This window comes from Rhizobium sp. C104, from assembly GCF_022354505.1.
GTDB lineage: Bacteria > Pseudomonadota > Alphaproteobacteria > Rhizobiales > Rhizobiaceae > Rhizobium > Rhizobium redzepovicii.
This window is the reverse complement of record NZ_CP092348.1, coordinates 3,637,501-3,694,849: the sequence shown is the minus strand read 5'-3', so window position 1 is coordinate 3,694,849 and position 57,349 is coordinate 3,637,501. Positions and strand designations below refer to the sequence as shown.

General features: G+C 61.4%; 52 protein-coding genes and 4 pseudogenes (2 of these 56 running past the window's edge). 27 read left to right on the top strand and 29 right to left on the bottom strand.

The window, feature by feature from the left end; all coding sequences use genetic code 11:
- The 3 genes and pseudogenes from MF410_RS19430 to dnaQ form a co-directional block, all read left to right on the top strand.
- On the top strand, positions 1–773 hold the 3' portion of the coding sequence (locus MF410_RS19430) for a shikimate dehydrogenase (RefSeq protein ID WP_097625096.1). It extends 85 nt beyond the left edge of the window; the window shows 773 of its 858 coding nt (coding positions 86–858); its start codon lies off the left edge, out of view; the stop codon is at positions 771–773.
- The gene (coaE, locus tag MF410_RS19425; protein WP_097625097.1) at positions 773–1,384 is read left to right on the top strand and encodes a dephospho-CoA kinase; all 612 of its coding nucleotides are present in this window, start codon (positions 773–775) and stop codon (positions 1,382–1,384) included. Before MF410_RS19430 ends, coaE begins: the two co-directional genes overlap by 1 nt.
- Positions 1,377–2,098: pseudogene (gene dnaQ, locus MF410_RS19420) on the top strand (DNA polymerase III subunit epsilon). The gene coaE and the pseudogene dnaQ overlap by 8 nt, the downstream one beginning before the upstream one ends.
- Before the next feature lie 67 nt (positions 2,099–2,165).
- Here the strand turns inward: dnaQ and secB are convergent.
- Positions 2,166–2,648 carry a protein-export chaperone SecB gene (gene secB, locus MF410_RS19415; protein ID WP_003589527.1) on the bottom strand — a complete coding sequence of 161 codons (483 nt, stop codon included), beginning with the start codon at positions 2,646–2,648 and terminating at the stop codon, positions 2,166–2,168.
- A 101-nt stretch (positions 2,649–2,749) separates the two neighbouring features.
- Positions 2,750–3,256 (bottom strand): FxsA family protein, encoded by a 507-nt coding sequence (locus MF410_RS19410; protein WP_097625099.1) that lies wholly within the window; start codon positions 3,254–3,256, stop codon positions 2,750–2,752.
- A gap of 131 nt (positions 3,257–3,387) precedes the next feature.
- Here MF410_RS19410 and MF410_RS19405 point away from each other — a divergent pair, with 131 nt between their 5' ends.
- The 5 genes from MF410_RS19405 to gyrB all read left to right on the top strand — a co-directional run bounded on the left by MF410_RS19405 (position 3,388) and on the right by gyrB (position 8,717).
- On the top strand, positions 3,388–4,092 hold the full coding sequence (locus MF410_RS19405) for a Tim44/TimA family putative adaptor protein (protein ID WP_097625100.1): 705 nt from the start codon (positions 3,388–3,390) through the stop codon (positions 4,090–4,092).
- Positions 4,085–5,203, top strand: coding sequence for a murein transglycosylase A (locus MF410_RS19400; protein ID WP_097625101.1), 1,119 nt, complete (start codon positions 4,085–4,087; stop codon positions 5,201–5,203). The genes MF410_RS19405 and MF410_RS19400 overlap by 8 nt, the downstream gene beginning before the upstream one ends.
- Entirely contained in the window at positions 5,203–5,772 is a 570-nt protein-coding gene (locus MF410_RS19395; RefSeq protein ID WP_097625102.1) for a Smr/MutS family protein, read from the top strand. The genes MF410_RS19400 and MF410_RS19395 overlap by 1 nt, the downstream gene beginning before the upstream one ends.
- A complete protein-coding gene (locus MF410_RS19390; RefSeq protein WP_012559396.1) occupies positions 5,769–6,146 on the top strand; it encodes a helix-turn-helix transcriptional regulator in 378 nt (125 codons plus the stop codon). Before MF410_RS19395 ends, MF410_RS19390 begins: the two co-directional genes overlap by 4 nt.
- A gap of 135 nt (positions 6,147–6,281) precedes the next feature.
- On the top strand, positions 6,282–8,717 hold the full coding sequence (gyrB, locus tag MF410_RS19385) for a DNA topoisomerase (ATP-hydrolyzing) subunit B (protein WP_097625153.1): 2,436 nt from the start codon (positions 6,282–6,284) through the stop codon (positions 8,715–8,717).
- 66 nt (positions 8,718–8,783) lie between these two features.
- Here gyrB and MF410_RS19380 read toward each other — a convergent pair whose 3' ends face one another.
- Positions 8,784–9,383, bottom strand: a complete 600-nt coding sequence (locus MF410_RS19380) for a nitroreductase family protein (protein WP_097625103.1) — start codon at positions 9,381–9,383, stop codon at positions 8,784–8,786.
- A gap of 40 nt (positions 9,384–9,423) precedes the next feature.
- Positions 9,424–9,708, bottom strand: coding sequence for a DUF2218 domain-containing protein (locus tag MF410_RS19375; RefSeq protein ID WP_097625104.1), 285 nt, complete (start codon positions 9,706–9,708; stop codon positions 9,424–9,426).
- 253 nt (positions 9,709–9,961) lie between these two features.
- Between MF410_RS19375 and MF410_RS19370 the strand changes: the two genes are divergently transcribed.
- The 9 genes and pseudogenes from MF410_RS19370 (at position 9,962) to MF410_RS19330 (ending at position 19,067) form a co-directional block, all read left to right on the top strand.
- A complete protein-coding gene (locus MF410_RS19370; protein WP_097625105.1) occupies positions 9,962–10,804 on the top strand; it encodes a fumarylacetoacetate hydrolase family protein in 843 nt (280 codons plus the stop codon).
- A 201-nt stretch (positions 10,805–11,005) separates the two neighbouring features.
- On the top strand, positions 11,006–12,283 hold the full coding sequence (gene phaZ / locus MF410_RS19365) for a polyhydroxyalkanoate depolymerase (protein WP_097625106.1): 1,278 nt from the start codon (positions 11,006–11,008) through the stop codon (positions 12,281–12,283).
- A gap of 145 nt (positions 12,284–12,428) precedes the next feature.
- On the top strand, positions 12,429–12,863 hold the full coding sequence (locus MF410_RS19360; RefSeq protein ID WP_003571403.1) for a DUF2852 domain-containing protein: 435 nt from the start codon (positions 12,429–12,431) through the stop codon (positions 12,861–12,863).
- A gap of 87 nt (positions 12,864–12,950) precedes the next feature.
- Positions 12,951–13,710: pseudogene (locus tag MF410_RS19355) on the top strand (SprT family zinc-dependent metalloprotease).
- 204 nt (positions 13,711–13,914) lie between these two features.
- Complete coding sequence (locus MF410_RS19350) at positions 13,915–14,583, top strand: phosphoribosylanthranilate isomerase (protein WP_097625108.1); 669 nt, start codon at positions 13,915–13,917, stop codon at positions 14,581–14,583.
- A gap of 2 nt (positions 14,584–14,585) precedes the next feature.
- Positions 14,586–15,806, top strand: coding sequence for a tryptophan synthase subunit beta (trpB, locus tag MF410_RS19345; RefSeq protein WP_097625109.1), 1,221 nt, complete (start codon positions 14,586–14,588; stop codon positions 15,804–15,806).
- Between the two features lie 3 nt (positions 15,807–15,809).
- Positions 15,810–16,649, top strand: coding sequence for a tryptophan synthase subunit alpha (gene trpA, locus MF410_RS19340; RefSeq protein ID WP_097625110.1), 840 nt, complete (start codon positions 15,810–15,812; stop codon positions 16,647–16,649).
- Between the two features lie 132 nt (positions 16,650–16,781).
- On the top strand, positions 16,782–17,687 hold the full coding sequence (gene accD / locus MF410_RS19335) for an acetyl-CoA carboxylase, carboxyltransferase subunit beta (protein ID WP_097625111.1): 906 nt from the start codon (positions 16,782–16,784) through the stop codon (positions 17,685–17,687).
- A 27-nt stretch (positions 17,688–17,714) separates the two neighbouring features.
- Entirely contained in the window at positions 17,715–19,067 is a 1,353-nt protein-coding gene (locus MF410_RS19330) for a folylpolyglutamate synthase/dihydrofolate synthase family protein (RefSeq protein ID WP_179867096.1), read from the top strand.
- A 75-nt stretch (positions 19,068–19,142) separates the two neighbouring features.
- Here MF410_RS19330 and trxA read toward each other — a convergent pair whose 3' ends face one another.
- From trxA to MF410_RS19270, 12 genes and pseudogenes are all read right to left on the bottom strand, one after another.
- Positions 19,143–19,463: a thioredoxin gene (gene trxA / locus MF410_RS19325; RefSeq protein ID WP_003589503.1), complete on the bottom strand. Its 321-nt coding sequence runs from the start codon at positions 19,461–19,463 to the stop codon at positions 19,143–19,145.
- Positions 19,464–19,534: 71 nt separating this feature from the next.
- Positions 19,535–23,086, bottom strand: coding sequence for a double-strand break repair helicase AddA (gene addA / locus MF410_RS19320; protein ID WP_239619972.1), 3,552 nt, complete (start codon positions 23,084–23,086; stop codon positions 19,535–19,537).
- A pseudogene (addB, locus tag MF410_RS19315) lies at positions 23,079–26,274 on the bottom strand (double-strand break repair protein AddB). Before addB ends, addA begins: the two are co-directional and overlap by 8 nt.
- Before the next feature lie 3 nt (positions 26,275–26,277).
- Positions 26,278–27,009 (bottom strand): nucleotidyltransferase family protein, encoded by a 732-nt coding sequence (locus tag MF410_RS19310; protein WP_097625115.1) that lies wholly within the window; start codon positions 27,007–27,009, stop codon positions 26,278–26,280.
- 13 nt (positions 27,010–27,022) lie between these two features.
- Positions 27,023–28,534: a tRNA (adenosine(37)-N6)-threonylcarbamoyltransferase complex ATPase subunit type 1 TsaE gene (gene tsaE, locus MF410_RS19305; protein ID WP_131710936.1), complete on the bottom strand. Its 1,512-nt coding sequence runs from the start codon at positions 28,532–28,534 to the stop codon at positions 27,023–27,025.
- Positions 28,531–31,116, bottom strand: a complete 2,586-nt coding sequence (locus tag MF410_RS19300; RefSeq protein ID WP_131710937.1) for a PAS domain-containing sensor histidine kinase — start codon at positions 31,114–31,116, stop codon at positions 28,531–28,533. The genes tsaE and MF410_RS19300 overlap by 4 nt, the downstream gene beginning before the upstream one ends.
- Before the next feature lie 203 nt (positions 31,117–31,319).
- Positions 31,320–32,720 (bottom strand): adenosylhomocysteinase, encoded by a 1,401-nt coding sequence (gene ahcY / locus MF410_RS19295; RefSeq protein WP_097625118.1) that lies wholly within the window; start codon positions 32,718–32,720, stop codon positions 31,320–31,322.
- Between the two features lie 273 nt (positions 32,721–32,993).
- Positions 32,994–33,269: an HPr family phosphocarrier protein gene (locus MF410_RS19290; protein ID WP_012559412.1), complete on the bottom strand. Its 276-nt coding sequence runs from the start codon at positions 33,267–33,269 to the stop codon at positions 32,994–32,996.
- A 9-nt stretch (positions 33,270–33,278) separates the two neighbouring features.
- On the bottom strand, positions 33,279–33,680 hold the full coding sequence (locus MF410_RS19285) for a PTS sugar transporter subunit IIA (RefSeq protein ID WP_003544139.1): 402 nt from the start codon (positions 33,678–33,680) through the stop codon (positions 33,279–33,281).
- A 150-nt stretch (positions 33,681–33,830) separates the two neighbouring features.
- A complete protein-coding gene (locus tag MF410_RS19280; RefSeq protein WP_097625119.1) occupies positions 33,831–34,280 on the bottom strand; it encodes a serine/threonine protein kinase in 450 nt (149 codons plus the stop codon).
- The gene (locus MF410_RS19275; protein ID WP_275593017.1) at positions 34,277–36,067 is read right to left on the bottom strand and encodes a sensor histidine kinase; all 1,791 of its coding nucleotides are present in this window, start codon (positions 36,065–36,067) and stop codon (positions 34,277–34,279) included. The genes MF410_RS19280 and MF410_RS19275 overlap by 4 nt, the downstream gene beginning before the upstream one ends.
- 79 nt (positions 36,068–36,146) lie before the next feature.
- Positions 36,147–36,881 carry a response regulator transcription factor gene (locus MF410_RS19270; RefSeq protein ID WP_003589490.1) on the bottom strand — a complete coding sequence of 245 codons (735 nt, stop codon included), beginning with the start codon at positions 36,879–36,881 and terminating at the stop codon, positions 36,147–36,149.
- An 89-nt stretch (positions 36,882–36,970) separates the two neighbouring features.
- Here MF410_RS19270 and MF410_RS19265 point away from each other — a divergent pair, with 89 nt between their 5' ends.
- The 4 genes from MF410_RS19265 to MF410_RS19250 all read left to right on the top strand — a co-directional run bounded on the left by MF410_RS19265 (position 36,971) and on the right by MF410_RS19250 (position 39,999).
- Entirely contained in the window at positions 36,971–37,114 is a 144-nt protein-coding gene (locus tag MF410_RS19265; protein WP_165503893.1) for a hypothetical protein, read from the top strand.
- Positions 37,115–37,218: 104 nt separating this feature from the next.
- The gene (locus MF410_RS19260) at positions 37,219–38,829 is read left to right on the top strand and encodes a phosphoenolpyruvate carboxykinase (protein WP_097625120.1); all 1,611 of its coding nucleotides are present in this window, start codon (positions 37,219–37,221) and stop codon (positions 38,827–38,829) included.
- A gap of 107 nt (positions 38,830–38,936) precedes the next feature.
- Entirely contained in the window at positions 38,937–39,380 is a 444-nt protein-coding gene (gene arfB / locus MF410_RS19255; protein WP_097625121.1) for an alternative ribosome rescue aminoacyl-tRNA hydrolase ArfB, read from the top strand.
- A 1-nt stretch (position 39,381) separates the two neighbouring features.
- Positions 39,382–39,999 (top strand): alpha-ketoglutarate-dependent dioxygenase AlkB, encoded by a 618-nt coding sequence (locus tag MF410_RS19250; RefSeq protein ID WP_097625122.1) that lies wholly within the window; start codon positions 39,382–39,384, stop codon positions 39,997–39,999.
- A 20-nt stretch (positions 40,000–40,019) separates the two neighbouring features.
- Here MF410_RS19250 and coaA read toward each other — a convergent pair whose 3' ends face one another.
- The 9 genes and pseudogenes from coaA to hisB all read right to left on the bottom strand — a co-directional run bounded on the left by coaA (position 40,020) and on the right by hisB (position 45,454).
- On the bottom strand, positions 40,020–41,015 hold the full coding sequence (coaA, locus tag MF410_RS19245) for a type I pantothenate kinase (protein WP_097625123.1): 996 nt from the start codon (positions 41,013–41,015) through the stop codon (positions 40,020–40,022).
- Complete coding sequence (locus tag MF410_RS19240; protein ID WP_097625124.1) at positions 41,012–41,335, bottom strand: phosphoribosyl-ATP diphosphatase; 324 nt, start codon at positions 41,333–41,335, stop codon at positions 41,012–41,014. Before MF410_RS19240 ends, coaA begins: the two co-directional genes overlap by 4 nt.
- A 17-nt stretch (positions 41,336–41,352) precedes the next feature.
- Positions 41,353–42,141, bottom strand: a complete 789-nt coding sequence (gene hisF / locus MF410_RS19235; RefSeq protein WP_097625125.1) for an imidazole glycerol phosphate synthase subunit HisF — start codon at positions 42,139–42,141, stop codon at positions 41,353–41,355.
- Complete coding sequence (gene hisA / locus MF410_RS19230; protein ID WP_097625126.1) at positions 42,142–42,888, bottom strand: 1-(5-phosphoribosyl)-5-[(5-phosphoribosylamino)methylideneamino]imidazole-4-carboxamide isomerase; 747 nt, start codon at positions 42,886–42,888, stop codon at positions 42,142–42,144.
- Between the two features lie 6 nt (positions 42,889–42,894).
- On the bottom strand, positions 42,895–43,452 hold the full coding sequence (locus MF410_RS19225) for a hypothetical protein (protein WP_097625127.1): 558 nt from the start codon (positions 43,450–43,452) through the stop codon (positions 42,895–42,897).
- The gene (locus MF410_RS19220) at positions 43,449–43,631 is read right to left on the bottom strand and encodes a hypothetical protein (protein ID WP_097625128.1); all 183 of its coding nucleotides are present in this window, start codon (positions 43,629–43,631) and stop codon (positions 43,449–43,451) included. The genes MF410_RS19225 and MF410_RS19220 overlap by 4 nt, the downstream gene beginning before the upstream one ends.
- A 52-nt stretch (positions 43,632–43,683) precedes the next feature.
- Positions 43,684–44,335: pseudogene (gene hisH, locus MF410_RS19215) on the bottom strand (imidazole glycerol phosphate synthase subunit HisH).
- 2 nt (positions 44,336–44,337) lie between these two features.
- Positions 44,338–44,823 carry a DUF2628 domain-containing protein gene (locus MF410_RS19210; protein WP_097625130.1) on the bottom strand — a complete coding sequence of 162 codons (486 nt, stop codon included), beginning with the start codon at positions 44,821–44,823 and terminating at the stop codon, positions 44,338–44,340.
- Positions 44,824–44,845: 22 nt separating this feature from the next.
- Positions 44,846–45,454: an imidazoleglycerol-phosphate dehydratase HisB gene (hisB, locus tag MF410_RS19205; RefSeq protein ID WP_054185459.1), complete on the bottom strand. Its 609-nt coding sequence runs from the start codon at positions 45,452–45,454 to the stop codon at positions 44,846–44,848.
- Between the two features lie 176 nt (positions 45,455–45,630).
- Here hisB and hslV point away from each other — a divergent pair, with 176 nt between their 5' ends.
- The 5 genes from hslV (at position 45,631) to MF410_RS19180 (ending at position 52,423) form a co-directional block, all read left to right on the top strand.
- Positions 45,631–46,158 carry an ATP-dependent protease subunit HslV gene (gene hslV, locus MF410_RS19200; protein WP_003583308.1) on the top strand — a complete coding sequence of 176 codons (528 nt, stop codon included), beginning with the start codon at positions 45,631–45,633 and terminating at the stop codon, positions 46,156–46,158.
- Positions 46,159–46,239: 81 nt separating this feature from the next.
- Positions 46,240–47,556: an ATP-dependent protease ATPase subunit HslU gene (gene hslU, locus MF410_RS19195; protein WP_239619965.1), complete on the top strand. Its 1,317-nt coding sequence runs from the start codon at positions 46,240–46,242 to the stop codon at positions 47,554–47,556.
- A 189-nt stretch (positions 47,557–47,745) separates the two neighbouring features.
- Complete coding sequence (locus MF410_RS19190) at positions 47,746–48,693, top strand: DUF1402 family protein (RefSeq protein ID WP_097625132.1); 948 nt, start codon at positions 47,746–47,748, stop codon at positions 48,691–48,693.
- Between the two features lie 48 nt (positions 48,694–48,741).
- Positions 48,742–50,148 (top strand): cytochrome P450, encoded by a 1,407-nt coding sequence (locus tag MF410_RS19185; protein WP_097625133.1) that lies wholly within the window; start codon positions 48,742–48,744, stop codon positions 50,146–50,148.
- Positions 50,149–50,239: 91 nt separating this feature from the next.
- Positions 50,240–52,423 carry a malate synthase G gene (locus tag MF410_RS19180; RefSeq protein ID WP_239619962.1) on the top strand — a complete coding sequence of 728 codons (2,184 nt, stop codon included), beginning with the start codon at positions 50,240–50,242 and terminating at the stop codon, positions 52,421–52,423.
- 65 nt (positions 52,424–52,488) lie between these two features.
- Here the strand turns inward: MF410_RS19180 and MF410_RS19175 are convergent, their stop codons facing one another.
- Positions 52,489–53,172 (bottom strand): L,D-transpeptidase, encoded by a 684-nt coding sequence (locus MF410_RS19175; protein WP_097625135.1) that lies wholly within the window; start codon positions 53,170–53,172, stop codon positions 52,489–52,491.
- Positions 53,173–53,351: 179 nt separating this feature from the next.
- Here MF410_RS19175 and MF410_RS19170 point away from each other — a divergent pair, with 179 nt between their 5' ends.
- Entirely contained in the window at positions 53,352–53,846 is a 495-nt protein-coding gene (locus tag MF410_RS19170) for an MmcB family DNA repair protein (protein ID WP_003589465.1), read from the top strand.
- Positions 53,847–53,858: 12 nt separating this feature from the next.
- Here the strand turns inward: MF410_RS19170 and MF410_RS19165 are convergent, their stop codons facing one another.
- The 3 genes from MF410_RS19165 to hrpB form a co-directional block, all read right to left on the bottom strand.
- Positions 53,859–54,437 carry an ActR/PrrA/RegA family redox response regulator transcription factor gene (locus MF410_RS19165; protein ID WP_097625154.1) on the bottom strand — a complete coding sequence of 193 codons (579 nt, stop codon included), beginning with the start codon at positions 54,435–54,437 and terminating at the stop codon, positions 53,859–53,861.
- Positions 54,438–54,505: 68 nt separating this feature from the next.
- Entirely contained in the window at positions 54,506–55,816 is a 1,311-nt protein-coding gene (locus MF410_RS19160; protein WP_097625136.1) for an ActS/PrrB/RegB family redox-sensitive histidine kinase, read from the bottom strand.
- Between the two features lie 23 nt (positions 55,817–55,839).
- Positions 55,840–57,349 carry the 3' portion of an ATP-dependent helicase HrpB gene (hrpB, locus tag MF410_RS19155; RefSeq protein WP_131710938.1) on the bottom strand. 956 nt of this gene lie beyond the right edge of the window, so 1,510 of the gene's 2,466 nt are visible here — the last part of the coding sequence; its start codon lies off the right edge, out of view; the stop codon is at positions 55,840–55,842.

The following is a 57,349-nucleotide window of genomic DNA, read 5'->3' as shown; positions in this document are numbered from 1 at the left end:
GATATTGGCTGAAGACGCTCGGCCTGCCAGGCAGCTATCGCGCCCATGAAGTGGCGCCCGAGGGCTTTGCCGATTTTATTGCTTCGCTGAAGGATGGCAGTTCCGGCTTTGCCGGCGGCAATGTCACCATTCCCCACAAGGAACTGGCTTTCCGTCTCGCCGACAAGCCGGACGAACTGTCGCGCGAACTCGGCGCCTCGAACACGCTCTGGCGGGAGAATGGCCTCCTGCATGCGACGAACACCGACGGCGTCGGCTTCACTGCCAATCTCGACGAACGCCATCCGGGGTGGGACCGCCACGACACGGCGGTCGTCTTTGGCGCCGGCGGCGCCAGCCGGGCGATCATCCAGGCGGTTCGCGACCGCGGTTTCAAGACGATCCATGTGGTCAACCGTACCGTCGAACGCGCCCGTGAACTGGCCGACCGTTTTGGTCCGAAAGTTCAGGCCCATCCGGCGGGTGCCCTGGCCGAGGTGATGAAAGGCGCCGGCCTCTTCATCAATACCACCTCGCTCGGCATGGACGGCGAGGCCGCACCCCAGCTCGATTTCACGCCTCTCGCAACTGAGGCCGTCGTCACCGATATCGTCTATATCCCCCTGAAGACTCCGATCCTGGCGCAGGCGGAAGAGCAGGGCTTTCCGATCGTCGATGGTCTCGGCATGCTGCTGCATCAGGCTGTGCCGGGATTCGAAAAATGGTTCGGCAAGCGTCCTGTCGTCGACGCGGCACTGCGCGCGCTGATCATCGCGGATATGGAAGCACACTGATGCTGAAGATTGGACTGACCGGCTCCATCGGTATGGGAAAATCGACGGCGGGCAAGCTCTTTGCCGAGGCCGGCATCCCGCTGAATGATTCGGATGCCGTGGTCCACGATCTCTATGCCGGCGAGGCCGCACCCCTGGTGGATGCCGCCTTTCCCGGCACGATGAAGGATGGCGCCGTCGACCGCCACGAACTTGGCCGTCAGCTGGCGCTTGATCCCGGCGGCTTCAAACGCCTGGAAGCGATCGTTCATCCGCTGGTGCGCAAACGCGAGATGGAATTTTTAAAACGGCAGCGCCGCGCCGGCGCCGGGATGGTCGTGCTCGATATTCCGTTGCTCTTCGAAACCAACGCCTGGGAAAGAGTGGATGTCGTCGTCGTCGTCAGCGCCGGTCCACAGATTCAACGCGAGAGGGTGCTTGCGCGCGAAGGCATGACCGAGGAAAAATTCGAGATGATTCTCTCACGCCAGACGCCGGACGGGGAAAAACGGCGGCGGGCGGATTATCTGATCGACAGCAGCCGCAGTATCGCGGAGACGAAGGAACGGGTGCTCGAGATTATCGCCGACCTGAAAACGCGGATTGCCAAGGGAGATTTCCGGAATGCGTGAGATCATCTTCGATACGGAAACCACGGGCCTCGACAACCGTGCCGACCGCATCATCGAAATCGGCGGCATCGAGCTCTTCAACCATTTCCCGACCGGCAATGTGATCCATATCTACATCAATCCAGGCGATCAGAAGGTTCATCCGGATGCGCTCGCCGTGCACGGCATCACCGACGAATTCCTGAAGGACAAGAAACCCTTTGCTGAGGTCGCCGAGGAAATCCTGACCTTCTTCGGCGACGCAAAGTGGATTGCCCATAACGCCACCTTCGATATGGGCTTCATCAACGCCGAATTGGCGCGGATCGGTTTGCCGCCGATCCTGCCGGAGCGGGTGCTGGACACCCTGTCGATGGCGCGGCGCAAACATCCGATGGGCCCGAATTCACTCGACGCGCTCTGCCGGCGCTACGGCATCGACAATTCGCACCGCACCAAACACGGCGCGCTGCTCGACTCCGAACTGCTCGCCGAAGTCTATATCGAGATGATCGGCGGCAGGCAGGCAGCTTTCGGCCTCAGCATGACCGCTACCTCAGGTCAGAACGGTCGCGGCGATGCGACTGAGGAGGACGATGTGGTGATTGCATCCGTGTTCGAGCGGCCTCGCCCGCTTGCCCCCGGCTCAGCCAGTCCGAGGCGCAGGCGCATGAGGCGCTCGTCGCCAAGCTCGGTGAAAAAGGCATCTGGGCAAAATACGCCAGCCCGAACTAAACCGGCCGCAATTGAAAATGCCCGGGACTTGCCCGGGCATCTGCATCTCAAAACCGAAAAGATCCGATCAGTTCGGAACGGCCTCAACCTTTGCGCGGGCCTGTTCTTCGGCAACGCGCTGGGCGAACATCTGCGTGAAGTCGATCGGGTCGATCATCAGCGGCGGGAAACCGCCGTTGCGGGTGACGTCGGCGATGATCTGACGGGCGAAGGGGAAGAGCATGCGCGGGCACTCGATGAAGAGAACCGGCAGCATGTGTTCCTGCGGGAAACCGGCAACGCGGAAGACGCCGCCATAAGCGAGTTCTGTATGGAACACCGTCTTGTCGCCGTCCTTGGCTTCGGCATTCAGCGACAGCACGACATCGAAATCCGTATCCGAAAGCGGGTTGGCGTTAACGTTCACATTGATGTTGATCGTCGGCGCCTTGTCGCGGGCCTGCAGCGAACGCGGCGCACCCGGATTTTCGAAGGAGAGGTCCTTGGTATATTGCGCAAGGATCGAAAGGGTGGGGCTGGCCGCACCGTTGGTGTTGTTATCGTCTGCCATTGGCTTTTCCTCGAGGGGCATGGGAATGGTGCCGCCATCTAACATTTCAGGGAAGGGCTTACAACCCTGAGCGCTTGGCGCCGTTGATCGGTCGAAGCGCCTCAATCTCCGAGATGTTTGCCCGACCATGGCGAGTTGCGGTCCGGCTCCCTATGATAGTCCTCGTCGTCGAGATCGACCACCTTCGAATTCCGGTTGCCGTCGCGGAAATCTGGTTTCGAGGAGGCGGAAAAGCCGCTCCTGGCGTTGACCGTGACGAAGCGTTTGGCGACCCACCGCCAGACGAAATCACGCACCGGCGGAATGAGGATCAGGATTGCGATGACATCCGTGATGAAACCGGGAACGATCAGCAGCAGCGACGCGATGACGTTCATCGCCGGCTGCAGCAGCTCGCGGCCCGGCATCACCCCGTTTCGTCCTTCGCTCGACATGCGGCGCAAAATACCGATGCCCTGCCGGCGCAGCAGAACCACCCCGAGAACGAAGCCCAGCATGACGAGCGCCAGTGTCAGCCACAATCCGATTGCCCGGCCGACGACGACGAAACCGGCAATTTCGGCGAGCGGCAGCAGTAGAATGAAAGCTGGCAGGATCGAAAAACGCATGGTCGTGATGTCCCGGGCTTGCCGGTCTCCTCTTGGCGCTGGCGAAGATGCCAGCCATCATTTGAATCATCTGTATAGGCAGACTATATGGGAGTACAAATCAGAGATGTTAACGGCGGCTGCGATACGATATGAGTTCGAACGACTTCATCACATTATTCTTCCTGGTCGCGGCTGTGCTGATTTTCTTTCAGCTCCGCTCCGTGCTCGGGCGCCGCACAGGAAATGAGAAGCCGCCGCGCGATCTCTATACGCCGCGCGATGCGGCTCCGGCCGAAACCGCCGATGCCGGCAAGGTCGTGACGCTGCCGCGCCGCGATGCGACGAGCGAGGATGAGGATCGTTTCGCTGCCATCGACGCCTTCGCCGCACCCGGAACGCCGCTCAACGAATCGCTGCGCGCGCTGAACAAGGCCGATCCGGCCTTCAGCCCGAAAGAGTTTTTGAATGGCGCCCGCATGGCTTACGAGATGATCGTCATGGCCTATGCCGATGGCGACCGGAAAACGCTGAAGAACCTGCTGTCGCGCGAAGTATACGACGGCTTCGATGCCGCGATCGGCGAGCGCGAAACCCGGGGCGAGAAAGTGAAGTCCACCTTCGTCGGCATCGACAAGGCCGAAATCACCCATGCGGAGACGAAGGGCAGCGAAGCGCAGATCACCGTTCGCATCATCAGCCAGCTGATATCGGCCACTTACGACAAAGCGGACGTGCTGATCGAAGGCGACGCCGAAAACGTCGCCGAGGTCAACGACCTCTGGACTTTCGCCCGCGACACCCGCTCGCGCGATCCGAACTGGAAACTCGTGGCGACCGAATCGGAACATGAGTGACCACGCATCGGACTTCGTCCTGCAGGCCGTAAGCTTCGACACTCTGGAAGGCTGGAAGGATGACGATCCCTCCGGCCTTTTTGAGGTCATGCGGCGCTGCCGCCGCCAGATCAGCGATGTCAAACTCTACCGCACCGGATCGCTTGGCCTGAGCTCGGAAGACCTGCTGCCGCTTCTGCACGCCGCCGAAGATTTCACGCCGTCATCGCCATCAGCGGCGCGCGCCTTTTTCGAGACGCATTGTCGGCCCTTCCTGATTCGCCGCAAGGATGGCAATCCCGGCTTCGTCACCGCCTTTTACGAACCTGATATCGAGGTGTCGGAGCGGCCGGACGAGGTTTTCCGTTTCCCTTTCTACCGGCGCCCGGACGATCTGATCGATCTCGACGATGCCAATCGCCCCGCCGATCTCGACAATTCCTATGCTTTCGGCCGCCTGCATGATGGCCGCATCGCTGCCTATCCGGATCGCCGCGCCATCGACCAGGGTTTTCTCGAAGGCCGCGGTCTTGAAATCGCCTGGGCGAAGTCGAAAGTCGACGTCTTCTTTGTGCATGTGCAGGGCGCGGCCCGTTTGCGTTACGGCGATGGCCGCATCGGCCGCATCACCTATGCGGCGAAGGCCGGCCATCCTTTCTCGGCGGTCGGCAAGCTGCTGATCGACCGAGGCGAGATCGCTCGCGCCGACGTCTCGATGCAGTCGATCCGCGCCTGGCTGGCGCGCAATCCCGAGTACGTAGACGAGGTGCTGTGGCATAACCGCTCCTATATCTTCTTCCGGGAGGCGCCCGTTGCCGATCCCGAGGCCGGTCCGGTCGCCGCCGCCAAGGTTCCGCTTTTGGCCGGACGCTCGCTTGCCGTCGACCGGATGGTCCATACCTTCGGCTTTCCCTTCTTCATCCGCTCCGAAAGCCTCACCCATCTCGATGACGCCCGGCCCTTCCGCCGGCTGATGCTGGCGCTCGATACCGGCTCGGCGATCGTCGGGCCGGCGCGCGGCGATATCTTCACCGGCTCGGGGGATCTGGCCGGAGAAAGGGCCGGCACAGTTCGCAACGATGCCGATTTCGCCATCCTTATTCCCCAAGCTGCCGCCGGACGATTCGACTGATGGCCAGGGATCGGAAACTCAGCGCGGACGAGAGGATCCTCTGGGGCAAGGTTGCCCGCAGCACAAGGCCGATGCCCGGTAAGGCGGGTGAATTGACCGAACTCGATGCTTTTCTTGTCGAAGCCGAAGCGGCGGCCGAACAGGAGAAGGCAGGAAAGCAGACATCCGCCGCACCTCTGTCGCCGCAGCACGCAGCACCCTCGGCGCCGAAACCGCCGACAGGCGTGCATCATCCACTGGAAAAGCCGGTCAAGCGCAAGATCGCCAAGGGCCGGCTGGCGCTCGAAGCGCGGATCGACCTGCATGGGCTGGTGCAGAGCGAGGCTCATGTCATCCTGCTCGATTTCCTGATGCGCGCCCATGAGCGCGGCATGCGCCATGTCCTGGTCATCACCGGCAAAGGCAGCTCGATGGGCAGCGACGGCGCGCTGAAGCGGGCCGTGCCGCTTTGGTTCTCGAAGCCGGAATTCCGCTACCTGATCTCGTCTTATGAATCGGCCGCACAGCATCATGGCGGGGAGGGCGCTCTCTACATTCGCCTGTCGCGGCGGCATGGGGAAAAGCCATGACCCCTTTCGGAGAGGCGATTCGCAAGCTGAGAGCGCGTAAGGGTGTCTCGCAGAAGGAGATGGCGGAAGCGCTGAATGTCTCTCCCGCCTATCTCTCGGCGCTCGAACATGGCAAGCGTGGTTTACCGACATTCGATCTGCTGCAGCGCATCGCCGGCTATTTCAACATCATCTGGGATGAGGCCGAGGAACTGTTTTTGCTCGCCCGCTCCTCCGACCCGCGCGTCGTCATCGACACATCAGGCCTGCCGCCGGAATATACCGAATTTGCCAACCGATTGGCGCGGCGGATCCGCAGCCTTGACAGCGCAGAGATAGGCCGGCTATCCGCTCTTCTCGAAAATGGCGTCAAAGGCGACGGAAAAGCGTCATAATCCCCTGTTTTATGCCTTGTTCAGGGGACTTGCCATTGGGAAGTGTGTCCAAAAAACCTATATACGAGAGTGAAGAAAGCCGGTGATTCGCAAGGCGCGCCGCAGCTTTACGACAACAGGGAAAATCTCGACAGAATGAGCGACACATCCGCGACGGAAAACGGCGTAAGCACCGAATATGGCGCAGATTCCATCAAGGTTCTGAAGGGCCTTGATGCCGTGCGCAAGCGTCCCGGCATGTATATCGGCGATACCGACGATGGCTCCGGCCTTCATCACATGGTCTATGAGGTCGTCGACAACGCGATCGACGAAGCGCTTGCCGGCCATGCCGACATCGTCACCGTCACGCTCAATCCGGATGGCTCGGTGACCGTCACCGATAACGGCCGCGGCATCCCGACGGATATTCATACCGGGGAAGGCGTATCGGCGGCCGAAGTCATCATGACTCAGCTGCATGCCGGCGGCAAGTTCGACCAGAATTCCTACAAGGTCTCCGGCGGTCTGCACGGCGTCGGCGTCTCCGTCGTCAACGCATTGTCCGTTTGGCTGAAACTGAAGATCCGCCGCCAGGGCAAGATCCATGAAATGAGCTTCACCCATGGTGTGGCCGATGCGCCGCTCAAGGTCACCGGCGAAGCGCCCAATGAGACCGGCACGGAAGTGAGTTTCATGCCGAGCACCGATACTTTCACCATGACGGAGTTCGACTACGGCACGCTCGAGCATCGCCTGCGCGAACTCGCCTTCCTGAACTCGGGCGTGCGCATCCTGCTGACCGACAAGCGCCATTCCGATATCAAGCAGGAGGAGCTGCGTTATGACGGCGGCCTCGAGGCTTTCGTCGCTTATCTCGACCGTGCCAAGAAGTCGCTCGTCGACAAGCCGGTCGCCATCCGCGGCGAAAAAGACGGCATCACCGTCGAAGTGGCGATGTGGTGGAACGACAGCTACCACGAGAATGTGCTCTGCTTCACCAACAACATCCCGCAGCGCGACGGCGGCACCCATATGGCCGGTTTCCGGGCAGCCTTGACGCGCCAGGTCGTATCCTACGCCGACAGTTCCGGCATCACCAAAAGAGAAAAGGTGACGCTGCAGGGCGAGGATTGCCGCGAAGGCCTGACGGCGGTGCTCTCGGTCAAGGTGCCTGATCCGAAATTTTCCTCGCAGACCAAGGATAAGCTGGTTTCCTCGGAAGTCCGTCCGGTTGTCGAAAGCCTCGTTAACGAGGCGCTGAACACCTGGTTCGAAGAGCATCCGAGCGAAGCCAAGATTCTGGTCGGCAAGGTCGTCGAGGCAGCGGCGGCGCGCGAAGCGGCCCGCAAGGCCCGCGAATTGACCCGCCGCAAGGGCGCACTCGATATCGCCTCGCTGCCTGGCAAGCTCGCCGACTGCTCAGAGCGTGATCCGACAAAATCGGAGGTCTTCCTCGTCGAGGGCGACTCCGCCGGCGGCTCGGCCAAGCAGGGCCGCTCGCGCGAAAACCAGGCGATCCTGCCGTTGCGCGGCAAGATCCTCAATGTCGAGCGTGCCCGTTTCGACAAGATGCTGTCGAGCCAGGAAATCGGCACGCTGATCACAGCACTCGGCACCGGCATCGGCAAGGACGAGTTCAACGTCGAAAAGCTGCGCTATCACAAGATAATCATCATGACGGATGCTGACGTCGACGGCGCTCATATCCGCACCCTGCTGCTCACCTTTTTCTTCCGCCAGATGCCGGAACTTATCGAGCGCGGCCATCTCTATATCGCCCAGCCGCCACTCTATAAGGTCTCGCGCGGCAAGTCGGTGCAGTATCTGAAGGACGAAAAGGCGCTGGAGGAATACCTCATCAGCCAGGGCCTGGAAGATGCGGCTCTGAAACTCGGCAGCGGCGAAGTCCGCACCGGCCAGGACCTGCGCGAGGTCATCCTCGACGCGTTGCGCATGCGCGCTTTGCTCGACAATCTCCATTCGCGTTACAATCGCGCGGCCATCGAACAGGCGGCGATCGCCGGCGCCCTCAATGCCGAACGCGTCAGCGTTCGGGCAAGAGCGCAGGCATTGACGAGCGAGGTGGCAAGCCGCCTCGACATCATCGCCGAGGAAACCGAACGCGGTTGGCAGGGTGATCTGGCCAGCGATGGCGGCCTGCGCCTCGAACGCATGGTCCGCGGCGTCAAGGAAATCGTCGTGCTCGACATGGCGCTGATCGGCTCCTCGGATGCTCGGCACATCGACCAGCTGACGTCACGGCTCAAGGAAATCTATCAGACGCCGCCGTCCCTGCATCGACGCGAAGGCGACCTCGAGATCTCGGGCCCGCGCGCCTTGCTCGACGCCATCTTTGCAACCGGCCGCAAGGGCCTGACCATGCAGCGATACAAGGGTCTTGGTGAGATGAATGCCGAGCAGCTCTGGGAAACGACGCTGGATCCCAACGTGCGCTCCCTGCTGCAGGTCAAGGTCAACGACGCCACTGATGCTGACGGCCTCTTCGCCCGGCTGATGGGTGACGAAGTCGAACCGCGGCGCGAATTCATCCAGGATAACGCACTGAGCGTCGCAAACCTCGATATCTGATTGTTATTTTACCAAGCAGAAGCCGCGCCGTCTCTAGATGGCGGGGCTTTTGCTTGTGAGGGGCGATTAATCCGCGAGGAAACGGCCGTTGAACGCGATCTCGGCGAGCGGTTTGCGCTGACTGGGGAATTCGCGCGCCTGGTTGCGTTCGGAAAGAACGCTCTTGTCGGCCAGACGGCCGACGGCAACGCCGGCTTCCACCCGGTAACCCTCGGGAATGCCGAAGCTCTTCATGATTTCCTGGTGTTTGATGCCGCCCATGCCATGGGCGTAGAAACCAGAGAGGCGCGCTTGCAGCGACAGGTGGCCCCATGCCGCGCCAGCATCGAAGGAATGGGTGTAGCTGGGTTTCTCCTCGCCAGAACCGGCAACGCCGGTAAAGCTGCGCGACACGACAAAAATCAGCGCCGAGGCATTCCTGGCCCATTCCTGATTGGCATCGACGAGCAATGCGACGAATTTCTCCCAATGTTCCGAACCCTTAAGCGCATAGATAAAACGCCAGGGCTGGTGATTGGACGAAGACGGCGCCCAATGGGCGGCATCGAGCAGGCTGAGCAGTTGGGCTTCCTCGATAATTTCGCCGGTGAAGGCGCGGGGTGACCAGCGGTCGAGAAACATCGGATCGATCGGATATTGGGATTCGCGGCTATTGCTCTTGGTCATGCTTATTCCCTGAGGGCAGAAATTTGGATCGGGGTTCGTGTTAGTCGGTCCAGACGATGTCGAGTTCCTCGCGAAAGGCGAAGCGCTTCAGATGATCGTCGATGACACCCTGCATTCTTAGCTGTTGTTCGGGGTCGGCGACGGAAAGTATCATGGTCAGCGCCGCATCATCGGCGGTGAACGTCACCTCTGCCGTCTCGCTGAACGGCACGCGGCCCTTGTTCGGATCGAAATCGACGCTGAATTTGTGACTCCAGTGTTTGCAGAGCTGCTGTAGATAGCGGCTTGCATGTTCCGTGCGCACGACAGCCTGGGAGAGATGCATTTTCGAACTCCACGTCATCTTCGGATCGGTTGGGAGTCATATTTCCTGCTTCATGGGCTTGGCAAGCGCAGCATCGTCGCAATTCGGGTGCACAGACTGTCTTCATAAAAGCGGTCTACGACATGCAAAACATCGCCGAAATCCGACTAAATTCGAGGAAAGCCGTACCGCTTCGCGCCAAAGCCGTAATGACACCGGTGAATAATTCGTTCATAGGTGGCTGCAAATCCGTTTTCGATGAGGAGGAAATTCCATGAAGCTGATGCGTGTTGGCCAAGCAGGCAATGAAAAACCCGCGCTTCTCGATGCCGATGGCAAGATCCGCGATCTCTCCGGTCATGTCGCCGATATCGCCGGCGAGGCGATCACGCCGGCCGGTCTTGCGAAGATGGCGGCGATCGATCCGAAGAGCCTTCCGGAACTTATGCCCGGCCGTATTGGCGCCTGTGTCGCCGGCACTGGCAAATTCATCTGCATCGGCTTGAATTATTCGGATCATGCTGCCGAAACTGGCGCCACCGTTCCGCCCGAGCCGATCATCTTCATGAAAGCAACATCGGCAATCGTCGGGCCGAACGACGATGTCATCATTCCCCGCGGTTCGGAAAAGACCGATTGGGAAGTCGAACTTGGCGTCGTCATCGGCAAGACCGCAAAATATGTGACGGAAGCCGAAGCGCTGGATTATGTCGCCGGTTATTGCGTCTCCAACGACGTTTCCGAGCGCGCTTTCCAAACCGAGCGGTCCGGCCAGTGGACAAAGGGCAAATCCTGCGACACCTTTGGCCCGATCGGCCCATGGCTCGTGACCAAGGACGAAATCCCCGAACCGCAGAACCTCGGCATGTGGCTGACGGTCAACGGCCAGAAGATGCAGAACGGTTCGTCGAAGACCATGGTTTACGGGGTGGCTTTCCTGGTCTCCTACCTCAGTCAGTTCATGTCGCTGCATCCCGGCGACGTGATCTCGACCGGCACGCCTCCGGGTGTCGGCATGGGTCTCAAGCCGCCGCGTTTTCTCAAGGCTGGCGACGTGGTCGAGCTCGGCATCGAAGGTCTCGGCATACAGAAGCAGACTTTCGTAGCGGACCGTTAACGACGCTTCCTGCTGAGAAACTTAAGTTTTCAGGGCGATTATGATGCCGGGGATCAAATCTCCGGCATTTCTTGTGTGGGTCTGGTTCGTCCATGTTGCTGTGCAACAAAAAACTGTTAGTCTGCGTTACGTGCCCGCGTAACGGAAAGAGTCGATGCCGCTCAATCGGCCTCATCTTTTCGATAGAGAAAGGTGGCGCCTTTGTTTTATCAGCTTTATGAATTGAACCATGCCGCCATGGCGCCGTTTCGCGCCGCGGCCGATATCATGCGATTTGCCTATGCCAATCCGCTGAACCCGTTTTCCCATACGCCGCTCGGCCGGACGATGGCGGCAAGCCTCGAAATGTTCGAACGCACGACGCGCCGTTACGGCAAGCCGGAATTCGGACTGAAGCAAACGACGATCGGCGATCGGATGGTTTCCGTCCGCGAAGAGATCGTCTGGTCGCGGCCCTTCTGCAATCTCCTGCATTTCGCACGCAATGTTCCAGCCGCCCGCGGCAACGATCCGCGCATTCTGATTGTTGCGCCGATGTCCGGCCATTATGCGACGCTGCTGCGCGGCACAGTGGAGGCGCTGCTGCCGAGTGCCGATGTCTACATCACCGACTGGATCGACGCCCGCATGGTGCCGATGACGGAAGGCACCTTCGATTTCGACGACTATGTCGATTACGTCATCGAGATGCTGCATTTCCTCGGTCACGACACACATGTCATCGCCGTTTGTCAGCCTTCCGTTCCGGTGCTGGCTGCGGCTGCGGTGATGGAGGAAGCCAATGATCCGCTGTCGCCGGCGTCGATGACGCTGATGGGCGGCCCGATCGATACGCGCATCAACCCGACGGCGGTCAACAAGCTCGCCCAGGAGCGGTCGCTTCAGTGGTTCTCCGACAATGTCATCATGAACGTGCCCTGGCCGCAACCGGGCTTCATGCGCCCGGTCTATCCGGGATTCCTGCAGCTTTCGGGATTCATGTCGATGAATCTCGACCGACACCTCGTCGCGCACAAGGAATTCTTCATGCATCTCGTGAAGAACGACGGCGAACCGGAAAAGCATCGCGATTTCTACGACGAATATCTCGCCGTCATGGATCTGACCGCCGAATTCTACCTGCAGACGGTCGAGGAGGTCTTCATCAAGCATTCCCTGCCGAAGGGCGAATTGATGCATCGCGGCAAACGCGTCGATCCGGCAGCGATCCGCAAAGTGGCGCTTCTGACCGTCGAAGGTGAGAATGACGATATATCGGGGGTCGGCCAGACCAAGGCGGCGCAGACCATCTGCGTCAACATTCCCGAAGATATGCGCATGCATTACCTGCAGCCGGATGTCGGCCATTATGGTGTTTTCAACGGCTCGCGGTTCCGCCGCGAGATCGCGCCGCGTATCCTCGATTTCGTCCGCCAGCATTCCCGTTCTGCCGTGAAGCCTCCGGTTCCGCGTGTCATCAAGGGCGGGCGGACAGCCTAAATCAGGCATGGCTGAATTAGCAAAATGGATTCAAGGCCTTGTCCGATTTCACGGGCAATCGTCTTGAAGGTGGTTATTGCGGTAACCACATCGATTTCAGCGTTCGGTATCCTGCCGGACGTGGAAAGCGAGGGATACCCGCACGATGAACCAGTCAGCATTGCTTCGACCGGATTGGACTCCGGCTACCATTGCCCTGATGATTCTCGGCTTCATGGTTTTCTGGCCTCTGGGTCTTGCCATGCTTGCCTACATCATCTTCGGCGACCGTCTGCGCGGCTTCAAGCGTGACGTCAACCAGGCGACCGATGGCTTCTTTGCCTCCTGCCGCCGCTCGAACGGCCGTCACCGCCCGCATTTCTCGACCGGCAACGTCGCCTTCGACGACTGGCGCAAGGCCGAGATCGACCGGATCGAGGAAGAGCGCCGCAAGCTCGATGAAATGCGCGAGGAATTCGACGCCTACATGCGCGAACTTCGCCGCGCCAAGGACCAGGAAGAGTTCGATCGCTTCATGCGTGACCGCAAGAACGCCAAGCGTGACGACAATGGCCCGGTCGCCGAATACCAGACGCCTTGAAGGCCTGAGCGCTGAATTGATGACCGGCATCTTCCGATGCCGGTTTTTCTATGTCCGCTCCCTCGGCGAATCGGATAGAAAACACCCATGTTCTCGCTTCTGAAGACAAGGCCGAAAGCGCGGAAACCGGCGCCGCCCGAAACGCGGACGCTTGAGGTGGCCGGCCGGCTGATGCCGTTGACCATCAAGCAGCATGACCGGGCGACCCGCATCACCTTGCGCATCGAGCCGGGCGGCCGGGCCTTGAAGATGACAGTGCCGAAGGGTCTTGCGGCGCGCGAGGTCAATGCCTTTCTCGATCGGCACCAGGGTTGGCTGCTGACCAAACTTGCCAAGTTTTCGACCGATGCCGGCCTTCGCGACGGCGGCGAAATTCTTTTTCGCGGCGTTTCCCATCGCATCCAGCATACCGGCAGCTTGCGCGGGCTGACGGAGGCGGTTTCGATAGACGGCAGACCGGTGCTGCGCGTCAGCGGCATGGAGGAACATATCGGACGGCGCATCGCGGCCTTTCTCAAGAAGGAGGCGCGCGCAGAGCTTGGTGAAGCTCGCGACGATGCATGCCGGAACGATCCGGGCGCCGATCCGCTCGATCTCGATGAAGGACACGCGCAGCCGTTGGGGCTCGTGCTCGTCGGAGGGAAATTTGAGCTTTTCCTGGCGCATCGTTATGGCGCCGCCCTCGGTGATCGATTATCTCGCCGCCCATGAGGTCGCCCATCTCAAGGAAATGAACCACGGCCCGCACTTCTGGGCGCTCTGCCGGAAGCTTTGCCCCGGGATGGACGAAGCGAAATCCTGGCTGAAGCGGCATGGCAGCCAGCTGCACGCCATTGATTTCGATTAGAGCATGTCGCGCAAAAGTGTGCAGCGGTTTTGCCAGGCAAGCGCTGAGCGCTTTTGCCGCAAACGACATGCGTAAAAACAAAGGGCTAAAGCGCGAGGAGCGAACCTGAAAGATCGCTAAGCGCTTTTGCCGAAGGCCGCTCTAAATACAGCTTTCCATGCAAATTGGCTCGACTCTTGCCGCGTTTCGTGTCACTTCGCTGCCATGAGACCGGATATCAAGATCTGCGGCTTGACGACGCCTGATGCTGTCGATCGCGCGCTGACGCGCGGCGCGACCCATATCGGTTTTATTTTCTTCGAAAAGAGCCCACGTTATATCGAGCCGGACTTGGCGGCAAAACTTGCCGAGCCCGCGCGTGGCAAAGCGAAGATCGTCGCCGTCGTCGTCGATCCCAGCAATGACGAACTGGACGAGATCGTCTCGCTGTTGAAGCCGGATATCCTGCAGCTCCACGGCAATGAGAGCCCCGAACATGTGCTGACCATAAAGGCGCTCTACGGTCTGCCGGTCATGAAGGTATTTTCGGTGCGCACCGCCGACGATCTGAAACGCGTCGAGGCCTATATCGGCATCGCCGATCGTTTCCTCTTCGATGCAAAAGCGCCGAAGGGTTCCGAATTGCCGGGTGGTAACGGCATTTCCTTCGACTGGAGCCTTCTGAGCTGGCTCGACGGCAGCATCGACTACATGCTGTCAGGCGGTCTGAACAAGAACAATGTCGCTGATGCGCTGGCGAATACCAAGGCACGTGGTATCGACGTCTCCTCGGGCGTCGAAACTGCGCCTGGCGTGAAGAACGTCGCAATGATCGATGAATTTTTCGATGCGGTCGACGAGGCGGATGCGCCTGTCATGGCCTCAGGGAGTTGAGAGTGAACGAGACGCCTAAACCGAATTCCTTCCGTTCCGGGCCTGATGAAGACGGCCGCTTCGGCATCTATGGCGGTCGTTTCGTTGCCGAAACGTTGATGCCGCTGATCCTCGATCTGCAGGACGAATGGGACAGGGCGAAGAACGATCCGGCATTCCAGGCCGAATTGAAGCATCTCAGCGCCCATTATATCGGCCGCCCGAGCCCGCTCTATTTCGCCGAGCGGCTTACGGCCGAACTCGGCGGCGCGAAGATCTATTTCAAGCGTGAGGAGCTGAACCACACCGGCTCGCACAAGATCAACAACTGCATCGGCCAGATCCTGCTTGCCAAGCGCATGGGCAAGACCCGGATCATCGCCGAAACCGGCGCCGGCCAGCATGGAGTTGCCTCCGCCACCGTTGCCGCCCGCTTCGGCCTGCCCTGCGTGGTCTATATGGGCGCCACCGACGTCGAGCGTCAGGCGCCGAATGTTTTCCGCATGAAGCTGCTCGGCGCGGAAGTGAAGCCGGTGACGGCCGGCAGCGGCACGCTGAAAGATGCGATGAACGAGGCGCTCCGCGACTGGGTCACCAATGTCGAGGATACCTACTACCTGATCGGAACGGCGGCGGGTCCGCATCCCTATCCGGAGATGGTCCGCGATTTTCAGTCGGTGATCGGCACCGAAGCGAAAGAGCAGATGCTGGCAGCCGAAGGCCGCCTGCCGGATCTCGTCATCGCTGCCGTCGGCGGCGGTTCGAACGCGATCGGCATTTTCCATCCTTTCCTCGATGATCCGACAGTGAAGATCGTCGGCGTCGAAGCCGGCGGCAAGGGCCTGCAGGGCGACGAACATTGCGCGTCGATCACCGCCGGTTCGCCGGGTGTGCTGCACGGCAACCGCACCTATCTGCTGCAGGATGGCGACGGCCAGATCAAGGAAGGCCATTCGATTTCGGCCGGTCTTGATTATCCCGGCATCGGCCCCGAACATTCCTGGCTCAGCGATATCGGCCGCGTCGATTATGTACCGATCATGGATCACGAAGCGCTCGAGGCCTTCCAGACCCTGACCCGCCTCGAAGGCATTATCCCGGCGCTCGAGGCCGCGCATGCGATTGCCGAGGTGATCAAGCGCGCACCGACGATGGGCAAGGACGAGATCATCCTGATGAACCTCTCCGGCCGCGGCGACAAGGATATCTTCACCGTCGGCAAGATTCTGGGAATGGGACTGTAAGACATGACCGCACGCATGGACAAACGCTTTGCCGAGCTGAAGGCCGAGGGCCGTCCGGCGCTTGTGACCTATTTCATGGGCGGCGATCCTGACTACGATACCTCTCTCGGCATCATGAAGGCGCTGCCGGAGGCGGGCTCCGACATAATCGAGCTCGGCATGCCCTTTTCCGATCCGATGGCCGACGGCCCGGCGATCCAGCTCGCCGGTCAGCGTGCGCTGAAAGGCGGCCAGACGCTGAAGAAGACGCTGCAGCTGGCGGCCGATTTCCGCAAGACCAACGACGCCACGCCGATCGTGATGATGGGCTACTACAATCCGATCTATATTTACGGCGTCGAGAAATTCCTCGACGATGCGATTGCTGCCGGCATTGACGGCCTGATCGTCGTCGATCTGCCGCCTGAAATGGACGACGAACTCTGCATCCCGGCGATCCGCAAAGGCATCAATTTCATCCGCCTGGCGACGCCGACGACGGATGAGAAGCGCCTGCCGAAGGTTTTGAAGAATACCTCCGGCTTCGTCTACTACGTCTCGATGAACGGCATCACCGGTTCGGCGCTGCCGGATCCATCGCTGGTTTCGGGCGCGGTCGAACGCATCAAGCAGCACACCCAACTGCCCGTCTGCGTCGGCTTCGGCGTCAAGACGGCGGAACATGCTAAGGTCATCGGCGGTTTGGCCGATGGCGTCGTCGTCGGCACCGCCATCGTCAATCAGGTCGCGACCAGCCTGACGAGTGACGGCAAGGCAACGGCGGACACGGTTCAGGCTGTTGCCACGCTGGTGCGCGGCCTTTCCACGGGAACACGTTCGGCGCGCCTTGTTGCTGCCGAATAGTTTTCCCACATTGGCGTCAAAGCATGTCGCACAGCGGTTTGGCGGCAACGACATGCGGGAACACAAAGACCGAAAGCGTGGCAAGCGATCTGAAAGATCGTGACGGGCTTTAGTCAATCAGGAGTACTCGAGTTGAACTGGATCACCAACTACGTTCGCCCGCGGATCAATTCCATGCTGGGCCGTCGCGAAGTGCCGGAGAACCTCTGGATCAAGTGCCCGGAAACCGGCGAGATGGTCTTCCACAAGGATCTGGAAGGCAACAAATGGGTCATTCCGGCCTCCGGCTATCACATGAAGATGCCGGCCAAGGCCCGCTTGGCCGATCTGTTCGACAATGGCGAATATGAATCGCTGCCGCAGCCGAAGGTCGCCCAGGACCCGCTGAAGTTCCGCGATTCGAAGAAATATAGCGATCGCCTGCGCGACAGCCGCCTGAAGACCGAACAGGAGGATACCATCCTCGCCGGGCTCGGGAAGGTGCAGGGACTGAAGCTCGTGGCGGTCGTGCACGAATTCAACTTTATCGGCGGTTCGCTCGGCATGGCTGCCGGCGAGGCCATCGTCAAGGCTTTCGAGCGTGCGACGTCTGAAAAGTGCCCGCTGGTGATGTTCCCCGCCTCCGGCGGCGCGCGCATGCAGGAAGGCATCCTGTCGCTGATGCAGCTGCCGCGCACGACGGTTGCCGTCGACCTGCTGAAGGAATCCGGTCAGCCTTATATCGTCGTGCTGACCAATCCGACCACAGGCGGCGTCACGGCCTCCTATGCCATGCTCGGCGATATTCATCTGGCTGAGCCGGGCGCCGAAATCGGCTTTGCCGGCAAGCGCGTCATCGAGCAGACCTTGCGCGAAAAACTGCCCGAAGGCTTCCAGACCTCCGAATATCTGCTGGAGCATGGTATGGTCGATATGGTCGTCAAACGTCACGATATCCCGGAAACGCTGGCGCGCGTCCTGAAGATTCTGACGAAGAAGCCGGTGTCAGCGGCGAATGACATGAATAGCGGTACGATCGCCCTGGCGGCGAGCGCCTGATAACCGATAAGCAGGCGGGGTGCCGAATTGATACCCAGAGGCCAAACCGCGGTGAGTGAGGCAGCACAGGAGATCGACAAGCTCATGGGATTGCATCCCAAGGGTTTTGATCTGTCTCTCGATCGCATCACCCGTCTTCTCGATGTGCTCGGCAATCCGCACCGAAAACTGCCGCCGGTGATCCATGTCGCCGGCACCAACGGCAAGGGGTCGGTCACCGCCTTCTGCCGCGCTCTGCTCGAAGCCGGCGGCTACAGCGCTCATGTTCACACCTCGCCGCATCTCGTCAATTGGCACGAGCGTTATCGCATCGGTGTGGCGGGCGGGCGCGGGCAGCTTGTCGATGACGCCGTCTTTGCCGAGGCCCTGCGCCGGGTGGCCGATGCCAATGCCGGACAGCACATTACCGTCTTCGAAATCCTGACGGCGGTCACCTTCATCCTATTTTCCGAACAGCCGGCCGATGCCGCGATCATCGAAGTCGGTCTCGGCGGCCGGTTCGATGCCACCAATGTCATTTCCGATCCGGCGGTTTCGGTGATCATGCCGATCTCGCTGGATCACCAGCCCTATCTCGGCGATAGGGTCGAATTGATCGCCGCCGAAAAGGCCGGCATCATGAAGCCGGGGCTTCCCGTCGTCATCGGCCACCAGGAATACGACGCCGCACTCGACGTGCTGATGTCGACGGCCGAACGGCTGCATTGCCCGAGCGCCGTCTTCGGGCAGGATTTCATGGCGCATGAGGAATATGGCCGGCTCGTCTATCAGGACGAATTCGGTCTTGCCGACCTGCCCCTGCCGCGCCTTCCCGGCCGCCATCAATATGCCAATGCCGCCGCCGCCATTCGCGCCGTCAAGGCGGCGGGTTTTACCGTCACCGAGACGATGATGGAAAAGGCGATGAATTCCGTCGAATGGCCGGGCCGGCTGCAGCGCCTGGGCGAAGGCCGGCTGCTGGCGCATGCGCCCGCCGGCGCCGAGATCTGGATCGATGGCGGGCACAATCCTGGTGCCGGCGAAGTGATCGCCGAAGCCATGGCCAATTTCGAAGAGCGCCAGTCGCGGCCGCTTTTCCTGATTATCGGCATGATCAACACCAAGGACCCGGTCGGCTATTTCAAGGCCTTTGCCGGCTTGGTCGAGAAGGTTTTCTGCGTGCCGATCCGCAACAGCGATGCGATGATCGACCCCGTGATCTTGTCGAACGCCGCCTATGATGCCGGCCTGGTTGCCGAACCGATGTCGACCGTCGGCGATGCGCTGGAAGCCATAAAAGCCGTCCTCGATCCGGAGGGTCTACCCCCGCGCATCCTCGTCGGCGGCTCTCTCTATCTCGTCGGCGATGTGCTTTGCGACAACGGCACGCCGCCGAAGTGATGGGCGAAATGAAGAATACGAAATGAAAAAAGCCCGGTCGAGCCGGGCTTTTTCGTTAATGTGAACTGGGCGATATCAGGCGGCGCTGGAAATCCAGTTCGAAAGCGCGGTCTTCGCTTTGGCGCCGACAGAAATATCGGCGACTTCGCCGCCCTTGAAAATTGCCAGGGTCGGAATGGAGCGCACACCGAACTGTGCGGCGAGTTCCGGGTTCTCATCGATATTCAGCTTGGCGACCTTGACCTTGCCTTCCATCTCGACGGAGATTTCTTCAAGGCTTGGCGCAATCATCTTGCACGGGCCGCACCATTCAGCCCAGAAATCGACGACGACGGGCTCTGCGGATTCCAGAACTTCCGACTGGAAATTGTTGATATCGACTTTCACGGTAGCCATGGGCTGCTCCTTTACCTCGGGTGTTGAACCACATGTGATGGTGCGGTGCCGAATTTTCAATGTCCGGTATTTCACTTTGTCTTGACCGCTGCAAGCGCCAAACCGAGCGCCTTTTCGCTCAGCGTATAAAGCGAGGCGTTCTCGGTGTAGACAAGCATGCACTCGATTGGCTTGCCGGGATAGAGCGGCGCCAGGATCTCGCGATAGATCGCCAGCTGCGCCCGGTGCGCGAAGGGAATAGCCGCCTCCGTCGCCGGCGGCACCCGATTGGTCTTGTAATCGAGGATGACGACACGATCGGCAAAGACGGCGAGCCGGTCGATGCGGCCGGAGACGGCATAGCGCCTGTCCTCAAGAGTCGATGTTCCCATGATCGAGACCTCGGGCTGTGCCTCGTCACCGAGGACGGCCTGCAAACCCTCTTCGTCCAATAGTTTCAGAACCGAATCGACCAGCTTGCGCCGTTCGGCTTCCGGCCAGAACCGCGCCGCCCGTTCGGCATAGCGGCCTGCGGCATCAGCTCGTTCAGCAGGCGGGATTTCGGGAAGCGCCTGCAGCATGCGATGGATCAGCCGACCCTTCTCCAGAGACCGATCGCTGCGCTCCTTCTCGCCGAACAGTGGCGAAACGACGAGCAAACCGCCCTCGTCTTCGTCGATGATCGTACCGGCGCCGGAGGGGCTGAGCGGCCGGGGCAGCTCGGCCTGCGGCGGCAATGGCCGCAACAGGCCGTCCGGCAGGCTCTCCTCGCTGTTGCGCTCCTGGCTGCGGTCGATGCGCTCGAAGCTTCGCTCCACCCGCGGCACACGCCATTCGATACCCGGCCATTGGCCATCGGGACTGGAGAATGTCGTCGCCTCGACATGCGGATGGTCGTCGCGCAGTGCCGTCGAAATCATCATATGCCAGGTGTCGTTGTTGAGACGCACGCCGCGATAGCCGCAGACGACCAGCCGGTCGGCGGCACGCGTCATGGCGACGTAGAGCAATCGGCGGTACTCTTCCTCCGCCAGCATCTGGATACGGACGGCGTCGTTCTGGGTCAGCGAATTGGCGAGATCGGAGACGGGAACCCAGACGGGCATCGGCGGTTCGTCGGCATCGGTCTCGATCAGGCGAAGTTTCGGCAGATGGGTATGGGTGAAGGCCTTCGAACCGCCGTCGACCAGGAAGACGATAGGTGCCTCGAGACCCTTGGAGGCATGCACGGTCATGATCCGCACCTCGTTGCGCCCCTTGTCCTGCTCGCGCTTGACCACCGGGGCTTCGAGCTCCAGCGTCGAGATGAAGGATTGCAGCCCGGGAAGGCCGGAGCTCTCATGGTCGATGGTGAAAGTCAGGAATTCGTCGAGGATATCGCTGACCTCGGTGCCGAGCCTGGCAAGGAATTGCCGCCGCCCGCCATGGCTGCCCAGCACACGCGCATAGAAATCATGAACCGACAGGCTTCTGGATTGGCGAAGGAACAGCTCCAGCCTCTCCACGGCCGCGCGGAAACGCTCGGTGCCGTCGGCGGCGAAGCGTTTGAGATGGTGCCAGACGCTCTCATTGTCACCGCGTAGCGCGGCGATAGCAAAGATGTCGTCCTCGGAAAGATCGAAAAGCGGGCTCTTGAGCACGGCGGCGAGCGAAAGATCGTCCTCCGGCAGCAGCAGGAAACGACCGAGCGCCAGCAGATCCTGCACGGCGATATGGCTGGTCAGCACCAGCCTGTCAGCGCCGGCGACCGGAATGTCGCCGCGGCGTTTCAAGGCGCGTGTCAAGGCATTGACGAAGGCGTCGCGCTTGCGCACCAGCACCAGGATGTCGCCGGCTTCGATCAGGCGCTCTTTGCCTTTGTCGACAATCGTCTCGCGGCCGACAAGCGTGCCGATCGAATGGGCGATCCGTCGTGCCAGGATTGCGGCCGGCGCGCTTTCCGGCGTTGCGTCGAAGGGCGCCGTCCAGTCCTCTTCCTTGACCACCGCCTCGGGCGCGACCATTTCCCAAAGATCCACGGCGCCGGGATGTCCGATGCGGCTGGAGCGATGCACGACCGGTTCGCCGAGCGCGCTGAGGCCGCGCGAATTGTCGGGTTCCCTGAATATGTGGTCGACGGCTTCGAGCACATCCGCGGTCGAGCGGAAGGAAAGCGGCAGCCGCACAGAGGAAAAGTTTTGCCCGCTGTCGGAGACGCGCCGTCGCGTCCGGTCGCTTTCCTCGGAAAAACGCTCAGGCCGCGCGCCTTGAAAGGAATAGATCGACTGTTTCTCGTCGCCGACGGCAAAGAGCGTGCGCACGATCGGACGGGCGCTTTCGCCGGAGAAGAAATCCTCGGCGAGCGACTGGATGACGCTCCACTGGATCGGGCTGGTATCCTGCGCTTCGTCGACGAGGATATGATCGATGCCGCGATCGAGCTTGTAATGGATCCAGGGACCGACGCCGCTTTTCGTCAGCAGGTCGGCGGTGCGGGTGATCAGATCCTCGAAATCGAGTTGGCTGCGCTGCTTCTTCAGCTCCTCATAGTCGTGATTGAGCCGCTCTGCCAGCACCAGCGCGGCATGCGTCGCGCCATGCATCCGTATCAGTTTCAGCCGGTCGCGGCTTGCAGCGACATGGGCGCGGGCAGCAGCAATGGCGCCCGCCAGCTGCGGCGCTTCGGCAAGCATCGCCTTGACCGTGAATTGCGAATCCGCCTTCGGCTCGCCCTTCACCGTCAGAAAGATTTTCTCGAGAAACTCGGCGCGTTTTGCGTCGTCACGTTCCCGCCCGGCAAGCCTGAGACCATAGGCAACTTCCTGTGCCTTCGCGCCGCCCCTCTGATCGGCAAGCGACAGATAAAGCTCCAGCATACCGCCGGAAAGCTCCGGCAACGGCCAATATTGCGCCGCGATCCGGCTCTCCGTGTCATCGGGGGCAAGACCAAGTCTTTCGCGCAAAACCACCTCGATGCCGCCCCGCCGTTCGGCCGTTGCCGTGAAACGACGGATGGCGTTGCGGTTGGCGACGATGTCGCCGAGCAGATTTTCCAGGCCGGATTCGTCGCCGAGATCGAGCACATAGGCGAATGCCTCGGCAAGGGCGCTGTCTCCCTCCGGCGCGGTCGCCGTCAGCAGTGCTCGGCGCGCATCGGACAGCAGCGCTTCCGCCGCGCGATCGTCGAGAACCGAGAAATGCCCGGCGACATTGGCCTCCAGCGGGAACTGATGCAGCAGCGCCTCGCAAAAAGCATGGATGGTCTGGATCTTCAGTCCACCCGGTGTCTCCAGCGCCTTCGCAAACAGCCGGCGGGCCTCGGCAAGCTTTATTCCGTCGGGAGCGGTCCCCTCGATCTGGGTAATCCGCCGGCTAAGGTCTTCATCGTCAAGCACCACCCAGTCCGCCAGCCGTTCGAAGACGCGGTTCGACATTTCGGAAGCGGCAGCCTTGGTATAGGTGAGGCATAAAATGGCGGAAGGCCGCGCACCGGCAAGCAAAAGCCGGATGACGCGCTGGGTCAGCACATGCGTCTTGCCGGAGCCGGCATTTGCCGAGACCCATGCCGAGCGCTCGGGATCGGAGGCGATCGCCTGCTGGATCGTCGTCCAGCCGATCCAGGCGCCCGGATCATCGTCATTGGGAAGCGCGGTCACGTCACTCATCACCGCCGCCTTCTTCGGTTTCTGCCGTCGACCATTCGGAAACGCGGGCGAGGTGATCATAATCGCCGCCGAAATCGAATTGCTGTGCCGGGATCAGCCGCGAGGTAAAGCCTTTCTCGCCGGACTGCAGCAAGCTCACGAACTTGACCAGCTGATCGATCAATTCTTCGGCGAGATCCATCGCCGATTTCGCCTTGTCGCTGCGCGCCGAACTTTCGTTGTTGACGGTGTCGACCTGAAAACGGCGTCCCGGCCGCAGGCGGACATAAAGCAGGTCCTGCGGCACGAGACTGCCGGCATCGCGGAAGGCACCGGCGCTCAGGGCCGCCGCTTCGAGCGCTAGCTGCGGATCGAGAAGCACCCGTGCCTGTGTCGGCGAGGGATTGTAGCCTGTCTTGTAGTCGATGATATCGGCGGCCTGCGGTCCGGTGACGTCGATCCGGTCGGCAACACCGTTGAGCCGGATATTGATCGCTTCCAGTTCGACGCCGCCCCGCACCTCCGTCAGCGTCTTGCGGATGCCGGGCCGCCGTCCGGCCTCCCAGTCGAGGAAGGCGCCGGCCACGGCGCGAAATCGCGGCCGCCACACCGCATCGATATGCGGCGGCAGCTGCTCCATGTCGAAGAGCTCGGAAAGAATGCGCTCCATCGCCGCTGCCGCATCCGGCGTGCCGGCGACATGTCCTTCGCGAATGAACCGGTCGATGATCGTGTGGTAGAGCGTGCCGCGTTCGGCCGCTCCCGGATCGCGGTTGAACGCATCGACGGGGTCGAGCCGCAGAATGCGGCGGGCATAGATGGCATAAGGGTCCCGGCGCAGCCGTCCGACTTCGCTGAAAGAGTAGGATGTCGGCTGCAGCGTCAGCGGCGGTTTCGGCGAAGGCCGCTGCGCCGGGGCCTGGGGCTCGCCCCGGTCGATCAGGCCGGCCCATTGGAGGAAGCGGTTGCCGCGTCCCTTCAATTCCGCTTCGAAGGCCTCTCCGGCAAGCGCCAGCAGCCGCTGCAGCCAGCGCGAGGCGACCGTTGGCGTCGAGCCCTGGCGTAGCGCGCGCGAATAGATCAGATGGCGCGTGCCGTTCGCCATCTCGAAGTCATGCGCCAGTTGACCGATGCGCCGTTCGGGCGGCTCAAGGCCGATCTCCGTCTTCATCATGCGCGGAATGAAGGGATTGTTGGCGGTCTGCCCCGGCCAGGTGCCCTCGTTCAGGCCGCCGAGGATCATCGTATCGACGCTCTGCAGGCGGGCTTCCAGCGTGCCAAAGATGAAGAGGCGGGGATGGCTGAGCGCCCGCGGCTTCACCGCATGACCGGCGGCAAGGGCTGCCATGATGTCGATCCATTGCGGTCCGCCGGCCTCCATCTGGCCGTTGGTGTCGATCACTTCACCGAGCAGGGCGGCAAGCGCATCGCCGGCTTCGCCCGACCAGAGATCGGCGAGATTGCCATGCGGATCGGCCGCCACCGCTTCAAGCGAGCGGCCGGTGCGCTCCGCCCATTCGGACAAGGTAAAACTGGCCGTCCTGCCGCGATCTTCCGGCCGGTGCCGCATCAAGGCCGAAGCCAGCGGCTCGGTCGCTTGTGTGACCCGGCGGGCAAGGTCGTAAGCGGCATCGGCGGCGTCCGGCGTAAGCGCTTTTCGCCATTGCGGCGGGTGCCTATCCTCAGCCTGTTCGGCAAGCTGATGGGTGAGCAGCGGCTCGAGTTCTGCTGATATCCACCTCCGTCACGCCGCCGCGCAGTGCCAGCAGCTCGAGCGCCTCGGTGGCGGAAATCAATGTGGCGCGTTCAAGGCCGAAGCGGGCCAGCGGATGTTTGAGCAGCGAGACGATCGCCACCGGATCGCCCGGGCGCAATGCCGCCTCCAGCAGCAATTGCAGAAGCGTACCCTGCGGCGTGGCCGCAAGCGGAGTGCCGGCCGAATCGTCGGCGAGGATGCCGAAGCGGGAAAGCTCGGCCATCACCCGGCGAGCGAGATTGCGGTCCGGCGTGATGAGCGCCGCCCGGCTTTCGCCGTCCTGCCCCGGTCTTTCCAACGCCAACCGGAGCGCAATGGCAATCGCCGTCGCTTCCTCGCGTTCGTTCGCGGCTTCGATCAGCGAAACATCGGCGAAAGCTGAAGAAAACGCGCCCTCGGGCAGCTCGCTCTTCCAAGTGCCCCAATCGCTGGTCGCCTCCGCCGGTACGAGTGCCCGGGACAGGATTTCGGCGCGCCGGTCAAGATCGGCTTCCGGCCTGTCGAGGAGCCTGACGTCGGCGCGCGTGAGCTTCAGTCGCTTGAGCAGCGATGACAGGCCATATTGCGGGTGGCTGCGGCTTGCGGGATTAGCATGCTGGCCCGGGGAAAGCTCCGGCGCCACCATCTGCCAGTGCCTTTCAGGCATGGAAAGATCAAGGCCCGGAAGCACGATCACGCCTTCGGGCATATTGGCGACGGCGGCGATCAGATCGGCGGTGGCAGGAACGGAGCCCGTCGAACCGGCAATGATGATCGGTCCAGCGGGCTTCGTCGCCGAAAGCCTTTTTGCTTCGGCCCGGAGAATGGCGTTTCGGTGTCGCGCCGGTGAGGATTTTTCGAGCTCGGAAAGCCGCTCCGGCCAGAAGGCGCTGGCGATCTGCAGGAATTCCGCCGTCAGCTGCCACCAGGCGGCATAATCGCCGGTGTCGAGTTTCGACAGCTCCGACCAGTCGAGGTCTTCGGTTTCGATGGAATCGATCAGTTCCGCGAGGTTGCGGGCGAGCCAGATCGCATCCGCCGGGCTTGCCGGCGCAACGAGCGGCGAGTCCGAATGAATGTGGCGGACGATCTCCGGCAGTTTGTTGCGCCAGGCGAGAATGAGGCGCGCAAGCTCCAGCAGGCGGGCCGTATTCGACAGCGGCTGGGCGAGATCGATCGTTGCCGGCAGCGCCTCGTCGAAATAGCCGCTGTCGTCGTCGGTTTCGCCGAGGGGACGAATAACAGGCAGGATCGCCGAGCGGCCGCCGAGCAGATCGACGAATTCCGAGCGCAGCACACGCACGGCGCGCCGCGTCGGCAGGTAGATCGTTACCCTGGAAAGCGACAGCGGATCATCGGCCTCATGCCGGAACAGCGGCGTCAGCCGGCCGTCGCAAAGCCTCGTCGCCAGCGTTTTCAGGAAGGAGTGGCCCGCCGGGATCGTCAGAATGCGTGGCTGGTACCGCTCCGCCATATCTCACGCGAACGCCCGCAGCCGTCGGATCGTTTCCTCCGCCTCGCCGATTGCCTCCGGCGTTCCCACCGTCAGCCAGTGGCCCTCGAGCAGCATGCCGAAAAGCCGCCCGCGCGCGATCGCCTTGTCGAAATAAATATTGAGATTGAAGGCATCCTTTGGCGCATCGTCGAGCAGCGACGGGTTCATGACGATCGCGCCGGCATAGACGACGGGATTGGACGGATCGTCGCGATACCGCGCCAGCCGGCCGTCGGCCGCCATGCCGAAATCGTTCTTGCCGTTGTGACCCGTCGTATCCTCGATCCTCACACAGAGAAGCGCCATGTCCATGCGTTCGGCATCGAAGAATCCGGCTAAGCGCTGCAAGTTCGTCGGTCGCCCGAGCTGTTCGCCGATCCAGAAGAGATCGGCATTCATGACGAAAACGTTCTCGCGATCGAGCAGGTTCAAACCCTTCGCCAGCCCGCCGCCGGAATTCATCAGTGCTTCCCGCTCGTCTGAGATGATGATGTCGAGGCCGCGATAGGCCTCGAGATGGTCGAGCATCTGGCCGGCAAAGTGGTGAACGTTAACGACGGCCCGTTCGACGCCAGCCGCAACCAGCGAATCCAGCGCATAGTCGATCATCGGCTTGCCGTCGATTTTCACCAGCGGCTTCGGGATCGTGTCGGTGATCGGGCGCATACGGGTTCCAAGACCCGCGGCCAGTACCATGGCTTGTCTGATTGTCATCCTGATCCGGAACTTATGATTCGCTTTGGCCTATTCCAGCCCTTGCGCACCAATCACGCAAGGGGGCAAGCGCTTCGTGCTCGAATGCGACCTGGAGATAGGCGAGCGTTCGCGGCATATGCTTGAGATAGCCGGGCTTCCCGTCGCGCTGCAACAGCCGCACCCAAAGACCGGCGAGCTTGCAATTGCGCTGCGCAGACATGATCGCCCAGGCCTTCATGAATTCGGCTTCGTCAAAGCCGCCTTGGGCACGGCGAAGGGCGAGATAATCATCCATCAGCTGCCGGAAGAGCGCCGGTTTGATCGTGACCCGCGCATCTTGGACGATGGAAGCCAGATCATAGGCGGTCGGGCCGATCATTGCATCCTGGAAGTCGATGATGCCGATTTTGCCAATACCGCTTTTCTCATCGCGCCAGATAATGTTCGGCGAGTGGAAGTCGCGCAGCAGCAGGTTCTTCTCGGCTGTCGCGAGCTCGTCGATGAGCGCGTCCCAGATCGCCAGATACTCCGCCCGTTCGATATCGGTGGGAGGTGTGCCGCGCTTCCAGGCAATATGCCAATCGAGCACAAGCTGCACTTCCATCTTCATTGCCGTGCGGTCGAAGTCCGGAATGTGATGCGTGTGCGTTGCAGACACCGGGATATTCTGAGGGATCTGCATGGAATGAAGATGGGCAAGGCAGGCGACGCTTTGCCGGTAACGTTCGACGATCGGCTGCCCGTCGTCATCGAGCACGCCTTCGGTGCCGAGATCCTCGATCAGCAGGATACCCTGCTCATAATCGACCTGATAAATCTCCGGCGTTGCAAAACCGCGCTCGCGCAAGGCATCGGCAATCGCAACGAAAGGATAGGCGTTTTGTGCCAGATGCGCGACCTTGGGATAGGACTTGCCGTCATGGACCGGCGGTCCCTCGGGATGCGGGCGCCAATCCATCAGTATTTTTCGCGGGGCAGCGTCCAGATAGATCGCCTCATAGGCGCGCAGCGAAGCATCGCCGGTCAGGAAGCGGCGTTTGACAGTGGGAAAGCCGGCTTCGTCGAGGAAGGCACGGATCGCCAGGACCCTGCGGATGCGTGAGGCCTGCGGCTCTGCGGCTTTGATCGTTGCCCGGCGGCCGCTGCCGTCCTGGTCCAGCCTTAGTGCGATGCGATCGGCCGGCAGTTCGCCCTCAGCCATCTCGGGCCATTCGACGAGACAGATGCCGTTCTCCAGGGCCTCGTCGAATCCGAGCTCCGTCAATTCGGCCGGATCGCCGAGCCGGTAGAGATCGAAGTGCGAAACCGGAATGCGCAGATCGTAGGATTGCACCAGCGTAAAGGTCGGGCTTGGGACTTCGAGCCCCTCGTCATCGGCCATGGCGCGCAGGATCGCACGGGCGAGTGAGGATTTGCCCGCGCCGAGATCGCCGGAAAGAGCCAGGCAATCGCCGGCTTTCAGGGCGAGCGCCAGATCGTCGCCGAAGCGGATCGTTGCCGCTTCGTCCTTCAGAAAAACCGAGATCGTATCGCCGGTCGTCATTCGGCGGCAGCTGAATGCGGGATATCGACCGAGGGAATGCGGCAGACGACGGTCGTGCCCTTGCCCGGCTCGCTGTCGATCGTCACGTCGCCATGATGCAGGCTGACAAAGCTGTCGACGATCGAGAGGCCGAGGCCGGCACCGCCGCGTTTGCCGCTTTTCGCTCCGGTCGCAAAGCGGTCGAAGACGGTGGCGATCATATCGGGTGAGATGCCGGGGCCGCGATCGCTGACGGCGAAAACGAAATCCGTGCCTTCGCGATGGCATTCCAGGGAGATCGAGGTGCCCTCGGGAGAGAAATTCGCCGCGTTGGAAAGCAGCTTCAAAAGGATCTGCTTCAGCCGTTGCGGGTCGGCGACGATCGAACCGAGATAGGCCGGCGCGGTGATTTCGAGCGCGACGCCGCTTTCATGCAGGCGATCGGCGATCTGCATCGAGACGTCGTCGAGCAGGTCGTTGAGATCGATATCCGCATAGTTGAGCCGCATGATGCCGGCATCGACGGTCGCGAGGTCGAGAATGTCGTTGACGAGCGTCAAAAGAACCGAGGACGAGGTCGAGATATGGTCGATATATTCGGCCTGCCGTTCGTTCAGCGGCCCGACGCCCTGCGTCCGCAGCAGGTCGGTGAAGCCGATGATATTCGTCAGCGGCGAGCGCAGCTCGTAGGAGACGTGCTGGACGAAGTCGTTCTTCAGCTCGTCGGCCTTGCGCAGCGCTTCGTTCTTCTCGGTCAGCGCCCGTTCGGCCCGTACGCTGTCCGTCATGTTGACGAAAGTCAGCATGGTCTGGGCATTCGGCAGCGGGATGACCGCATAGTCGAGCACCAGGCCGGAGAACAGTTCCAGCGTTCCTTGGCCCGAGCGGCGTTCGTCGTCGAAGCTGGTGATCAGCTCGGCGAAGGTCTTCCAGCCGTCCGGCCGGTCATAGGACGGCGCACAGGCCTCGCCCAACGCGCGGATATGGGTGCCGGGCTTGGCTTCGGTTTCGGTGATCCCCCAGAGTGCGCGGAAAGCCGGGTTCGACAGGCGGATGCGTCCATCCGGGCCGAACACCGCCACACCTTCGGATAGATGGTCGATCGTTTCGCCCTGCACCTTGACCAGCGTGTTGTAGCGCGTTTCGAGATCGACCTGCTCGGTCAGATTTTCGAACACCCAGGTGGCGCCGCCCTGCGGATGGGCGGTCGCAAAGACGCGCAATGTCTGCCCGTTCGGCAGGTGCCAGAGATCGGATTGCGTGTCGAGCGCGCGGTAGACGGAAAGGGCTGCTTCCTTCCAGCTCTTCCAGTTGAGCTGGTCCGGCAGCTTCTTGGCTGCCCGCAGCCGCTCGAGCAGCTCGCTATTGTCCGGCCGGCCTTCCAGGAAGGCGATATCCAGCTCCCAGAGTGCGACGAAGGCCTGGTTGTAGAATTGCAGCCGGCGGTCGCCGTCGAAGATCGCGACCGGCGTGGCGAGATGGTCGAGCGTTTCGGCATGGCTCTTCAGCGTCCGTTCCAGCTCGGCGCGCACCGCCTCGATGTCGGACACATCGATTGCGATGCCGGCCGAGCCGCCGGGAAGCCTGACGTCGACGACGTCGAAGAAGGTGCGGTTGCCGTGCACCACCGTCGAGATCGTGTCGTGGAAGGGCGATTCCGGCGTCACCGTCGCGCGAATGCGTTCGCGCGCCACGGTCGTCAGCATCTCGCGGCCTTCATTGATCGCCTGCTGCGGCGAGCGCGCTTCGACGGCCTCGCCATAAGCCTGGTTGACCCAGGTGAGGCGGCCGGCGGGATCGCGCTGCCAAGCCGGCATGTCGATCGCGTCGAGCATGGTCTGGAAGGCCGAGATCGAGGTCATCAGCCGGTCGCGCTCGATCCTGAGCTCCGCAAGCTCGGCGCGCAGATTGTTGAGCGCCACAAAACGGACGAAGGCGCGGCCGCCGGAAACCCGGCCCTGTGCTTCGAGAATTTCATCGCGGATGGTTTCGACCACCATGTCGAAGCTCTGTGCCCCATCGCGCAGCCGGTCGATCGCCTTTTCCAGATCGGCGGCCGAGCGGGACTTCAGCCAGAGTCCGAAGGCCAGGAATTCGCCGTCCTGCGGGGCACCGGTCTCGGGCGGAAGCTGGCCGAGCAGTTCGGGACGGGCATTGCCGTCCCAGATGACGATCCGCCGGTTCTTGTCGGCGATCAGCGCCTGGTATTGCGAAATGCGCTGCTGGGCATCGGACAGCGCCGAGCGGATTTCCCGGCTCTCGCTTTCCAGATTGCCGCGCTGGCGCACCAGCCACAATGTCGAAAGCAGTGCTGCCGATATGACGCCGATGACGACGGAAACGCCGACGACCTGCGAGGATGTGAAAAGGTGAGCCGCGGCCGCCGCTTGCTGCTCCGTCTGGGCCAGAACTGGCCGCGCCAGCGCGGCAAGCGCCGTGCCAGCCGCGCAGGCTTTCAGAAAGCGCGCCAATGATCCATGCTCTTGCTTTGCGGCCTCGTGTGCCGTTGCATATTGCTGTTCTTGGCCCGCCATGAGCGGGCGGCGACCGGCGCGAACGCCATCATCCGCCTGACCCGGCAGGCTGTGTTTCAGTTCCGACATCCGCGGTATGTCTCCGTCCTTCAATGTGCCGCATTACGACAAGACATCCCATTTCCGGAGCGGCCGGACGGGGTCCGGCGCCACGAATCAAGTCTTAAAACAATACTTCGGATGGGAATTGGCGGGAAGAGAGCGCCCAAAAAATAAGCCGCGGCATTTGTCAATGCCGCGGCTTCTACATCTTGTGGATATTAACGATCAGATCAATATCTGTAGTGGTCGGACTTGAACGGGCCCTTCGGCGAGACGCCGATATAGGCAGCCTGCTCTTCGGAAAGCTCCGTCAGCTTCACGCCGAGCTTGTCGAGATGCAGGCGTGCGACCTTTTCATCGAGATGCTTCGGCAGGATATAGACCTGGTTCGAATATTGATCGGGCTTGGTGAAGAGCTCGATCTGCGCCAGCGTCTGGTTGGTGAAGGAGGCCGACATCACGAAGGACGGATGGCCGGTGGCGTTGCCGAGGTTGAGCAGGCGGCCTTCGGAAAGAAGGATGATGCGGTTGCCCTTGGGGAATTCGATCAGGTCGACCTGCGGCTTGACGTTGGTCCACTTGAGATTGCGCAGCGCGGCGACTTCGATTTCGTTGTCGAAGTGGCCGATATTGCCGACGATCGCCATGTCCTTCATCTGACGCATGTGGTCGATGCGGATGACGTCTTTGTTGCCGGTGGTAGTGATGAAGATATCGGCCGAGGAAACGACGTCCTCGAGCAGCACGACTTCATAACCGTCCATGGCGGCCTGCAGGGCGCAGATCGGATCGGCTTCGGTTACCTTGACGCGGGCGCCGGCGCCGGAGAGCGAAGCGGCAGAACCCTTGCCGACATCGCCGTAGCCGCAGACGACGGCAACCTTGCCGGCCATCATCACGTCGGTGCCGCGGCGGATGCCGTCGACCAGCGATTCCTTGCAGCCGTACTTGTTGTCGAACTTCGACTTGGTGACCGAGTCGTTGACGTTGATCGCCGGGAAGGGCAGCAGGCCCTTCTGGCTGAGCTGGTAGAGGCGATTGACGCCGGTCGTTGTTTCCTCGGTGACGCCCTTGATCGCGTCGCGCTGCTTGGTGAACCAGCCAGGCGAAGCGGCGAGGCGCTTCTTGATCTGTGCGAAGAGGATTTCCTCCTCCTCGGAATGCGGATGCGACAGCACGTCTTCGCCAGCTTCGGCGCGGGCGCCGAGCAGGATGTACATGGTGGCGTCGCCGCCGTCATCGAGGATCATGTTGGAAAGGCCGCCATCGGCCCACTGGAAGATCTTGTCGGTATAGACCCAGTAATCTTCAAGCGACTCGCCCTTGATGGCGAAAACAGGAACGCCGGCAGCGGCGATTGCGGCAGCGGCGTGATCCTGCGTCGAGAAGATGTTGCACGAGGCCCAGCGAACTTCGGCGCCAAGCGCCACCAGCGTTTCGATGAGCACGGCCGTCTGGATGGTCATATGCAGCGAGCCGGTGATGCGCGCGCCCTTCAGCGGCTTTGCGTCGCCGAATTCGGTGCGGCAGGACATCAGCCCCGGCATTTCGGTTTCGGCGATGGTAATTTCCTTGCGGCCGAAATCCGCAAGCCCGATATCGGCGACGACATAATCTTTTTCAGTGCTCATAGAGGCCTCCAGGCTGAAAAACGTCTCAAAATTGGCGCAAGCGCGAAGATGACCGCGCGATGGATGGGCCGCGTCCTGATGCAGGTCACCCGGAGATGCGCAGCGGTTCCGGGATGACGACATGCACAAAAAAGAGAGCTGAAGCGTGTCGCATGAAGCAAGTTCGATGCAACATGCGTTAGCGCACGGCATATCCGCCGTTTAGCAGGCTTCGGGTGGGAAGGCAATAAGGATATAAAGAAGTCTTTATATGTTTATATGAGCTCGGAAAGCTCACATCTCTTCGCCGAACCGGTTCTGGATCAGTTGGTCCAGGGCCTCGAGCGCTTCCGCGGCCTGGCTGCCGCTTGCCGAGACGACGACGCTCGATCCGGGGCTTGCCGCCAGCATCATCAGGCCCATGATCGAGGTGCCGCCGACCGTCATTCCGTCCTTGGAAACGGTGATGGCGGCATCGAAGGTCTCGACCATCTGCACGAATTTGGCGGAGGCGCGTGCGTGAAGGCCGCGTTTGTTGATGATGAGGAGTTCCCGGGAGAGCGATGTCATGAAGGGCCGTTATTTTCCGCTGAGCACGCGGCTCGCGACATTGATATATTTCCGCCCGGCTTCGGAAGCCTCCACCAGCGCCTTCTCCATGTTGTTCTCGCCACGCACGCCGGCGAGCTTGATCAGCATCGGCAGGTTGACGCCGGCAATGACTTCGGTATGGCCGCTGCTCATGACTGAAATGGCGAGATTGGACGGCGTTCCGCCGAACATGTCGGTCAGAATGACGACGCCATGGCCGTCATCGGCACCGGATACAGCTTCCAGAATGTCCTGCCGTCTTTGATCCATGTCGTCTTCGGGGCCGATACAGACCGTCTCGATGAATTTCTGAGGACCGACGACGTGCTCGACAGCATGACGAAACTCTTCAGCCAGCTTGCCATGAGTGACAAGCACAAGTCCGATCATGATATTACTGCTCCCATATACGCGAACGGTGGCCCCAATATCGCAATGCAGCAATTACGTCCACCGGTGGGGGCACATCTTGGCCATGAAAAGCCGAAGTGCAAGATAAAAATGCGAATATATAAGGCAGATTGATCAATCCGGAAGGCTTCAATGTCCGATATCGGGCGCTTTCGCCATCAACATTGCCAGCGGTGAAGCGACGCCTGTGAGCAGCCGCAATGCGGGAAGCGAAAGGCCGGGCGCGAGGCTGACGATTTCACCCTCCGGCGGCACGCGGTTTTCGCCGGACGCGCTGCCCGGAAGCACGGCATAATGCATCGCCGCCTGGGGCACATGCTCCTGTCGGACGATGCCGGTGCCGCGAAGCTCGATCAGCCCGGCGATCGATGGCGGGCATGTGGCCACCACGCTGCCGGTCTCTTCGGAGAGAAGAACCTGGTCGTCGGCGACCAATGCCGTAAACAGCCCGAGCCGGCGCGCCTCGGTCATGCAGGTGAAGGCAAGCATCGATTTTCCCCAGCCGGAGGGACCGCTGAACAAGAGCCCCGTCCTGCCAACGACGATCGCCGTCGCATGAATGTTCCGGGGCGCCGTCATGCGGCGGCATCGACGGGTAAAGCGAGGATAAAGCGGGCACCGAGCACCTGTCCGCCTTCGGCATCGGTGATGTTCTCCGCTCTCAGCGAACCGCCATGGGCCTCGGCGATCTGGCGGCTGATCGACAGGCCGAGCCCCGAATTCTGCCCGAAGCCTTCCGATTCCGGCCGGTCGGTATAGAAGCGCTCGAAGATGCGGTCGATATTTTCTGCCTGGATGCCGGGCCCGTTGTCTTCGATCGTGGTCACGCAGCGCGACCGTGTCCGCACTAGCCGCACGGTAATCTTGCCACCCTTCTCCGGCACGAAGGAGCGGGCGTTCTCGATCAGGTTGGCGATGATCTGGCCGATGCGCAGGTCGTGGCCGGTAACGACGAAGCGGGTCTTGACGTTCGGCTTGCGGTCGATCGCATATTCGATCTCCACCTGCTTCTTGGTGCTCCTGACCTGGCGCGAAACCTCGATGAGGTCGCGCAGCAGCACCTCCATGTCGACGGAACCGGCATCGACACGGGCAAGCTCGGCATCGAGGCGCGAGGCGTCGGAGATATCGCTGATCAGCCGGTCGAGGCGGCGGACATCGTGCTGGATGACGTCCATCAGCCGTTTCTTGGAATCGTCGGATCGGGCAAGCGGCAGCGTTTCGACGGCGCTGCGCAGCGACGTCAGCGGATTCTTGAGTTCGTGGCTGACATCGGCGGCGAAACTCTCGATCGCATCGATCCGGTCGTAGAGTGCCGTCGTCATTTCGCGCAATGCAATGGAAAGATTGCCGATTTCATCCTGGCGGGCGGAGAAGTCGGGAATCTGCTCACGTGTCTTTGCCCCGCGGCGCACCCGGATGGCGGCGGCCGAAAGGCGGCGCAGCGGATTGGCGATCGTCGACGAGAGCACCAGCGAAAGCAACACGTTGACGAGCGTCGCGACGCCGAAGACGCGCATGATGGCAAGCCGCTCGGCATGCACGATATTGTCGATGTCGCCTGCCTGCGTCGACAGCAGCAGCACCCCGAGCACGGCGCGGAAACGCTGGATCGGCACGGCGACCGAAACGATGAGCTCGCCTTTTTCGGTCGTGCGCACGACGGCGCCGCGCACGCCGGTTAGCGCGTTCATCACCTCGGGATAGATCGAGCCGTCGCCGCCCGGCGCTTCCTTATAGAGCGGTAGGTTGCCGGGCTGTAGCGCCTTGTTGAACAGGGCGGCAAACCATTCGCTCCAGGTCTGCTTCTCCTCTTCGACCGGCGGCAGGTCGAAGCGCAGCACCTGGCCGCGCGAATAAAGATGGCGGGAATCCAGCAGGAGATTTGCATCGGCATCGAAGATGCGGGCGCGCGTGCGCGTCGGAGATATCAGCCGGCGCAGCACCGGCGCGACCTTCTCGGGATCGATGGGGAATTCGAGGTCTTCGTCGTTCGGCACCGGGGTGATGCTCTGGCCGGCCTGCAGCTCGAGCAGCTTCTGCGGATCGATGGTGATCGAGTTGGTATCGACCGATGCGGAGGCCGAAATGGCGCCGGCGATGATCTCGCCTTGCGTCAAAAGGCTCTCGGCGCGGGCGTCGATCAGTCCCTCGCGAAACTGGTTGAGGTAGAGGATACCGCCGACGAGCACCAGCAGTGCGACGAGATTGAAGAAGACGATGCGCCGCGTCAGGCTCGAAAATACGGCATTGCCGAAGATGCGGCGGATCAGCGTGAAGGGATGCGACCAACGGCGGCCCCGGACGCGACGGGTGCTCACGCCCTCCGCATCGTCGAGATCCCTTTCCTGCACCAACTGTGCCAACGACTGGCCCTTTCGAAGGGCGAGGCCGGATAAACCGGCCCGCAGCCCTCAACAATGTCTCGCGCTGCGCCGTTTGGGCTCAGGCTGCTTCGCGGAAGCGGTATCCCACTCCGTAGAGTGTTTCAATCATATCAAAGTCGGTGTCGACCATCTTGAATTTCTTGCGCAGCCGCTTGATGTGGCTGTCGATGGTCCGGTCGTCGACATAGACCTGTTCGTCATAGGCTGCGTCCATCAGCGCGTCGCGGCTTTTGACGACGCCGGGGCGCTGCGCCAGCGAATGCAGGATCAGGAATTCGGTGACCGTCAGCGTCACGGCCTCACCCTTCCAGGTGCAGGTATGGCGCTCCTGATCCATGACCAACTGCCCGCGCTCCAGCGAGCGGGCCTGCTGCACGGCGCCGTTCTTCGGCGCGCCGACAGGGCTGGCGCCGGCGGCTGCGGCTTCACGGCTCGAGGCGCGGCGCAGCACGGCGCGGACGCGCTCGACCAGCAGGCGCTGCGAAAAAGGCTTGGTGATGAAATCGTCGGCGCCCATCTTCAGGCCGAACAGCTCATCGATCTCCTCATCCTTGGAGGTGAGGAAGATGACGGGAATATCCGACTTTTGCCGCAGACGGCGCAGCAATTCCATGCCGTCCATGCGCGGCATCTTGATGTCGAAGATCGCCAGCTGCGGCGGGCGCGCCAGCAGGCCGTCGAGGGCCGAAGCACCGTCCGTGTAGGTCTCGACCTTATATCCTTCGGCCTCCAGTGCGATCGACACCGAGGTGAGGATGTTGCGGTCGTCATCAACGAGCGCGATTGTCGGCATGGTGTTCGTCTCCGTCATCAGTGCGCAATCTCCCGGATTTGCTCTCCCCAGGCGGTCTCAGTGACCGGATGCGCTTATGGAGGATAAAGGTGGAACAAATTGTGGCAAAGATAAAGGGAAAGATTGTCGTGGAATTCGAAGGCAATCGTGAGTGGTGCGGTAAAATGTTTCAACGCGCCAATTTAAAACGATTTAAAATTATGGCGTTAAATTTAAATCGATTAAATAATTGATATTACTATATTTTTTCAAGTTTTGTCTCTTGTGTTTTAAAAATTCTACCCGTATTTTCGCGATTAGTTTTAACGGCAACGAGCCTGAGCGAAGGGAACTAGCCATGGAAATGTTCGGAGTTCATAACCCGGCAACAGAGCTGGCAACGGTTGGATTGGGCGGCGCAGCCAGCGTTCGCTACAACTTTTCCGCCGCCGCGCTCTATGAAGAATCGATCCGCCGGGGCGAAGCCGAACTCACCGCTCAGGGGGCGCTGCGGGCTATCACCGGCCAGCACACCGGCCGTTCGCCGCGTGACAAGTTCGTCGTTCGCGACAGCAATACCGACGGCGAAATCTGGTGGGACAACAACAAGCCGCTCTCGCCGGAACATTTCGCGCTGCTGCGCGCGGATATGCTGGCGCATGCCGCGGGCAAGGACCTGTTCGTTCAGGATCTCATCGGCGGTGCCGAGGAAGGCCATGCTTTGCCGACCCGCGTCGTCACCGAATTTGCCTGGCATTCGCTGTTCATCCGCAATCTGCTGATTCGCCCCGACGCCGCAGCACTGCCGAGCTTTGCGCCGAAGCTGACGATCATCGATCTGCCGAGCTTCAAGGCCGATCCGGCCCGCCACGGCTGCCGTTCGGAAACGGTGATCGCCTGCGACTTGACCAACGGTCTCGTCCTCATCGGCGGCACCTCCTATGCCGGTGAAATGAAAAAGTCGGTCTTCACCGTCCTCAACTACCTGCTGCCCGCCAAGGGCGTAATGCCGATGCACTGCTCGGCCAATGTCGGCCCGAATGGTGACGCAGCGGTGTTCTTCGGCCTTTCCGGCACCGGCAAGACGACGCTTTCGGCCGACCCGGCCCGCACGCTGATCGGCGATGACGAACACGGCTGGAGCGAAAACGGCATCTTCAATTTCGAAGGCGGCTGCTACGCCAAGACCATCCGTCTGTCGGCCGAAGCCGAGCCGGAAATCTACGCGACGACCCAGCGCTTCGGCACCGTGCTTGAAAACGTCGTGCTGAACGAGCGCCGCGAGCCGAATTTCGATGACGGCTCGCTGACTGAGAACACCCGCTGCGCTTATCCGATGGATTTCATCCCCAACGCTTCGGAAACCGGCCGGGCCGGGCATCCGAAGACGATCATCATGCTGACCGCCGATGCCTTCGGCGTCATGCCGCCGATCGCGCGGCTGACGCCCGACCAGGCGATGTATCACTTCCTCTCCGGCTACACCGCCAAGGTGGCCGGCACCGAAAAGGGTGTCGTCGAGCCGGAAGCGACCTTCTCCACCTGCTTCGGCGCTCCGTTCATGCCGCGCCATCCGGCCGAATACGGTAATCTGCTCAAGGAACTGATCAGCCGCCACGGCGTCGAATGCTGGCTGGTGAACACCGGCTGGACCGGCGGCGCCTACGGCACCGGCAAGCGCATGCCGATCAAGGCGACACGCGCGCTGCTCGCCGCCGCCCTGACCGGCGAACTCGGCCAAGTCGAATTCCGTGCGGATTCCAATTTCGGCTTCGCCGTGCCGGTCTCCGTCAACGGCGTCGACAGCAGCATTCTCGACCCGCGCTCGACCTGGGCCGACAAGGCAGCCTATGACGCGCAGGCCGAAAAGCTGGTCTCGATGTTTATCGCCAACTTCGCCAAATTCGAAGGTCACGTCGATGGCGGCGTCCGCGACGCGGCCCCGGGCGTGAAGGTTGCGGCTGAATAAAACGAATAATCTTTGACTCACGTGAAACCCGGCATCGCAGGATTGCCGGGTTTTTCGGTTGACGGCCGATATTTTCAACTGGCTGCCGATGTGAGATAGAACGGCGCATGGCCAGCGACGCACTCTATATCGACGACAGGATCACCATATCAGGATGGGAGCTGACGGAACAGTTCGTTCTGGCGGGCGGGCCCGGCGGGCAGAATGTCAACAAGGTCTCGACCGCGGTTCAGCTGTTTTTCAATATCCCGAATTCGCCGTCGCTGAACGATCGTGTCAAAACCAATGCGGTCAAGCTCGCCGGTCGGCGTCTGTCGAAGGACGGCGTGCTGATGATCGAGGCGAGCCGGTTTCGCAGCCAGGACCGCAATCGCGAGGATGCGCGCGAGCGGCTGAAGGAATTGATATTGGAGGCCGCCAAGCCGCCGCCGCCGCCGCGCAAGAAGACCAAGCCGACCAAGGGTTCGGTCGAGCGCCGCCTGAAGGAAAAATCCGGCCGCTCGGAAGTCAAGAAAATGCGTGGCCGCCCTGGCGGCGGCAGTGGTGAATGACATGCTGGAGTTCTTGAGCGGTATTCGCCATCTTCCCGGCTATCTCGATCGGGCGCGTCAGGAGGCCTTGGTCGAGGTGATCCGCACGATTGTCGCCGAGGCGCCGCTTTATGTGCCCGTCATGCCCGGGACCGGCAAGCCGATGTCGGTGCGGATGACCAATTGCGGGCCGCTCGGCTGGGTGACCGACAAGGAGCGCGGCTATCGCTACCAGCCGACGCATCCGGCAACCGGCAGGCGTTGGCCCGATCTGCCGCAGGAATTGCTCGATATCTGGAATGATGTTGCCGGCTACGACAAACCGCCGGAAGCCTGCCTGATCAATTTCTATTCCGACGAAGCCCGCATGGGCCTGCATCAGGACAAGGACGAGAGGGATTTGCAGGCGCCGGTCGTCTCGATCTCGCTCGGCAACAGCTGCCTTTTTCGCGTCGGCGGCCTCAGCCGCAATCATCGCACGCTATCCGTCAAGCTCTCCAGCGGCGATCTGGTCGTTCTGGGCGGCGAGGGGAGACTGTGTTTTCACGGCGTCGACCGCATTCATCCGGCGACGTCGACGCTCTTGAAGAATGGCGGCCGCATCAATCTGACGCTGCGCCGCGTCAATCCTCCAAGCTGATGGTCAGCAAAGATCGCCTGCTATAGTTTCCGCAGCGCGACCTGTTCGATCAGGTGATCCTTGCCTTTTTTCAGGATCAGATCGGCGCGCGGCCGCGTCGGCAGGATGTTCTGCCGCAGGTTTTTCAGGTTGATGTTCGCCCAGAGATCCCCGGCAATTTCGAGCGCTTCCGCGTCGCTGATCGAAGCGTAGCGATGGAAATAGGAATTCGGATCGCGAAAGGCGGTCTCGCGCAGCCGCATGAAACGTGCGACGTACCAGTTGTGAATCAGGTCTTCGGCGGCATCGATATAGATCGAGAAGTCGAAGAAGTCGGAGACCATCGGCACGATCTTGCCGCCGGCCGGCAGGTCGCGCGATTGTAATACGTTGATGCCCTCGAAGATCAGGATGTCCGGCCGGTCGACGATCTTGTATTCGTCCGGCAGCACGTCATAGACGAGGTGCGAATAGCTCGGCGCCTTGACATCCGGCTGTCCGGCCTTGATCGCCGAGAGAAAGCGCAGGATTGCGGCCGTGTCGTAACTCTCCGGAAAACCCTTGCGCTGCATCAGCTTTTCCCGCTGCAGCACGGCATTCGGATGAAGGAAGCCGTCGGTGGTGACGAGATCGACCTTCGGGCTCGAAGGCCAGCGCCCCAGCAGTTCCTTGAGAACACGGGCCGTGGTCGATTTTCCCACGGCGACCGAGCCGGCGATGCCGATGACGAAAGGCGTCTTCGTCACATCGGAGATGCTGAGGAAGCGGTTGCGCTGCTCGAACAGCATCTGCGAGGATTCGACATGCGCCGACAGCAGCCGCGACAGCGACAGATAGATGCGCCTGACCTCGTCGAGATCGATCGGGTCGCCCATCGAGCGCAGCCGTTTGACCTCGTCGCTGGTCAGCGTCAACGGCGTGTCGGCGCGGAACTTCGCCCATTGTTCGGAAGAGAAGAAGTGATAGGGCGAATAGGAGTCCGACTGGAAGTGATCCAACGTTTCCGGCACCCCGATAATCTCAGTCGCGATACTCATGAACTCTGCCGGCCGGCCTTTTCCTTGAGGCCGGACTGCGCGGTTCTGCGCTCGAGTTCGGCCATGACATTCTCTAACGGTATTTCAGCAATCTTCAATACGACCAAAAGGTGATAGAGCACATCGGCGGCTTCATAGGTCAGATTCTCGCGGTCGCCGGTCACCGCCGCCATCACCGCTTCGATCGCCTCTTCACCTAGCTTCTTGGCCGCCTTCGGCTGGCCGGCGGCGACGAGCTTCGCCGTCCAGGATTGCTCCGGCGAGGCTGTCGAGCGCTCTGCGACGATGCTTTCGAGATCGGAAAGGGAAAATCCGCTCATATGTCCGCTTTCAAGGTTCAGTCGAGACGCATGTCGATGCCGCACTTCGACATATAGTGCTTCGCCTCGCCGACGGAATAGGTGCCGAAGTGGAAGATCGATGCGGCGAGAACGGCATTGGCATGACCCTCTTTCACCCCGGCGACGAGATCGTTGAGATCGCCGACGCCGCCGGATGCGATGACAGGCACACGCACCGCATCGGCAATCGCCCGCGTTAGCTCCAGATCGTAGCCGACCTTGGTGCCGTCGCGGTCCATCGAGGTGACCAGCAATTCGCCGGCGCCGCGTTCAACCATCTTCTGGGCGAATTCGACGGCGTCGATGCCGGTCGCATTGCGGCCGCCATGCGTATAGACTTCCCAGGCGCTGAGATTGTCGCCGCCGACCGCCTGCGTGCGTCTGCGCTTGGCGTCGATCGAGACGACGATGCACTGGTCGCCGAACTTGTCGGCCGCCTCAGTGACGAAGTCGGGATTGCTGACCGCTGCCGAATTGATCGAGACCTTGTCGGCGCCGCACAGCAAGAGCTTGCGTATATCGGCGATGGTGCGCACCCCGCCGCCGACCGTCAGCGGCATGAAGCATTGGTCGGCCGTGCGCGACACGACATCGAAGATCGTATCGCGATTGTCCGAAGAAGCGGTGATGTCGAGGAAGCAGAGCTCGTCGGCGCCGGCCGCATCATAGGCTTTCGCCGCTTCGACGGGATCGCCGGCATCGACGAGATTGAGAAAATTGACGCCCTTGACGACGCGGCCGTCCTTGACGTCGAGGCAGGGGATGACACGGGCCTTGAGGGTCATTTACGCAGTCTCCTTTGCCCTGCTGGCCTTGACCAGCGCCAGTGCTTCCGCGGGGTCGATACGGCCGTCGTAAAGCGCCCGGCCTGAAATTGCCCCTTCGAGCTTCTGCGCATCCGGCTCCAGCATACGCCTGATGTCGTCGAGAGAGGCAAGGCCGCCGGAGGCGATGACCGGAATGGAGACGGCTTCGGCAAGTTCCAGCGTCGAGGCCCAGTTGATGCCGGCAAGGATGCCGTCACGGTCGATATCGGTGTAGATGACCGCGGCGACGCCGGCGCCTTCGAATTTCCTGGCGAGCTCGATGACACCGAGTTCGGAAGCTTCAGCCCAGCCCTCGACGGCCACCTTGCCCCCCTTGGCATCGATGCCGACGGCGACGTGACCGGGAAATTTCCGGCAGGCTTCGATGACCAGATCAGGATTTCTGACCGCGACGGTGCCGAGAATGACGCGCCGCAGCCCCCGCGACAGCCATGCCTCGATATGATCGAGCGTGCGGATGCCGCCGCCGAGCTGCACCGGATTTTGTGTTGCCTTGAGGATCGCTTCCACGGCGTCGCCATTGGCCGAATGTCCCGCAAAGGCGCCGTCGAGATCGACCACATGCAGCCATTCGAAACCCTGGTCTTCGAAGGATTTCGCCTGGGCGGCCGGATCGGTGTTGTAAACCGTCGCCTGCTGCATGTCGCCGAGCCGCAGGCGGACGCATTGGCCGCCCTTCAGATCGATCGCGGGAAAAAGGATCATGTCGTCTTACGTCCGTAGAGTGGTCGGTACCATCAGCGCATTCCACGCATCTACGATATCCGAGTGAAAAAAGACAGCGGCAATGGTGGCCGCGCCGAAAAGCAGAAGAAGCAGCAGGGTGACGGTGAAACCGGCCCGAACCTGACGCCAGAAGCCGAGGCGCCGCTTCACTGATGTCTCGATGTCGCGCACCTCTCTCAGCGCCTGGCTGTTGACGGCGGCGAGCCGGATTTCCGGCTCCATCGCCTCTACATAGGTTTCGGCATAAGTCGAAAGGATCTGCGAGGCGCGATCGCGCAGCGTATTGCGCAGGTCGGTAGAGAGATAATTGCTGGCGACCGCGGCAAGCTCGGCCTCGTTGGGAGAACGGCCGGCGTTGCGCTTGCGATAGCTGAGGACGAAATCGCGCTTCTGTCGCTCGTAAAGGGCATAGGCAAGCAGGCCGATGAGATCGTCCTCGCCTTCAATATAAAATTCCAGCACGGCCTCAGCGATATCGTCGGCGTTGATGCCGTTGGCGCGCAGCTGCGAATTCTCGTTGCCGGCAAGAAATTCATGGATCATCGGTCCAGCCTTTCTTTCATCGCTTTGGCTGCATTGGAAAGCGCTCTTTTGTGAATGGTCTCATCGACACGGCGGATGATCGTTCCGTCGGGAAGCCGGATATCCGAGAACGGCGGCAGACCTTCTCTGGAGGGTCTCAGCATGTAGAACACCTTGCCTGATTTCCGCGAAGCCGGCATCGAGCGCACTCCTGTTCCGCCGTTTCCATAAAGGGGAAATAAGGCGGCGGTATTACGGGTTCCAACGCAGGAAATTGGCGATCAGCGCCAGGCCGAGCTTCTGGCTCTTTTCCGGGTGAAACTGGGCGCCGACCATGTTGTCGCGCCCGACGAGAGCGGTCATCGCACCGCCATAGTCGACGGTCGCGATGACATCGTCGGCGTTCTCGGCGGCAAGATGATAGGAATGCACGAAATAGGCATGCAGCCCCTCGGACCCCGTCGGAATGCCGTCGAACAACGGATGTTCGCGCTTCAGGTCGAGCGTGTTCCAGCCGATCTGCGGGATCTTTAGCGCCGGATCATCGGGCGTCATCTCGACGACGTCGCCGGGGATCCAGTTGAAACCGTGCGTCACGGTCTTCTCGAGCCCGCGCGAGGACATCGAGCTGCATGCCGACGCAGATTCCGAGAAACGGCCGCGCCTTCTTCTCGACCGCTTCGATCAGCACCTCCGCCATATCGGGCACGGCATCGAGCCCGCGCCGGCAATCGGCATAGGCGCCGACGCCGGGAAGCACGATACGATCGGCGGCGGCAACATTTTCGGCTTTGTCTGTGAGATCGATATGCGCATCGATGCCCGCTTCACGGGCGGCCCGTTCGAAAGCCTTGGTCGCCGAGCGCAGATTGCCGGAACCATAATCGATAATCGCGACGCGCATCGTCAGCGTCCTCCATCAAAACCAAAGAGACCAAGCGAGGTGGCCTGGCCAGGCGGATTGTTCGGACGGGTCTTGTTCTCCCAGTCCGGTGCGGTGTCCTTGTTGCTGTCGGCAACGGCCGCCTTGTCCGAGAAATAGACGTCCTCGGCAATGGCGATCGTATCGGCTGCAACGAGCCCATCTTCGGTCCACCCCTTGGCGGCGAGGTGGCGGATGCGGAAATTCTGGCCCTCGAGGCCGACCAGCACATTCACGCCCAGCAGGAGGGCCGCTCCCGCCAGCCCGAGGCCCGGCTCGTCCATCAACGCACCGCCGATCGCCTGCAGCACGAAGACCGCGGCCGCATGCAGCCACAGCCGATGTGCGAGCAGCCAAACCCATGGAAACAGAAAGCCGAGCAGCGTGAAGCCGTCACGGATAGTCCGGGTCTCTTCGACCGTGGCGCGCGTGCCGCCGGGCGGCGTCAGGAAAATATAGCTGGATGTCATTGTCGCTGCTCCCTTGAGGGGCTCAGACGAGCGTGCCCTTCGTCGAAGGTACACGGCCGGCCTGTCTCGGATCGATCTCTGTCGCCGTGCGCAATGCGCGGGCGACGGCCTTGAAGCATGTCTCGGCAATATGGTGATTGTTGGCGCCATAATGGTTGAGAATATGCAAGGTGATGCCGGCATTCTGGGCGAGCGCCTGGAAGAATTCGCGAACGAGTTCGGTATCGAACGTGCCGATCTTCGGCGCGCTGAAGGCGACGTTCCAGACGAGGAACGGCCGGCCGGACAGATCGACCGCGGCCTTGGTCATCGTCTCGTCCATGGCCAGATCAATCGAGGCGTAACGCGTGATGCCGCGCCGGTCGCCGAGCGCCTTGGAGATCGCCTGGCCGATGGCGATGCCCGTATCCTCGACCGTGTGGTGGTCGTCGATATGCAGATCGCCCTGGGATTCGATCTCCATGTCGATCAGCGAATGCCGCGAAAGCTGGTCGAGCATATGATCGAAGAAGCCGACGCCGGTCGAAATCTTCGATTTGCCGGTGCCGTCGAGATTGACGGAGACGGAAATCGAGGTTTCGTTGGTCTTGCGGGAAACACTGCCCGTGCGGCTTGCTGCGGTCTCGGCCATATGGCCCTCCATCGGAATAAGGCCGTTCCTTATCAGGCGGATCGGCAAATATCCAGAAGCCGGGCAAGAGAAAAGCCGGCCCATTTGCAAACGGCGCCGGCCCCCTTACATAGGGCTCAACAGGGCCAATGTGTGGTCTCGCGTAAACGCCCGCGTCGTGGGCAGACAGGTGTTTGATGACAACGATCATTACAGTTCGAAAAGGCGGCAAGGTGGTGATGGCCGGTGACGGCCAGGTGAGCCTCGGCCAGACCGTCATGAAGGGCAATGCCCGCAAGGTGCGCCGCATCGGCAAGGGCGAAGTCGTTGCCGGTTTCGCCGGCGCCACGGCCGATGCTTTTACCCTGCTCGAAAGGCTTGAAAAGAAGCTGGAGCAATATCCCGGCCAGCTGATGCGCGCCGCTGTCGAGCTCGCCAAGGACTGGCGCACCGACAAATACCTGCGTAATCTCGAAGCCATGATGCTCGTCGCCGACAAGTCGATCACGCTGGCGATCACCGGCAATGGCGACGTTCTGGAGCCCGAGCATGGCACGACGGCGATCGGTTCTGGCGGCAATTTTGCCTTCGCCGCCGCCCGCGCCCTCATGGATACCGACAAATCGGCTGAAGAGATCGCGCGCCGCGCCCTCGAAATCGCCGCCGACATCTGCGTCTACACCAACCACAATATCGTGGTGGAATCGCTGGATGTCGAAGGCTGAATCTGAGGCCTTCCGGCCGCTCCCGCGGCGAACAAAGATGTATTTGCGGCCGGGCGCTGATGGCCCTGGACCGCCAGGAGAATGACACGCAATGACGACCTTTTCCCCCGCGAGATCGTTTCCGAACTCGATCGCTACATTATCGGCCAGCATGACGCCAAACGCGCCGTCGCGATCGCGCTGCGCAACCGCTGGCGCCGCCAGCAGCTCGACCCGAGTCTGCGCGACGAAGTCATGCCGAAAAACATCCTGATGATCGGCCCGACCGGTGTCGGCAAGACCGAGATCTCCCGCCGCCTGGCAAAACTCGCCGGCGCGCCCTTCATCAAGGTGGAAGCCACCAAATTCACCGAAGTCGGGTATGTCGGCCGCGATGTCGAGCAGATCATCCGCGATCTGGTCGAGGTCGGCATCGGTCTGGTGCGTGAGAAGAAGCGGACCGAGGTCCAGGCCAAGGCGCATGTCAGCGCCGAGGAGCGTGTTCTCGATGCGCTGGTCGGCACCACGGCTTCGCCCGCTACCCGCGAAAACTTCCGCAAGAAGCTGAGGGACGGCGAGCTCGACGACAAGGAGATCGATATCGAGGTGGCCGATGCCGGTTCCGGCATGGGAGGCTTCGAAATACCCGGCATGCCAGGCGCCAATATTGGGGTGCTCAACCTGTCGGAGATGTTCGGCAAGGCGATGGGCGGCCGCACCAAGAAGGTCCGCACGACGGTCAAGGCCTCCTATACCGATCTGATCCGCGATGAATCCGACAAGCTGATCGACAATGAGGTCATCCAGCGCGAGGCTGTTCGCTCCACAGAGAATGACGGTATCGTCTTCCTCGACGAAATCGACAAGATCGCTGCCCGCGACGGCGGCATGGGTGCCGGCGTGTCGCGCGAAGGCGTCCAGCGCGACCTTCTGCCGCTCGTCGAAGGCACGACAGTTTCGACCAAATACGGGCCGGTGAAGACGGATCATATCCTCTTCATCGCCTCAGGCGCCTTCCATGTCTCCAAACCCTCCGATCTTCTGCCGGAGCTGCAGGGCCGATTGCCGATCCGCGTCGAATTGCGCCCGCTGAACAAGGAGGATTTCCGTCGGATCCTGACCGAGACGGAAGCAAGCCTCATCCGCCAGTACCGCGCACTGATGGAGACCGAAAGCCTGAACCTCGAATTCACCGACGACGCGATCGATGCGCTCGCCGATGTCGCCGTGCATCTGAACTCCTCCGTCGAGAATATCGGCGCCCGCAGGCTGCAGACGGTAATGGAGCGGGTCCTGGACGATATTTCCTATAACGCCCCCGATCGCGGCGGCACGGCCGTCACCATCGATGCCGCCTATGTGCGCGAACATGTCGGCGATCTCGCGCAGAATACCGATCTCTCGCGTTTCATTTTGTGATATCGGCGCACCGGTCCATGTCTTTCCCGACGTGAATGCCGGATTGTCACGCACTCTCTCTCGACAGCGGGCCTTTTACTTTTTAGTGAAGGCCCGTTTTGTTTTCCGCTCCGGCTTTATTCGGCCAAGATTCTGGTCCAGTCAGCCGCATCGCAAACACGACGATGGAACGGGACGGGATAGCGGATCGTGCGACGCCTTTTGACAAGCCTTTTGATTGCCGTTGCCCTGGTGAATTCGGCGCCTGCCTTCGCCATGCAGACGGTGCCGGCCGGCAATCGTCATGCCGAACAGCCCGATATTCCGGGCGCTTCCGTCAGGCGCACCAAGGGAACCAAGAGCAGCTTCGATCTGAAATATGAAAAGGTCCACGACCTGCTGGCGACCGATCGCGAGCTGATGGCCAAGATTCGCAAGGTCTCCAGCGCTTACGGCATCAATCCCATCCATGTCGTCGGCGCGATCGTCGGCGAACACACCTATAACGTCGACGCCTACGACCGGCTGCAATCCTATTATGTCAAGGCCGCTTCCTATGCCGGTGAAAGCTTCCGCTTCGCCTATGACGGCGAAAACGTCGATGAATTCGTGGCGCGGCCGCAATTTGCCGAATGCAAAGGCAAGAGTGATTCCTACACGCTGTGGTCCTGCCGCGAAGATGTCTGGGAAAGCGATTTTCGCGGCAAGACGGTGGGCGGCAAGAGCTTCCCCAACAACCGCTTCAGCGCGGTCTTCTTTCAGCCCTTCTACGCCGGCCAGACCTTCGGCCTCGGCCAGGTCAATCCGCTGACGGCGCTGATGCTCTCCGATCTCGTGGCCCGCGTCTCCGGTTATCCGAAACTGAACGAGAAGAATGCCGGCGCGGTCTACAGGGCGATCATGGATCCCGACATATCGCTCGCCTTCGTCGCCGCCTCGATCCGCCGGTCGATCGACGATTACAGGGAGATTGCCGGCATGGATATCTCAGGCAACCCCGGTCTGACTGCAACGCTTTATAATGTCGGCAACTCGCGCCAGCGCGCCGCCGCACTCGCTGCGAAGAACCGCTCTTCGGGTGCGACCGTCTGGCCGGAGGAGAATTATTACGGCTGGCTGATCAACGACAAGCTGGACGAACTCAAGGGCCTGCTCTAGCTTCAAGCTTGCCGGGAAGGCGCTGATCTTCCCCGAAAGGCTTTGACGATGGACATGCGTCCTGATCCCTTCTTTCCGCCGGCACCGCTGCCGCGCACCGTGCCGCCAAGCCGGTTGGAAATCATCCGCATCATCCTGCGCAATCCGCTCGAACTCTGGGGCGAGCCGTCCTATACGCTGCCCTGGATAAAGACGAGCTTCTTTGGGCAACACACGCTGATCGTCAACGATCCCGGTCTGATCAAGCATGTTTTGGTCGATAATGCCGGCAATTATCGCATGTCGGACATTCGCCAGCTGGTGCTGCGTCCGATCCTGCGTGACGGCCTCCTGACCGCAGAAGGTCCCGTCTGGAAGAGATCACGCAAGGCGGTGGCGCCGGTTTTCACGCCTCGCCATGCCCAGGGTTTTGCCGGGCAGATGCTGCGCCAGTCGGAAGATTATGCCCGCAAATATCAGAGTGCCGGCGAGACGGGGGCAATTTTTGATATCAGCACTGATATGACCGAGCTGACCTTCGCGATTCTCGCCGACACGTTATTTTCAGGCGAAATCGTCACCTCGAGCGGCCATTTCGCCGATGACGTCAATGCTCTCCTGCATCGCATGGGCCGCGTCGATCCGATGGACCTGATGCGCGCCCCCTCCTGGGTTCCACGTGTGACACGCATCGGCGGTCAGAAAGTGCTGGAGAAATTCCGTTCTATCGTCCGCAACACGATGGATATGCGAACTGCAAAGATGAAGGCGAATCGCGCCACAGCACCCGAAGATTTCCTGACCCTGCTGCTGGACCAGGCCGGCCCCGACGGGCTGACGAAGGAAGAAATCGAAGACAATATTCTGACCTTTATCGGCGCCGGGCATGAGACCACGGCACGGGCATTGGCCTGGACGCTCTATTGCGTCTCGAACAGCCCGCATATCCGCGAGGCGATGGAGATGGAAATCGACGCGGTGCTCGCCACCGGGGCCGAACCTGTGGAATGGCTGGATATGATGCCGCAAACGCGCGCTGCCTTCGAGGAGACGTTACGCCTCTATCCGCCGGCGCCATCCATCAATCGCGCCGCCATATCGGATGACTCCTGGACAAGCCCCAAGGGCGAGCGGGTCGAGCTCGAGGCCGGGATCACCGTGCTCATCATGCCCTGGACGCTGCATCGCCACGAACTCTATTGGGATAGGCCGCGCGCCTACATGCCCGAGCGCTTCCTGCCGGAAAACCGCGGCTCCATCGGCCGCTTCCAGTTCCTGCCTTTCGGCGCCGGTCCGCGTGTGTGCATCGGCGCAACCTTTGCGCTTCAGGAGGCGGTGATTGCCCTTGCCGTGCTGATGCATCGCTATCGTTTCGATTCCACCGATGAGACCAATCCCTGGCCGGTACAAAAGCTGACGACGCAGCCGCAGAACGGCCTGCCGATGCAGGTGACACCGCGCATAATTTCCCGATAAGCATAAATCTTTCGAATTATTGCGGAATTGACTGTGAATGAAAGCCGGGCAAAGTGGCAGCATTCAAAGTCGTTGCCAGGGAGAATGTCGCATGAGCCGCATTGATAAGAACGGTCTTGCCATCGAAGCCGTCCTTCATGATTTCCTCGTCCAGGAGGTTCTGCCGGGTCTGGGGATCGATGCGGACAAGTTCTTTGCCGATTTTTCGGCGATCGTCCACGATCTCGCCCCGAGGAATCGTGCCCTGCTGGCAAGACGCGACGAGCTGCAGATCAAGATCGACGACTGGTATCGCCAGCACGGCGCGCCTACGGATATGGACGACTACCAATCCTTCCTCCGCGGGATCGGCTATCTCCTGCCGGAAGGATCGGACTTCCAGGTTTCGACCCAAAATGTCGACCCCGAGATCGCCTTGATCGCCGGCCCGCAGCTCGTCGTTCCCGTCATGAATGCCCGTTATGCGCTGAACGCTGCCAATGCGCGCTGGGGCTCGCTCTACGATGCGCTCTATGGCACGGACGCCATTCCGGAGAGCGACGGCGCCGAACGGGGCAAAGGGTACAATCCGAAGCGGGGCGAGAAGGTCATCGCCTGGGTGCGCGATTTCCTCGACACAGCGGTGCCGCTGCAGGACAGCAGCTGGAAGCACGTCGGCGGTTTCGCTATCAAGGATGGGGTGCTCGTTCTCCGATCGACCGATGGCGAACAGGCAATGCTTGTCGATGGCGGGCATTTTGCCGGCTATCGCGGCGATGCTGCGGCCCCGACGCATATTCTCTTGAAGAACAACGGCATCCATATCGAGATCGTCATCGATGCGACGACGGCAATCGGCAAGTCCGATCCGGCTCATATTTCCGATGTCTGGCTGGAATCGGCGATCACGGCGATTATGGACTGCGAGGATTCGATTGCCGCCGTCGACGCCGAGGACAAGACCGTAGTCTATCGCAACTGGCTCGGCCTGATGAAGGGCGATCTGCAGGAGGAAGTGGTAAAGGGCGGGGCGAGCTTCATCCGCAAGCTCAACCCCGATCTGGACTATACCGGTCCGGATGGCGCTGCCTTCGAGCTGCATCGCCGCTCGCTGATGCTGGTGCGCAATGTCGGCCACCTGATGACCAATCCGGCCATTATCGACCGCGACGGCAGGCAAGTGCCGGAGGGTATCATGGATGCTGTCATCACCGGCCTGATCGCGCTTTACGATATCGGCCCGGCCGGCCGGAGGAAAAATTCCCGCACCGGCTCCATGTATGTGGTCAAGCCGAAGATGCATGGGCCCGAAGAGGTCGCCTTTGCGGTCGAAATCTTTTCGCGGGTCGAAGATGCGCTTGGTATGGCGCGCAACACCATCAAGATGGGCATCATGGATGAGGAGCGCCGCACGACGGTCAATCTCAAGGAATGCATCCGTGCTGCCCGCGAGCGGGTCGTCTTCATCAATACCGGCTTCCTCGACCGCACCGGCGACGAGATCCACACCTCGATGGAAGCCGGCCCGATGATTCGCAAGGGCGACATGCGCCAGGCAGCCTGGATATCGGCCTATGAGAATTGGAATGTCGACATCGGCCTGGAATGCGGCCTCGCCGGCCACGCCCAGATCGGCAAGGGCATGTGGGCGATGCCGGATCTGATGGCGGCGATGCTGGAGCAGAAGATCGCCCACCCGAAGGCCGGCGCCAACACTGCCTGGGTCCCGTCACCGACGGCCGCGACCCTGCACGCCACCCATTATCACCGGGTCAATGTCGCCAGGGTTCAGCAGGGGCTGAAGGACCGCGCCCGCGCCAAGCTCTCCGACATTCTCTCCGTGCCGGTCGCGGTACGGCCGAACTGGACGCCGGAGGAAATCCAGCGCGAACTTGATAACAATGCCCAGGGCATCCTCGGCTACGTCGTACGCTGGGTCGATCAGGGCGTCGGCTGCTCGAAGGTGCCCGATATCAACAATGTCGGCCTGATGGAGGATCGCGCCACATTGCGCATCTCGGCCCAGCACATGGCGAACTGGCTGCACCACAAGGTCGTCACCGAGGCCCAGATCGTCGAAACCATGAAACGCATGGCGGCCGTCGTCGACCGGCAGAACGAGACGGATCCCCTCTACCAGCCGATGGCCGGTAATTTCGACGGCTCGATCGCCTTCCAGGCCGCCCTCGACCTCGTGCTGAAGGGCAGGGAGCAGCCGAACGGCTATACCGAGCCGGTGCTTCACCGCCGCCGCCTCGAGCTCGAAGGCGAAGCCGACCGGTTGAGGGTATACTGAGAATATGAAAAGGCCGCCGGAACGACAGTTCGGCGGCCTTTTTTATACCGAATTCGGTCTATACCCTATTGGATAACGACGACCTTGGACGTGCCCTTGCCGGGGCGGACGCGGCTGTAAAGGTCGATCACGTCCTGGTTCATCAGGCGAATGCAGCCCGAGGAAGCGGCGGTGCCGATCGAGGCCCATTCCGGCGTGCCGTGCAGGCGGAACAGCGTGTCCTTGCCATCCTCGTTGAAGAGATACATGGCGCGCGCGCCGAGCGGATTGCTGAGGCCCGGGCCCATGCCGTCCTCGACATACTTGGCGACGTCAGGGCGGCGAACGGCCATTTCCTTCGGCGGGTGCCAGGTCGGCCATTCCTGCTTCCAAGCGACGTAGGCGGTGCCGGCCCATGCGAAGCCCTGCTTGCCGACGCCGATGCCGTAACGCATCGCCTTGCCGTTGGCGAGGATGTAATAGAGGAAGCGCTCGCGCGTGTTGACGATGATCGTACCCGGGCGCTCGGTGGTCTGGTAGCTGACGACCTGGCGGCGGAACTGCGGCTTGACCCTGTCGATCGGGATCGCCGGCAGAGAATATCCGGCATCCTTCGTCACGCCATAGGCGTCGTTGAAGATCTGGGCTGTCTGTACGGTCGGGCCTGCGCCCTTGTCGTCGACGGATGCGCTGTCTGATGTCGAGGAGCAACCGGCCAGTGCGAGCGTCGTCAGCAGGCCAAATACCGGGAATGCATTGCGGATGCGCATAGATGACTCTTGAAGTTTTAGGGCAAGGAGAACAGTCTTTCGACCATCGTTGATTATGGTTTATTTTCGATTAACTTGCGCTTTGCAAGGCTACTGCAGCGCGACAAATCTGTCTGCGGCGCAAATTAGAAGCGCATGGTTTTTTTGCAACAACACGCCAGCCCCTACTGTGGTTATCCATGACGATTTTGAGCGTTTACAATAACAATCCGTTAATCGATGGCCGGCAATCGGACAGAGCCATGATGGTGCGGCGCGGAACGCAGATTTTGCTGCATGAAATGCGCCATGCCGTGCTGCCCGAACTGCCGCTGGCCAGCGGCCGCCGTGCTGATTTGATCACCGTTTCGGAAAAGGGCGAGGTCTGGATCATCGAAATCAAGACGTCGATCGAGGATTTCAGGGTGGATCGCAAATGGCCGGAATACCGGCTGCACTGCGACCGGCTGTTCTTTGCGACTCACGAAGGTGTACCGCTCGACATCTTTCCCGAGGAGTGCGGGCTTTTCCTCTCGGATGGTTATGGCGCCCATATGATTCGCGAAGCGCCGGAACACCGTTTGGCCCCGGCCACACGCAAATCCGTCACGCTCAATTTCTCGCGCGCCGCCGCGCAACGGCTGATGATGGCCGAATGGGCGAACGGAAAGCCGTTCACCGTCGATGATGTTTGACGGATGTCTTGGCTATTTCGGCGCGCGTTTGGCGAGGATGCGCTGCAGTGTCCGCCTGTGCATGTTGAGGCGGCGCGCCGTTTCCGAGACGTTGCGCTCGCACATTTCATAGACCCGCTGGATGTGCTCCCAGCGCACCCGGTCAGCCGACATCGGATTCTCGGGAAGTTCGGCCTTTTCGCCCGGCCTCTGCGTCAGCGCCGAAAAGACGTCGTCGGCATCCGCGGGCTTTGCCAGGTAATCGACGGCGCCGAGTTTCACGGCGGTCACCGCGGTTGCGATATTGCCGTAGCCGGTCAGCACGATGATCCTGGTGTCGTCGCGTCGCTGGCGGATCGCTTCGATGACATCGAGCCCATTGCCGTCGCCGAGCCGGAGGTCGACCACCGCATATTTCGGCGGCCTGCCTTTCGATTTCGCAACGCCTTCCGCCACTGATTCGGCCGTTTCCACCTGGAAACCGCGCGTCTCCATCGCCCGGGCCAGCCGGCGCAGGAACGGTCCGTCGTCGTCGACGATCAGCAGGCTGGCGTCGGGACCAATATGGTCTTCATCCCCAGCGGCGAAATTTTCGTGATTATGGTCTGTCATCGTCTTGGCCCTGGCGCGTGAACGCCCGATCTGCGTCAACCGCTTATATCCTACTTATGCCGACAAAGTCACTTTGTCGAATTTGCGTCGATCAGCATGCGCGGCCATTCGATCCGGATACGCGCCCCCGCACTTTCCGGGTCGCGATTCTCGAAAATCAACGATGCGCCCGAGCGCTCCAGCAGCGTCTTGGCGATGAAAAGCCCGAGCCCGAGGCCGCCCGCCGTATCCTCCTTTTGCCGCTTGGTCATATAAGGCTCGCCGATCCGCGTCAGAATATCGGGGGCGTAACCGTTGCCGTCATCCTCGATGACGATCAGCACTTTGTCGTGATCATGCTCGACGGTGATCCTTACTTTCTCCCTGGCATAATCGACGGCGTTTTCAATCAGATTGCCGAGCCCATACATGATGCCGGCGTTGCGGTCGGTCACCGGCTCGTCCTTGCGCGGGCTCTTTTCGATCAGCTCCAGCGTAATGCCGAACTCCCGGTGTGGCGCGACGATCTCCTCGATCATCGAGGAAAGCGGCAGGCGGCGCATATGCGCTTCTCCTTCCGAGGAAAGTGTCGTCAAGCGCCGCAGGATGTCACGGCAGCGCTCGCTCTGGCTGCGCAACAGCATCACATCCTCGCGGAAACGATCGTCGTCCTTGAGTTCGCGCTCCATTTCCTTGGCGACGACGCTGATTGTCGCAAGCGGCGTGCCGAGTTCGTGGGCGGCCGCAGCCGCCAGTCCGTCGAGCTGCGAAAGATGCTTTTCCCGCTGCAGCACCAGTTCGGTCGCAGCCAGCGCATCAGCAAGCTGGCTCGCCTCCATCGACACCCGATAGGCATAGAAGGCGGCGAATGCCATCGTCGAGGCGATCGAACACCAGACGCCGAACTGCATGACGTTGTGGACATTGATCTCGACGCCGTCGAACCACGGCAGCGGAAAGGGCGAAAAGGCAAGCACCGTGATGCAGACCATCGCGAAGCCGATCAGCGCCGTGCTGTAACGGATCGGCTGCGAGGCAAACGAGATGATAACAGGCACGCAGACGAGGGCTGCGAAAGGGTTGGCGAGGCCGCCGGTGATGAAGAGCAGCGCGCACAGCTGCAGAAGATCGAAGCCGAGCAGCGCAAAGGCGGCCGGCGGTCCCAGCCGGTGTGTCGGCGGATAGCGGATCGTCAGATAGAAATTCACCCAGGCAAGCGCGGCGATCAAAGAGGAGCTGGCAATCAGCGGCAAGGGAAATTTCAGCCAGAAGGCCACGATGAACACCGTCAGCGCCTGTCCGCAGACCGCAAGCCAGCGCAGCCGCACCAGCGTCTGCAGGCGCAGCCTGCGGCTGCTGTGCCGGTCTTCCAGCGCATGGCTTTCCGTCTTGTCGATCATGCCGAGGGCTCCTCAAATGGTCCTCATGTACCACGCGGTTTTGCCCGTGTCGTCGGCAATGCCTCTTGCGGCCGCTCCGGCCAGGGATGCCGCGGATAACGGCCGCGCATATCGGCGCGCACATCCTTCCATGAGCCGGCCCAGAAGCCCGGCAGGTCGCGGGTCGTCTGTATCGGCCGATGCGCCGGCGAGGTCAGTTCGAGCAGCAGCGGCAGGCGGCCTCCGGCTATCGCCGGGTGCTGCTTCAGCCCGAACAGCTCCTGCACGCGGATCGTCAGCACCGGCTCCTCGCCCTCATATTGGATCGGATGCCTCTGACCGGTCGGCGCTTCGAAATGGGTCGGCGCAAGTCGGCTAAGGTCGCGCTGCAACTCATGCGGCACCAGGGACATCAGCCCGTTCGAAAGCCCGGCTGCGGAAATCTCGGAGAGGCCGCGGGCCTCCGTCTGAAACGGGCCGAACCAGTCGTCCAGCCGGGAAAGCAGGGCATCGTCGCTGACATCGGGCCAGGGATCGCCGATCGTCCGGTGAAGAAATCCAATTCGCTCGCGAAGTTGCACGGCCTCCTTCGAGAAGGCGAGATGATCGAGCCCGAGTTCGCGCACCCCCTCCACCAGCGCCTGGGTGACGGCGGCGCCGGAAGGTCGGGGCAAGGGCGTCTCTTCGAAGACGATCGCACCCAGCCGGGTTGCCCGCCGCGCCCGTATCTGCCGGCTTTGCCGGTCGAAAAAGATCTGATCGCCGGTTCTGATCTCGTCGGGCAGCTCGGCTTCGATGTCGCCGCGTGTCACCTCGGCCGCCGCCAGAACCCGCGCCTGCGCCGCCCGCCCGGTGAGATCGCCTATGACAAGCATCTGGCTGCCGGCCAGCCTCTCGGTTTCCGGCAGTTCCGCGCCGCGCCCGTTCGCCATCACGAATCGGCCGCGCCCGCCGCGCTGAAGGGCGATTCGATCCGGGAATGCATGTAGCAGCAACCGGCCCGCAAGCGCCGGCGCCGTGGCGGTCACTCTGTCGAGGCCGCTTGCCAGCCGTCCCGCCAGCCGCCGCGAGGCCTCCGCTCTTTCGCCGCGCTCGGCCTTGAAGCGTCGCAGCCGCTCCTCGATATCGATGCTCGTCCCGCCCATTCCCTGTTCGGTCAGAAGCACGGCGATCAATGCCGCATCCCGGGCGTGCCCCGATTCGCCTGCAGAAACGACCATGGCGGCAAGCCGCGGCGGCAAGGCGAGATTGCGCATGACCTTGCCGCGCGCCGTCAGCGCTCCATCCTTGTCGAGCGCACCGAGTTGGCCGAGCAGCACGCGCGCTTCCTTAAGCGTCGTCTCCGGCGGCTGGTCGACAAAGGCAAGCGATCCCGGATCCTGAACGCCCCAATGGGCGAGATCGAGCACCAGCCCGGAAAGATCGCTGGAAAGGATCTGCGGCGGTGTGAAGGCCGGCAGGGCCGCCGTCTGTCCCTGGTGCCATAGCCTGACGGCGATGCCCGGTTCCGTTCGGCCGGCACGACCGGCCCGCTGATCGGCCGACGCCCGCGAC

Excerpts from the sequence above, each read along its gene's own strand:
- coaE (WP_097625097.1), top strand. The coding sequence starts at position 773 with ATGCTGAAGATTGGACTGACCGGCTCCATCGGTATGGGAAAATCGACG.
- secB (WP_003589527.1), bottom strand. The coding sequence starts at position 2,648 with ATGGCAGACGATAACAACACCAACGGTGCGGCCAGCCCCACCCTTTCG.
- MF410_RS19410 (WP_097625099.1), bottom strand. The coding sequence starts at position 3,256 with ATGCGTTTTTCGATCCTGCCAGCTTTCATTCTACTGCTGCCGCTCGCC.
- MF410_RS19405 (WP_097625100.1), top strand. The coding sequence starts at position 3,388 with ATGAGTTCGAACGACTTCATCACATTATTCTTCCTGGTCGCGGCTGTG.
- MF410_RS19400 (WP_097625101.1), top strand. The coding sequence starts at position 4,085 with ATGAGTGACCACGCATCGGACTTCGTCCTGCAGGCCGTAAGCTTCGAC.
- MF410_RS19395 (WP_097625102.1), top strand. The coding sequence starts at position 5,203 with ATGGCCAGGGATCGGAAACTCAGCGCGGACGAGAGGATCCTCTGGGGC.
- MF410_RS19390 (WP_012559396.1), top strand. The coding sequence starts at position 5,769 with ATGACCCCTTTCGGAGAGGCGATTCGCAAGCTGAGAGCGCGTAAGGGT.
- gyrB (WP_097625153.1), top strand. The coding sequence starts at position 6,282 with ATGAGCGACACATCCGCGACGGAAAACGGCGTAAGCACCGAATATGGC.
- MF410_RS19380 (WP_097625103.1), bottom strand. The coding sequence starts at position 9,383 with ATGACCAAGAGCAATAGCCGCGAATCCCAATATCCGATCGATCCGATG.
- MF410_RS19375 (WP_097625104.1), bottom strand. The coding sequence starts at position 9,708 with ATGCATCTCTCCCAGGCTGTCGTGCGCACGGAACATGCAAGCCGCTAT.
- MF410_RS19370 (WP_097625105.1), top strand. The coding sequence starts at position 9,962 with ATGAAGCTGATGCGTGTTGGCCAAGCAGGCAATGAAAAACCCGCGCTT.
- MF410_RS19360 (WP_003571403.1), top strand. The coding sequence starts at position 12,429 with ATGAACCAGTCAGCATTGCTTCGACCGGATTGGACTCCGGCTACCATT.
- MF410_RS19350 (WP_097625108.1), top strand. The coding sequence starts at position 13,915 with ATGAGACCGGATATCAAGATCTGCGGCTTGACGACGCCTGATGCTGTC.
- trpA (WP_097625110.1), top strand. The coding sequence starts at position 15,810 with ATGACCGCACGCATGGACAAACGCTTTGCCGAGCTGAAGGCCGAGGGC.
- trxA (WP_003589503.1), bottom strand. The coding sequence starts at position 19,463 with ATGGCTACCGTGAAAGTCGATATCAACAATTTCCAGTCGGAAGTTCTG.
- addA (WP_239619972.1), bottom strand. The coding sequence starts at position 23,086 with ATGAGTGACGTGACCGCGCTTCCCAATGACGATGATCCGGGCGCCTGG.
- MF410_RS19310 (WP_097625115.1), bottom strand. The coding sequence starts at position 27,009 with ATGACAATCAGACAAGCCATGGTACTGGCCGCGGGTCTTGGAACCCGT.
- tsaE (WP_131710936.1), bottom strand. The coding sequence starts at position 28,534 with ATGACGACCGGCGATACGATCTCGGTTTTTCTGAAGGACGAAGCGGCA.
- MF410_RS19300 (WP_131710937.1), bottom strand. The coding sequence starts at position 31,116 with ATGTCGGAACTGAAACACAGCCTGCCGGGTCAGGCGGATGATGGCGTT.
- ahcY (WP_097625118.1), bottom strand. The coding sequence starts at position 32,720 with ATGAGCACTGAAAAAGATTATGTCGTCGCCGATATCGGGCTTGCGGAT.
- MF410_RS19290 (WP_012559412.1), bottom strand. The coding sequence starts at position 33,269 with ATGACATCGCTCTCCCGGGAACTCCTCATCATCAACAAACGCGGCCTT.
- MF410_RS19285 (WP_003544139.1), bottom strand. The coding sequence starts at position 33,680 with ATGATCGGACTTGTGCTTGTCACTCATGGCAAGCTGGCTGAAGAGTTT.
- MF410_RS19280 (WP_097625119.1), bottom strand. The coding sequence starts at position 34,280 with ATGACGGCGCCCCGGAACATTCATGCGACGGCGATCGTCGTTGGCAGG.
- MF410_RS19270 (WP_003589490.1), bottom strand. The coding sequence starts at position 36,881 with ATGCCGACAATCGCGCTCGTTGATGACGACCGCAACATCCTCACCTCG.
- MF410_RS19260 (WP_097625120.1), top strand. The coding sequence starts at position 37,219 with ATGGAAATGTTCGGAGTTCATAACCCGGCAACAGAGCTGGCAACGGTT.
- arfB (WP_097625121.1), top strand. The coding sequence starts at position 38,937 with ATGGCCAGCGACGCACTCTATATCGACGACAGGATCACCATATCAGGA.
- MF410_RS19250 (WP_097625122.1), top strand. The coding sequence starts at position 39,382 with ATGCTGGAGTTCTTGAGCGGTATTCGCCATCTTCCCGGCTATCTCGAT.
- coaA (WP_097625123.1), bottom strand. The coding sequence starts at position 41,015 with ATGAGTATCGCGACTGAGATTATCGGGGTGCCGGAAACGTTGGATCAC.
- MF410_RS19240 (WP_097625124.1), bottom strand. The coding sequence starts at position 41,335 with ATGAGCGGATTTTCCCTTTCCGATCTCGAAAGCATCGTCGCAGAGCGC.
- hisF (WP_097625125.1), bottom strand. The coding sequence starts at position 42,141 with ATGACCCTCAAGGCCCGTGTCATCCCCTGCCTCGACGTCAAGGACGGC.
- hisA (WP_097625126.1), bottom strand. The coding sequence starts at position 42,888 with ATGATCCTTTTTCCCGCGATCGATCTGAAGGGCGGCCAATGCGTCCGC.
- MF410_RS19225 (WP_097625127.1), bottom strand. The coding sequence starts at position 43,452 with ATGATCCATGAATTTCTTGCCGGCAACGAGAATTCGCAGCTGCGCGCC.
- MF410_RS19220 (WP_097625128.1), bottom strand. The coding sequence starts at position 43,631 with ATGCCGGCTTCGCGGAAATCAGGCAAGGTGTTCTACATGCTGAGACCC.
- MF410_RS19210 (WP_097625130.1), bottom strand. The coding sequence starts at position 44,823 with ATGACATCCAGCTATATTTTCCTGACGCCGCCCGGCGGCACGCGCGCC.
- hisB (WP_054185459.1), bottom strand. The coding sequence starts at position 45,454 with ATGGCCGAGACCGCAGCAAGCCGCACGGGCAGTGTTTCCCGCAAGACC.
- hslV (WP_003583308.1), top strand. The coding sequence starts at position 45,631 with ATGACAACGATCATTACAGTTCGAAAAGGCGGCAAGGTGGTGATGGCC.
- hslU (WP_239619965.1), top strand. The coding sequence starts at position 46,240 with ATGACACGCAATGACGACCTTTTCCCCCGCGAGATCGTTTCCGAACTC.
- MF410_RS19185 (WP_097625133.1), top strand. The coding sequence starts at position 48,742 with ATGGACATGCGTCCTGATCCCTTCTTTCCGCCGGCACCGCTGCCGCGC.
- MF410_RS19180 (WP_239619962.1), top strand. The coding sequence starts at position 50,240 with ATGAGCCGCATTGATAAGAACGGTCTTGCCATCGAAGCCGTCCTTCAT.
- MF410_RS19175 (WP_097625135.1), bottom strand. The coding sequence starts at position 53,172 with ATGCGCATCCGCAATGCATTCCCGGTATTTGGCCTGCTGACGACGCTC.
- MF410_RS19170 (WP_003589465.1), top strand. The coding sequence starts at position 53,352 with ATGACGATTTTGAGCGTTTACAATAACAATCCGTTAATCGATGGCCGG.
- MF410_RS19165 (WP_097625154.1), bottom strand. The coding sequence starts at position 54,437 with ATGACAGACCATAATCACGAAAATTTCGCCGCTGGGGATGAAGACCAT.
- MF410_RS19160 (WP_097625136.1), bottom strand. The coding sequence starts at position 55,816 with ATGATCGACAAGACGGAAAGCCATGCGCTGGAAGACCGGCACAGCAGC.